The organism is Arthrobacter sp. 05T442 (genome assembly GCF_056395945.1).
In genome coordinates this window covers 56,207-112,082 of record NZ_JBFTKM010000010.1, presented here as the reverse complement: position 1 = coordinate 112,082, position 55,876 = coordinate 56,207, and the positions used below count along the sequence as shown (strand labels likewise).

At 67.2% G+C, this 55,876-nt stretch carries 56 protein-coding genes and 1 tRNA gene (2 of these 57 cut by a window edge); 33 read left to right on the top strand and 24 right to left on the bottom strand.

All coding sequences use genetic code 11. The features are described from left to right. The 5 genes in view from AC1DES_RS11690 to AC1DES_RS11670 are tightly spaced (at most 2 nt apart) and all read right to left on the bottom strand, a layout consistent with a single transcriptional unit that may run on beyond the window. Positions 1-393: the 5' portion of a peptidoglycan D,D-transpeptidase FtsI family protein gene (locus AC1DES_RS11690; protein ID WP_476895863.1), read on the bottom strand. 1,062 nt of this gene lie to the left of the window's left edge; 393 of the gene's 1,455 nt are visible here — the first part of the coding sequence; its start codon is at positions 391-393; the stop codon falls past the left edge of the window. Then, positions 390-1,841, bottom strand: a complete 1,452-nt coding sequence (locus AC1DES_RS11685; RefSeq protein WP_476895862.1) for an FtsW/RodA/SpoVE family cell cycle protein — start codon at positions 1,839-1,841, stop codon at positions 390-392. Before AC1DES_RS11685 ends, AC1DES_RS11690 begins: the two co-directional genes overlap by 4 nt. Next, positions 1,838-3,568, bottom strand: a complete 1,731-nt coding sequence (locus AC1DES_RS11680) for a PP2C family protein-serine/threonine phosphatase (RefSeq protein ID WP_476895861.1) — start codon at positions 3,566-3,568, stop codon at positions 1,838-1,840. Before AC1DES_RS11680 ends, AC1DES_RS11685 begins: the two co-directional genes overlap by 4 nt. Positions 3,569-3,570: 2 nt before the next feature. Then, positions 3,571-4,053: an FHA domain-containing protein FhaB/FipA gene (locus AC1DES_RS11675; RefSeq protein ID WP_476895860.1), complete on the bottom strand. Its 483-nt coding sequence runs from the start codon at positions 4,051-4,053 to the stop codon at positions 3,571-3,573. Next, on the bottom strand, positions 4,050-4,796 hold the full coding sequence (locus tag AC1DES_RS11670) for an FhaA domain-containing protein (protein ID WP_476895859.1): 747 nt from the start codon (positions 4,794-4,796) through the stop codon (positions 4,050-4,052). The genes AC1DES_RS11675 and AC1DES_RS11670 overlap by 4 nt, the downstream gene beginning before the upstream one ends. Before the next feature lie 384 nt (positions 4,797-5,180). Between AC1DES_RS11670 and AC1DES_RS11665 the strand changes: the two genes are divergently transcribed. Next, positions 5,181-5,263, top strand: a tRNA-Leu gene (locus AC1DES_RS11665). 27 nt (positions 5,264-5,290) lie between these two features. Further along, on the top strand, positions 5,291-5,587 hold the full coding sequence (locus AC1DES_RS11660; RefSeq protein WP_476895858.1) for a tyrosine-type recombinase/integrase: 297 nt from the start codon (positions 5,291-5,293) through the stop codon (positions 5,585-5,587). A 504-nt stretch (positions 5,588-6,091) separates the two neighbouring features. On the opposite strand, the gene AC1DES_RS11655 is transcribed toward AC1DES_RS11660, so the two are convergent. The 5 genes from AC1DES_RS11655 to AC1DES_RS11635 all read right to left on the bottom strand — a co-directional run bounded on the left by AC1DES_RS11655 (position 6,092) and on the right by AC1DES_RS11635 (position 9,898). After that, positions 6,092-6,937 (bottom strand): oxygenase MpaB family protein, encoded by an 846-nt coding sequence (locus AC1DES_RS11655; protein ID WP_476895857.1) that lies wholly within the window; start codon positions 6,935-6,937, stop codon positions 6,092-6,094. Continuing rightward, entirely contained in the window at positions 6,934-7,893 is a 960-nt protein-coding gene (locus tag AC1DES_RS11650) for a hypothetical protein (RefSeq protein ID WP_476895856.1), read from the bottom strand. Before AC1DES_RS11650 ends, AC1DES_RS11655 begins: the two co-directional genes overlap by 4 nt. Beyond that, a complete protein-coding gene (locus tag AC1DES_RS11645; protein WP_476895855.1) occupies positions 7,890-8,375 on the bottom strand; it encodes a hypothetical protein in 486 nt (161 codons plus the stop codon). Before AC1DES_RS11645 ends, AC1DES_RS11650 begins: the two co-directional genes overlap by 4 nt. A 78-nt stretch (positions 8,376-8,453) precedes the next feature. After that, positions 8,454-8,906 carry a hypothetical protein gene (locus tag AC1DES_RS11640; protein WP_476895854.1) on the bottom strand — a complete coding sequence of 151 codons (453 nt, stop codon included), beginning with the start codon at positions 8,904-8,906 and terminating at the stop codon, positions 8,454-8,456. 302 nt (positions 8,907-9,208) lie between these two features. Then, complete coding sequence (locus AC1DES_RS11635; protein WP_476895853.1) at positions 9,209-9,898, bottom strand: TetR/AcrR family transcriptional regulator; 690 nt, start codon at positions 9,896-9,898, stop codon at positions 9,209-9,211. A gap of 158 nt (positions 9,899-10,056) precedes the next feature. Here AC1DES_RS11635 and AC1DES_RS11630 point away from each other — a divergent pair, with 158 nt between their 5' ends. From AC1DES_RS11630 to AC1DES_RS11615, 4 genes are all read left to right on the top strand, one after another. Next, positions 10,057-11,457: a flavin monoamine oxidase family protein gene (locus AC1DES_RS11630; protein ID WP_476895852.1), complete on the top strand. Its 1,401-nt coding sequence runs from the start codon at positions 10,057-10,059 to the stop codon at positions 11,455-11,457. Positions 11,458-11,489: 32 nt separating this feature from the next. Continuing rightward, entirely contained in the window at positions 11,490-12,416 is a 927-nt protein-coding gene (locus tag AC1DES_RS11625; RefSeq protein ID WP_476895851.1) for a universal stress protein, read from the top strand. Positions 12,417-12,430: 14 nt separating this feature from the next. Then, positions 12,431-13,963, top strand: a complete 1,533-nt coding sequence (locus AC1DES_RS11620) for an APC family permease (protein WP_476895897.1) — start codon at positions 12,431-12,433, stop codon at positions 13,961-13,963. A gap of 105 nt (positions 13,964-14,068) precedes the next feature. Further along, a complete protein-coding gene (locus tag AC1DES_RS11615; RefSeq protein WP_476895850.1) occupies positions 14,069-14,551 on the top strand; it encodes a pyridoxamine 5'-phosphate oxidase family protein in 483 nt (160 codons plus the stop codon). Between the two features lie 3 nt (positions 14,552-14,554). Here AC1DES_RS11615 and AC1DES_RS11610 read toward each other — a convergent pair whose 3' ends face one another. Both AC1DES_RS11610 and AC1DES_RS11605 read right to left on the bottom strand, forming a co-directional pair. After that, positions 14,555-15,193, bottom strand: a complete 639-nt coding sequence (locus AC1DES_RS11610) for an NADPH-dependent F420 reductase (protein WP_476895849.1) — start codon at positions 15,191-15,193, stop codon at positions 14,555-14,557. A gap of 53 nt (positions 15,194-15,246) precedes the next feature. Further along, a complete protein-coding gene (locus AC1DES_RS11605) occupies positions 15,247-15,843 on the bottom strand; it encodes a hypothetical protein (protein ID WP_476895848.1) in 597 nt (198 codons plus the stop codon). A 199-nt stretch (positions 15,844-16,042) separates the two neighbouring features. Here AC1DES_RS11605 and AC1DES_RS11600 point away from each other — a divergent pair, with 199 nt between their 5' ends. Continuing rightward, complete coding sequence (locus AC1DES_RS11600) at positions 16,043-16,426, top strand: VOC family protein (RefSeq protein WP_476895847.1); 384 nt, start codon at positions 16,043-16,045, stop codon at positions 16,424-16,426. A gap of 13 nt (positions 16,427-16,439) precedes the next feature. Here the strand turns inward: AC1DES_RS11600 and AC1DES_RS11595 are convergent, their stop codons facing one another. Further along, positions 16,440-16,844 (bottom strand): DUF5997 family protein, encoded by a 405-nt coding sequence (locus AC1DES_RS11595; protein WP_476895846.1) that lies wholly within the window; start codon positions 16,842-16,844, stop codon positions 16,440-16,442. Between the two features lie 104 nt (positions 16,845-16,948). Here AC1DES_RS11595 and AC1DES_RS11590 point away from each other — a divergent pair, with 104 nt between their 5' ends. After that, positions 16,949-17,692, top strand: a complete 744-nt coding sequence (locus AC1DES_RS11590; RefSeq protein WP_476895845.1) for a LysR family substrate-binding domain-containing protein — start codon at positions 16,949-16,951, stop codon at positions 17,690-17,692. Between the two features lie 25 nt (positions 17,693-17,717). On the opposite strand, the gene AC1DES_RS11585 is transcribed toward AC1DES_RS11590, so the two are convergent. Both AC1DES_RS11585 and AC1DES_RS11580 read right to left on the bottom strand, forming a co-directional pair. Continuing rightward, positions 17,718-18,383, bottom strand: coding sequence for a response regulator (locus tag AC1DES_RS11585; RefSeq protein ID WP_476895844.1), 666 nt, complete (start codon positions 18,381-18,383; stop codon positions 17,718-17,720). Next, a complete protein-coding gene (locus AC1DES_RS11580) occupies positions 18,373-20,136 on the bottom strand; it encodes a sensor histidine kinase (protein ID WP_476895843.1) in 1,764 nt (587 codons plus the stop codon). Before AC1DES_RS11580 ends, AC1DES_RS11585 begins: the two co-directional genes overlap by 11 nt. A gap of 243 nt (positions 20,137-20,379) precedes the next feature. On the opposite strand from AC1DES_RS11580, the gene AC1DES_RS11575 reads away from it, so the two are divergent. The 8 genes from AC1DES_RS11575 (at position 20,380) to AC1DES_RS11540 (ending at position 29,363) form a co-directional block, all read left to right on the top strand. Beyond that, the gene (locus AC1DES_RS11575) at positions 20,380-21,198 is read left to right on the top strand and encodes an ABC transporter ATP-binding protein (protein ID WP_476895842.1); all 819 of its coding nucleotides are present in this window, start codon (positions 20,380-20,382) and stop codon (positions 21,196-21,198) included. Between the two features lie 24 nt (positions 21,199-21,222). Beyond that, positions 21,223-22,116, top strand: a complete 894-nt coding sequence (locus AC1DES_RS11570) for an ABC transporter permease (protein ID WP_476895841.1) — start codon at positions 21,223-21,225, stop codon at positions 22,114-22,116. A gap of 4 nt (positions 22,117-22,120) precedes the next feature. Continuing rightward, on the top strand, positions 22,121-23,179 hold the full coding sequence (locus AC1DES_RS11565; RefSeq protein WP_476895840.1) for an ABC transporter substrate-binding protein: 1,059 nt from the start codon (positions 22,121-22,123) through the stop codon (positions 23,177-23,179). A 121-nt stretch (positions 23,180-23,300) separates the two neighbouring features. Then, positions 23,301-23,621 carry a DUF6221 family protein gene (locus AC1DES_RS11560; protein WP_476895839.1) on the top strand — a complete coding sequence of 107 codons (321 nt, stop codon included), beginning with the start codon at positions 23,301-23,303 and terminating at the stop codon, positions 23,619-23,621. 113 nt (positions 23,622-23,734) lie between these two features. Further along, complete coding sequence (locus AC1DES_RS11555; protein ID WP_476895838.1) at positions 23,735-24,493, top strand: LamB/YcsF family protein; 759 nt, start codon at positions 23,735-23,737, stop codon at positions 24,491-24,493. Between the two features lie 49 nt (positions 24,494-24,542). Continuing rightward, positions 24,543-25,880, top strand: a complete 1,338-nt coding sequence (locus tag AC1DES_RS11550) for an MFS transporter (RefSeq protein ID WP_476895837.1) — start codon at positions 24,543-24,545, stop codon at positions 25,878-25,880. 31 nt (positions 25,881-25,911) lie between these two features. Then, complete coding sequence (locus AC1DES_RS11545; protein WP_476895836.1) at positions 25,912-27,609, top strand: 5-oxoprolinase subunit B/C family protein; 1,698 nt, start codon at positions 25,912-25,914, stop codon at positions 27,607-27,609. Next, the gene (locus AC1DES_RS11540) at positions 27,609-29,363 is read left to right on the top strand and encodes an acetyl/propionyl/methylcrotonyl-CoA carboxylase subunit alpha (protein ID WP_476895835.1); all 1,755 of its coding nucleotides are present in this window, start codon (positions 27,609-27,611) and stop codon (positions 29,361-29,363) included. The genes AC1DES_RS11545 and AC1DES_RS11540 overlap by 1 nt, the downstream gene beginning before the upstream one ends. 26 nt (positions 29,364-29,389) lie before the next feature. Here AC1DES_RS11540 and AC1DES_RS11535 read toward each other — a convergent pair whose 3' ends face one another. Next, complete coding sequence (locus tag AC1DES_RS11535; RefSeq protein ID WP_476895834.1) at positions 29,390-30,016, bottom strand: NADPH-dependent F420 reductase; 627 nt, start codon at positions 30,014-30,016, stop codon at positions 29,390-29,392. A gap of 107 nt (positions 30,017-30,123) precedes the next feature. Further along, entirely contained in the window at positions 30,124-30,864 is a 741-nt protein-coding gene (locus AC1DES_RS11530) for an SDR family oxidoreductase (protein WP_476895833.1), read from the bottom strand. A 186-nt stretch (positions 30,865-31,050) separates the two neighbouring features. On the opposite strand from AC1DES_RS11530, the gene AC1DES_RS11525 reads away from it, so the two are divergent. Then, positions 31,051-31,623, top strand: a complete 573-nt coding sequence (locus AC1DES_RS11525) for a TetR/AcrR family transcriptional regulator (protein ID WP_476895832.1) — start codon at positions 31,051-31,053, stop codon at positions 31,621-31,623. Between the two features lie 49 nt (positions 31,624-31,672). Here the strand turns inward: AC1DES_RS11525 and AC1DES_RS11520 are convergent, their stop codons facing one another. From AC1DES_RS11520 to AC1DES_RS11510, 3 genes are all read right to left on the bottom strand, one after another. After that, positions 31,673-32,488 (bottom strand): DUF1206 domain-containing protein, encoded by an 816-nt coding sequence (locus tag AC1DES_RS11520; protein ID WP_476895831.1) that lies wholly within the window; start codon positions 32,486-32,488, stop codon positions 31,673-31,675. A gap of 116 nt (positions 32,489-32,604) precedes the next feature. Next, positions 32,605-35,019, bottom strand: a complete 2,415-nt coding sequence (locus tag AC1DES_RS11515) for an ATP-binding cassette domain-containing protein (protein WP_476895830.1) — start codon at positions 35,017-35,019, stop codon at positions 32,605-32,607. A 199-nt stretch (positions 35,020-35,218) separates the two neighbouring features. Then, a complete protein-coding gene (locus tag AC1DES_RS11510; RefSeq protein ID WP_476895829.1) occupies positions 35,219-36,343 on the bottom strand; it encodes an acyltransferase family protein in 1,125 nt (374 codons plus the stop codon). A gap of 268 nt (positions 36,344-36,611) precedes the next feature. On the opposite strand from AC1DES_RS11510, the gene AC1DES_RS11505 reads away from it, so the two are divergent. The 10 genes from AC1DES_RS11505 to AC1DES_RS11460 all read left to right on the top strand — a co-directional run bounded on the left by AC1DES_RS11505 (position 36,612) and on the right by AC1DES_RS11460 (position 47,553). Continuing rightward, entirely contained in the window at positions 36,612-37,406 is a 795-nt protein-coding gene (locus tag AC1DES_RS11505) for an IclR family transcriptional regulator (protein ID WP_476895896.1), read from the top strand. Between the two features lie 562 nt (positions 37,407-37,968). After that, positions 37,969-39,246 carry a cytochrome P450 gene (locus tag AC1DES_RS11500; protein ID WP_476895828.1) on the top strand — a complete coding sequence of 426 codons (1,278 nt, stop codon included), beginning with the start codon at positions 37,969-37,971 and terminating at the stop codon, positions 39,244-39,246. Between the two features lie 5 nt (positions 39,247-39,251). Next, positions 39,252-40,322, top strand: a complete 1,071-nt coding sequence (locus tag AC1DES_RS11495) for a PEP/pyruvate-binding domain-containing protein (protein WP_476895827.1) — start codon at positions 39,252-39,254, stop codon at positions 40,320-40,322. A gap of 58 nt (positions 40,323-40,380) precedes the next feature. Then, positions 40,381-42,249 (top strand): PEP-utilizing enzyme, encoded by a 1,869-nt coding sequence (locus tag AC1DES_RS11490; protein ID WP_476895826.1) that lies wholly within the window; start codon positions 40,381-40,383, stop codon positions 42,247-42,249. Continuing rightward, complete coding sequence (locus AC1DES_RS11485; RefSeq protein ID WP_476895825.1) at positions 42,242-43,054, top strand: SDR family NAD(P)-dependent oxidoreductase; 813 nt, start codon at positions 42,242-42,244, stop codon at positions 43,052-43,054. The genes AC1DES_RS11490 and AC1DES_RS11485 overlap by 8 nt, the downstream gene beginning before the upstream one ends. 47 nt (positions 43,055-43,101) lie before the next feature. Further along, positions 43,102-43,422, top strand: a complete 321-nt coding sequence (locus tag AC1DES_RS11480) for a 2Fe-2S iron-sulfur cluster-binding protein (protein WP_476895824.1) — start codon at positions 43,102-43,104, stop codon at positions 43,420-43,422. Positions 43,423-43,424: 2 nt separating this feature from the next. Beyond that, positions 43,425-44,744 (top strand): NAD(P)/FAD-dependent oxidoreductase, encoded by a 1,320-nt coding sequence (locus AC1DES_RS11475; RefSeq protein ID WP_476895823.1) that lies wholly within the window; start codon positions 43,425-43,427, stop codon positions 44,742-44,744. A gap of 41 nt (positions 44,745-44,785) precedes the next feature. Then, entirely contained in the window at positions 44,786-45,544 is a 759-nt protein-coding gene (locus tag AC1DES_RS11470) for an HD domain-containing protein (protein ID WP_476895822.1), read from the top strand. Next, on the top strand, positions 45,541-47,061 hold the full coding sequence (locus AC1DES_RS11465) for an aldehyde dehydrogenase family protein (protein ID WP_476895821.1): 1,521 nt from the start codon (positions 45,541-45,543) through the stop codon (positions 47,059-47,061). Before AC1DES_RS11470 ends, AC1DES_RS11465 begins: the two co-directional genes overlap by 4 nt. A 162-nt stretch (positions 47,062-47,223) precedes the next feature. Beyond that, on the top strand, positions 47,224-47,553 hold the full coding sequence (locus AC1DES_RS11460; RefSeq protein WP_476895895.1) for an antibiotic biosynthesis monooxygenase: 330 nt from the start codon (positions 47,224-47,226) through the stop codon (positions 47,551-47,553). Between the two features lie 52 nt (positions 47,554-47,605). Here the strand turns inward: AC1DES_RS11460 and AC1DES_RS11455 are convergent, their stop codons facing one another. Together AC1DES_RS11455 and AC1DES_RS11450 are read right to left on the bottom strand one after the other, a co-directional pair. Beyond that, entirely contained in the window at positions 47,606-48,208 is a 603-nt protein-coding gene (locus AC1DES_RS11455; protein ID WP_476895820.1) for a DUF6919 domain-containing protein, read from the bottom strand. Further along, complete coding sequence (locus tag AC1DES_RS11450; protein WP_476895819.1) at positions 48,209-48,784, bottom strand: SRPBCC family protein; 576 nt, start codon at positions 48,782-48,784, stop codon at positions 48,209-48,211. It lies immediately after the preceding gene. 594 nt (positions 48,785-49,378) lie between these two features. Here AC1DES_RS11450 and AC1DES_RS11445 point away from each other — a divergent pair. The 6 genes from AC1DES_RS11445 to AC1DES_RS11420 all read left to right on the top strand — a co-directional run bounded on the left by AC1DES_RS11445 (position 49,379) and on the right by AC1DES_RS11420 (position 54,357). Continuing rightward, positions 49,379-50,008: a LacI family DNA-binding transcriptional regulator gene (locus AC1DES_RS11445; RefSeq protein WP_476895818.1), complete on the top strand. Its 630-nt coding sequence runs from the start codon at positions 49,379-49,381 to the stop codon at positions 50,006-50,008. Between the two features lie 29 nt (positions 50,009-50,037). Further along, positions 50,038-50,715, top strand: a complete 678-nt coding sequence (locus AC1DES_RS11440; protein ID WP_476895817.1) for a GntR family transcriptional regulator — start codon at positions 50,038-50,040, stop codon at positions 50,713-50,715. 251 nt (positions 50,716-50,966) lie between these two features. Next, entirely contained in the window at positions 50,967-51,686 is a 720-nt protein-coding gene (locus AC1DES_RS11435; protein WP_476895816.1) for a DUF969 domain-containing protein, read from the top strand. Continuing rightward, on the top strand, positions 51,683-52,654 hold the full coding sequence (locus AC1DES_RS11430; RefSeq protein ID WP_476895815.1) for a DUF979 domain-containing protein: 972 nt from the start codon (positions 51,683-51,685) through the stop codon (positions 52,652-52,654). The genes AC1DES_RS11435 and AC1DES_RS11430 overlap by 4 nt, the downstream gene beginning before the upstream one ends. A gap of 28 nt (positions 52,655-52,682) precedes the next feature. Next, a complete protein-coding gene (locus AC1DES_RS11425) occupies positions 52,683-53,726 on the top strand; it encodes a DUF2891 family protein (protein WP_476895814.1) in 1,044 nt (347 codons plus the stop codon). A gap of 220 nt (positions 53,727-53,946) precedes the next feature. Continuing rightward, positions 53,947-54,357: a DUF7793 family protein gene (locus AC1DES_RS11420; protein ID WP_476895813.1), complete on the top strand. Its 411-nt coding sequence runs from the start codon at positions 53,947-53,949 to the stop codon at positions 54,355-54,357. A gap of 75 nt (positions 54,358-54,432) precedes the next feature. On the opposite strand, the gene AC1DES_RS11415 is transcribed toward AC1DES_RS11420, so the two are convergent. Both AC1DES_RS11415 and AC1DES_RS11410 read right to left on the bottom strand, forming a co-directional pair. After that, positions 54,433-55,443 carry a bile acid:sodium symporter family protein gene (locus AC1DES_RS11415; RefSeq protein ID WP_476895812.1) on the bottom strand — a complete coding sequence of 337 codons (1,011 nt, stop codon included), beginning with the start codon at positions 55,441-55,443 and terminating at the stop codon, positions 54,433-54,435. A gap of 329 nt (positions 55,444-55,772) precedes the next feature. Next, a protein-coding gene (locus AC1DES_RS11410) for a GTP pyrophosphokinase (RefSeq protein WP_476895811.1) crosses the window boundary here: on the bottom strand, positions 55,773-55,876 show its end. 1,003 nt of this gene lie beyond the right edge of the window; the window shows 104 of its 1,107 coding nt (coding positions 1,004-1,107); its start codon lies beyond the right edge, outside the window; the stop codon is at positions 55,773-55,775.

Sequence of the window (55,876 nt, the reverse complement as noted above, 5' to 3'; positions counted from 1 at the left end):
GCCCTTGGGCTGGTTGCCGAGGAAGAGCTGGCCGACCCGGTCCAGGAACAGCTGGTCCGAGCTGCCGGCGAGCTGCCCGTCCATGGCCTTCTCAAGCCCGCTCAGGCCGTAGTTCTTCGAGAAGTAGCCAGTAATTCCGGCGTACAGCTCCGGCTGCGTGTAGGTCCGCTGGAATTTGCAGCTCTCGTTGCCGGCGACCGATTGCGCGATCGGGCTGCCGCCGACGATGATGGCGCCGCGGTCGTTGCAGTAGTTCTGCAGGAGGGCGCGCTTGTTCCATGCATTGGCCTTGAGCTCGTCGGCTCCCACCACCTGGACATAGCTGAGGGCGCCGAAGATCAGCGCGAACATCGCGATCGCGGCAATCCATGAATTTCGGATGGCCTGGTTCACAGGTGTTTCACCGCCTCAGTGGGTGCGTCGGGTCTGGTGCGGGCGCCGGAGGCTGCTGCCGGCTTCGAGGGCATGGCGGGGGCGCCCTTACTTGCGTCTGGAGCCTCGCCGGGAGCCATCGGCGTGGTGTCCACCGGGCTCCGAGCGGTGTGCGAAATCATCAGCAGCAGGCCGACAATGATCCAGTTGGCCAGGAGGGAAGAACCTCCGGCTGCCAGGAACGGGGTGGTCAGGCCGGTGAGAGGAATGAGCCGGGTGACGCCACCGATCACTACAAAGCACTGCAGTGCGATGGCGAAGGACAGGCCGGTCGCCAGCAGTTTTCCGAAGGCGTCCCGGGTGCCGAGCGCGGCGCGGAAGCCGCGCGTGAACAGCAGCAGGTACATCAGGACGATGGCAAAGACACCGATCAGCCCGAGTTCCTCGCCAAAGGAGGCGATGATCATGTCGCTGTTGGCAAAGGGGACGAGGTTGGGGCGCCCCTGGCCAAGACCCGTGCCGACAAGGCCGCCATTGGCCATGCCGAACAGGCCCTCCACGATCTGGAGGCTGCCGCCGAACTCCCGGCCATAGACCTCGGGCGTGAAGGCATTGATCCAGCCGTCGATCCGCAGGGCCACGTGGGAGAAGACCTTGGAGGCTACGAAGCCGCCGCCGGCCATGAGGACCACTCCGATGATCACCCAGCTGATACGGCTCGTGGCGACGTAGATCATGACCAGGAAGAGGCCGAAGAACAGAATCGACGTACCGAGGTCGCGCTGGAAGACCAGCACGCCGATGCTGACCAGCCAGGCGGTGATCATCGGCCCCATGTCCTTGAACCGGGGGAACTGCAACGGCCCGACCTTGCGTCCGGCCAGCAGGATGAGGTCCCGGTTCGAGGAGAGATAGCCGGCAAAGAAGATGGCCAGCGTGATCTTGGCGACCTCACCCGGCTGGAAGGTCATGGAGCCGATCTTGATCCAGACGCTGGCGCCCAGGACCTCGCCGGCGGAAATGCCCGGCACGAGCGGCAGGACCAGCAGGACCGCGCTGACCGCCAGTGAGATGTAGGTGAAGCGGCGCAGGATCCGGTGATCCTTCAGGAACCAGATGACCGCGATGGCGACGGCCATGGCCACCACCGTCCAGCGCAGCTGGTTGTTGCCGGTGTCTTCCCCGACATGGTCCAGGCGGTGGATCATGGCGAGGCCGAGGCCGTTGATGGCCACGACGATTGGAAGTATTACCGGATCGGCATATTTAGCGCGGATGCGAAGAACCACGTGAAACGCCAGAGCGGCAAAGGCCAGCAGGCTGGACTGGAACCAGAAGTCGGTGTCGAAGGCCTTTTCCCGGTCCACACCGACCAGAGCCTGCGCACCAATCCCGACGGCGAGGGCCAGGACCAGCAGGACGAGCTCCACGTTCCGCCGGGGCTTGGGAACCGTGTCGATGTGTGTCATTTGGCCCCCTGGCAATTCTGCGGCGTCGCCGTGGCGGAGGCCGTCGGTTGCGGCGTTCCGGAGGCGCCGGCGGTGGGTCCGGCAGCGGTCGTGGTGGGGGAGGGCGTAAGGCATTCATCCGCGGGGGCCGTGGTGCCGGTCCGCTCGAGGTTCTTCACGATCCTCTGGGCGTCATAGAGATCGCGGGCGGGCACCGTCTCGCGTACGCGCTGTTGGGAAAATTCAGGCAGATCTGACATCCGGATATCGGTCACCGCTTCGAGCGTGGAAAGTTGGATAGGGCCCAAGCGCTGGGATACCCCGTTGAAGATGGCCACATGCTGATCCTGTTCGCCGATGTAGTACCGGGTCTGGGTCCACGCGTAGCCAAGCCACAGGCCAACACCCAGAAGGGCCACGATGGCGGCTGCGATGGACACTGTCAGCCAGCGGCGGGAGCGGGTGGCAGGCTTGTAGTCCTCCGCCTCTTCGCGTGCTTGGTCCGACTTGTGCGTCAGGACCGTCGCGGCCCTGCGTGCGACGGTCCGTCCCGCAATGGACGGGATGGAGCCGGATTCCGCGGCTGCGGCTGCGGCTCCCACGAGCTCATGGGGGCGGGTGGAGAGCTCTTCGCGCAGGACCTCGGCGGACAGGTGTTCGCCCAGGTGCGGATCCGTCGCCGGCTCGGGTTCCGTTGTGTCCGTGTCTTTGCCGGATCCCTTGTTGGAGTCCGTATCGGCAGCAGTATCTGAGTCCGGAGCTGTGCCTGCGGCACCGGCCTTCGCTGCAGTCTCACGCCCGCCGGCCTTCGCGCCGTGGGGCGTCTCTTTCGACGCCGCCTCGCCCGTCCCGGCGCCGTAGGTGCTCCCGGTTCCTGGCACCGCGGCGGCGCCCGCCACCTCTGCGGACGGAGGGAGGGCTGCGCGTGCGGGGACGATGTCGACGGCGTCGGTCCGCACGTCGTCGAGCGTCTGCTCGGCGATATCAACGAGGACAACCGTCACGTTGTCCGGCGCGCCGGCCTCGAGCGTGAGGTCCACCAGGAGTTCAGCGCATTCGCGCAGATCCTTTGTCTCCCGGACGGTGCGCTCCACCACGTGGCCGGCGACGTAGTTAAGGCCATCGGAGCAGAGCAGCCAGCGCTCACCCGGCTGGACGTCGAGCGTGTCCAGGTCAAGTTCGGGGCTCGCGTCGACGTCGCCCAGGACGCGCATGAGGACGTTCTTGTGCGGATGCGTTTCCGCCTCTTCAGGGCGCAGGCGGCCTTCGTCGATGAGCCGCTGGACGAAGGTGTGGTCAACGCTGACCTGTTCGAACTCGCCCTTACGCAGGCGGTAGGCGCGGGAGTCGCCGATATGGGCGAAGTGGAGTTTGCCTTCCGCCAGCAGAAGGGCCGTGACCGTGGTGCCCATCCCGGCAAGCTTGGGGTTGATGTGGACGAGCTCGGAGAGCAACGAGTTCGCAGTCTGGATCTCATCGGCGAGGACCGTGTCGGCATCGCCGTCGTAGGTGTCGTGATCCAGGTGGATCATGTCCAGCACTGTGGCGGCGGAGGCGACATCGCCGCCCGCATGGCCGCCCATGCCGTCGGCGACGACTGCGAGGTGGCGGCCGACGTAGGCGGAGTCGTCGTTCTTTGCGCGCACGCGGCCGACGTCGGAACGTGCAGCGTAGCGCATGATGAGCGGCCGCTGGGGAACAGTTGCCTTATCCACTGCCTGGCCTGCGGAACGGTCCGGAGCAGCCATGGCTATGGCCTCAATTCGATGACCGTCTTGCCGATTCTCACGGGGACACCCAGTTCCACCGGTAGGGCCCGGGTCAGCTGCTGGTCTGCAAGATACGTGCCGTTAGTGGATCCGAGATCCTCGATGAACCAGCGGCTGCCCTGCGGAAACAGGCGGGCGTGCCGGCCGGAGGCGTAGTCGTCCTCCAGGACGAGCGTGGCTTCCTGCGCACGTCCGAGCAGGATGGGGCTTGCGGCCAGGGCGATCGTGGTGCCCCTGAGCGGTCCCTCGGTCACGACCAGCTGCCGGGCCTGCTGCCTGACGGGAGCCGGTGCCGGCTCGGCCAGGGCGGGATTCTTGCGCACCTGGCGTGCCGTCGGGGCTCCGGCCGCTGCCTTGCGTCCGATCATGAGGTCGCGGCGCATGGCGGAGACGATACTGAAAATCAGCACCCAGAGAAGGATCAGGAACCCGAAGCGCAGGGCGGTGATGGTGAGTTCGCTCATGCGCGGCCACCTGGGTTGGCGGGCAGAAGTCGGAAGATGATTTTCGTCCGTCCCATCGTGATGGTGGAGCCGTCGGTGAGTTCCGAACTGCCCACGATCTTGTGGCCGTTGACATAGCTGCCGTTGGTGGACCCGAGATCAACGGCCTCGGCTGTGCCGGATCCGGACCGGATCTCCAGATGGCGCCGCGAAACTCCGGTGTCGTCAATGAGGATGTCCGCCTCGGAGGATCGTCCGAGGACGATCGACGGGGCGTTCAACGAGTAACGCTGGCCTTCGATGTCCAGTACGGGCTGAAGCCGCGCGGGCTGGCGTGTCGGGGCCGCCGGCAGATTGCCGTAAGGGGTCGGGGCGGGGGCCGAGGGTGCGGAGGCCTTCTCGGTCCGTGACGCGATCTCGAAGTCCCCGGCGCGGCGTTCTTCGGCGCGCCGGAAGCTGATGCGGACCGGCCCCTGGAGGGTGTAGCCCTGGCTGCGCACGTGGTTGATGACGACGTCGCAAAGTTCTTCCGCGAGGGGCGTGCCCCATTCCTGGGCGCGCTGGAAGTCCTCATCACTGAGAAGGACGTCAAAAACGTTAGGGGCCAGGGTGCGTCCGGCAGCGATCGTGATGGCCTTGTTGTCCACCTCGCCGCGAAGGCGGCTGGCGATCTCGACGGGCTCAACCTGGGCGCGAGAACCGGTGGAGAAGACTCCACGGACGGCCTTTTCGATGCCGCGCTCGACTTTGTCCAGCAATCCCATGGTCCTTCTCCTTTCCTGATGGCTGCGGGGCAGCGCTCGTTCCGGAACTCGGTTTTCAACACCGTCGGGCGCCTGTTCCCGAAGGGCGCTCCTACATCAGATACTACTGGGCATGGCTGGGAATGGCCTCAATGGGCGCCCGCGCTCCGTCGACGGAAGCCGCCGTGGACCGGCCCTGACGTGGGGTGACACCCGCCCGGGGCCGTCACTGTGGCCTCCCGGGAGGGTTCGGGCGGGCAGGCGTGCGACGTGCGAAAAACGTCGATATGCCGGGCCCGGCTGCCCGATTGGTGTTTTCCCGCAGTTGTCCGTTATGCTTGATCTCGCTGCTTTTACGAGGTTGGCGGTCCGGGTAACGGACCCTTTCCGAGTGGAGGAAGTTGCGCGCGAGTGGCGGAACGGCAGACGCGCTGGCTTCAGGTGCCAGTGTCCGAAAGGGCGTGGGGGTTCAAATCCCCCCTCGCGCACGCAATGCAAAGAACCCCGGGAAATCAATGATTCCCCGGGGTTCTTTCGTGTGTCGGCCCGCGCGGACGGACCAAGGTGCGGCCTGGCGCGCCTGGGATCTGGCCATCGTACGGGGCTACCGGTGCTGGCGTCCCCGAGTGCGCATCCACGACTTGCGTCATCCCAACGAATCGTGGCTCCTTCAGGCTGGGCTCGAGATGTTCAACTGCAGAAACACCTTAGGCCACAAGAGCATCACTACGACGATCAATCGCTACTCACATATGCTTCCTGAAGCCTGCGAGGATGCGGCGGAAGCGATGGTCAAGGCATTTGGAAGCTAAGGTGCCGGCGTCCTGAAGTCAGCGGTCAGGTCGCGGGGAATGGTGCTGCCTCCTGCTCACCCATCGGCACCGGGGGAGTGCCCGGCGGTGGCACTGTCTTAACCGGCGGTGGCGGCTCCACCGTCGCTGGCCAGGCCCCGCCTGGGGTAGGAAAGCAGGCCTCCGGTGGCCGGGGTCATCGCGTACTGTCCGCGCACGGCCCTGTTCCGCCCATCGCTGCTTGCGCAACAGGCACGAATGTGGCGGATTGCGGTGTCATGGCGGCTCGTCGGCAATGTGCCATCCGGGCAATAAGAAGCACGGCAGTCTTTGGGGGAAAGACTGCCGTGCGACCGATCAAGTGTAACGGAAACCGTGCAAGGGAAAATGCCTGGGTGAAGCCGAGGGAGGGATCTAGGTCGGAGCGGGAGGCCGCGGCGAACTGGCCGCCGTCGGGGATGCCTGCGGCCTTGTGGGCGGGGATGAACGTCATGCCCGCCTGTGTCCGGCGGACCGCCGCCTGCGTCAGGAAGCCGCGGGCCCGATCATGTCCAGGGTGTACCCGTTGGGGTAGGCGGACATGCGCCCGCCCGGGGTGAACGACGGGTTCGTCGGCAGCGGACTCATCCGGGCACGGAGGGCACGGACCCGCAGCACGGTCCGGTACGCGGCCCGCAGCACTGCCGGTGCTGGCTTCAGGCCCAGGGCGACGGCGACCTCGGGTTTGTCCATCATCAGGGCCAGTACGAGGCCGGTGAACGGGCGTAGCCGCGGATGGAGCCGGACCTTCAGGGCATCCACGGTGGCGGCGAGCAGCTCGGCGCCTTCCGGGCTGGGGCCCATGTGGCGGGCTTCGTAGTCGTCCAGGAACGCGTTCGCCTCGGCCAGAGTCGCCGGCGCCGCGTCCAGACCCATCCGGCGGCCCAGTTCGGCGTAGAACGCGACGGCGGCCCGCTCCTCCAGGGGAGTGGCTTTCCGCCAGCCGTACTGGGCGATCCAGCGCAGCGGCAGCACCAGCAGCGTCATGAGCACGTACAGGAAGTCCTCCCCGGTGCCCGGGACGCCCGCATGGACCCGGCGCAGCAGGTTCACCATGGCTTGTCCGCGGTCACTGTCAAACCCGTTGGCGATGATCTCGTGGATGACGATGCCGGTGTCGTAGGAGCGTTTCATCGGTCGGGCCCGCAGTTCGCCGCGGGCCGCCAAGGTCCGCGCGATCGACGGGATGGCGAAGTTCCGGTAGTAAGAGACGAAGAACCCGGCGTGGATTTCCTTCTGGAAGTCGTAGAGCACCATGGTCCGGTAGATGCCATACAGGTCCTCGCCGCAGGGGAGGGATCGCCGGGTCTTATGCGCCAGCAGGCCGCTCACTGGGTGCGTTCCAGACCGAAGTCGGATTCGACCAGGAGCAGGTAGTCGCGGTCTTCCGCTGCCAGGCCTGAGCGGCCGCCCGCGGCGAGTTCGGCGTCCCAGATTTCCACGATCATCCTGTGCAGGCGTTCTTCGGGGAGTGCGTCGGCGTCGGCTTCCAGCATCCGGTCCGTCGGCCGGTCTGCAAGTGCCCGTTCGCGGATTTGCGCCACCTTGGCGATGGTGCGAAGCAGCCGGGCTGCCGCCCGGCGCTCGGTGATGCGGCCGGCGACGGGCGGGATCGTCAGCCCGACACCGACCAGGGTAATGGCGACCATTTCGAACGGGTGGACAGGGATGGCCTGCGCCCAGGGCAGCGACAGGTCCGGGATGGCGGCCTCGAGCTCCCCAGCGACCATGTCCGCCATGACAGCGACGGCCACAAGGCAGCCGAGGCCCACCATGGAAAAGCCCACGCGGAAGGACTGCCGCATTTGGGGCACGTACCGGAAGCACGTCCAGGCAATTTGGCCGCACGACCAAGCGATGAAGAAGATCATCATCAGCGAGAACAAGGAGGTGGCGATGGCGTGGCGGTGGTCGCCGGCCCAAGCGGTGGTGGACGTAGAAATGCCGGCGAGGAAAAAGAAGATTGCCTGCAACGCCAGGGTCAAGGTCAGGGGCAGGGCGCGCACCCAGCCGGGGCGGGTGTCCGTGTCGGGGGACACGGCGCTCAGGACGGCGGCGCGCAGGTACCAGAGGCCGACGATCATGAAGGAGTTCAGTGCAAGCTTGACCATGTTCGCCCCGCCCAGGGCCGGGTCGAGGGCGAGATACAGGGACGGGTCCAGGAGCAGGGAGGACGCGCCGGCGAACACGGCGGCCATGAAGACGGTGTCCCGGCCTTTCCGGACCAGTGCGGGGATCCGGGCTGCGGCAAGGAGCAGCAGGGCTCCGGCCATGATGAGCTGCATCATCCGAACACAGCCCCGAAGTTACCCGGCTGGGCGTTGTGGCGGAAGCCGGAGTTGCGGATCCGCATGGCGAGCCGGTCGGCGAGGATTTCGGCGGTGACTTCGAATTCGTCCATGAAGTCGGTGCGTTTCAGGGCGGTGAGGACCCGGTCCGGGTCAAGGTCCGGGAAGAATACTTTCACGTAGTCGTGGCTGACCGTCTCCTGCTCGTGGCGGAGGATCATGTGGGCGAACTCGTGCAGCACGATCTGCTGCCGGTGGACCTCGGAGGCCCCCTTGGCGTGCAGGATCAGGTCCATGTCATCCAGGCCGAACCAGAGTCCGCAGACCTTGTCGGTCGGGGTGCCATCCATGGGCTGGATGAAGATGGGCCGGCCGCGGGTGCCTTCCAGGTGCCGGCGGATGGATCCGAGGGAAACAGGGTCAGCCAGGTGCAAGTGTTCCTCGGCTGCTTGAGCCCGTGCGCGGGCAGCGCGGTAATCCATGGATAGATCCTTGTGAGGGTTGGTTGAGACCCGAAGCCCCCATCTCCGAGTCCGAGCCTAGCAGGACAGGAAGAGCCGTCACCTGTCCGAGGACGATGGGTCGCGCGGAGTGTTTGCGAGCTGTTGGTCGATGATGTTCCGGATTTGCAGGAGCGTCTCGGCGGAGAGCCCGTCCAGCTGGCGGGCGGCGAAATTGCGGACCTTGTTGGCGCGCATCGTGGCGAGCAGGTCCATCTGCGCTTCGACGCGTTCGGGAAGCTCGCCCTGGTCTTCGAGAAGGTAGTCGGGGTGGACCCCGAAAAAGGCGGCCAGGTTGCGGAGGAGGTCGGGTTTCTTTACCTCGGGGCCGGAGCCGTTGCGCATGTAGTGCCACCGCGCGCGGGACAACGGCGTGCCGGCGTCGGCCATGGCGTCGCGGATGTCGTTGAAGGCGATTTTGCGGCCTTCGGCTTCGGCGGCGTCCAGGAGCAGGTTCAGCTTCCTGGCCAGCGGTGAACTGTGGCGGTCGGGGATCGACGCGTCTTCGGTCACGACGGGTCCTTTCGACGGGGTTCCACATGGTTGGACATGTCTAATCTTCGCAGGTACGCTCATCACAAGGAAATTGGACATGCCCAAAAGGGCAGGATTCCCGTGCCTTACCTTTGGGGGGCAGAAAGGCCGCGCACTATTCAGTGCGCGGCCTTTATGCGTCACTGCGAGGGGGTCAGCAAGGTCCCCGTGAAAGCCATGCCCAGGTAGCACTCGCGCACGCAAATGAGGAACCCCGGTCTTTGACCGGGGTCCATTGCTTAAACTCCCGGAGTGTCGACCCCGTGGGCGCGCCACCGGCCTCAGCGCCGGAGGGAGCCGAAACCGGAAATGAGCGCCTCGAGGCCCAGGCTGAAGGCGGCGTCGGCCGGCTTCTCGAAACCCTGCCCGGCAAGGCTTGCGACGGCGGCGGTGAAGTTCGGCGTCGACGACGCCATGCTGCCCGAATCGAAGATGTCCGCCGGTGCCGTGACGTCGTAGGCGGAGCCGAAAATGAAGGATTCCAGCGCCACGATGGCCGAGATGATGCGCTCCTGCGGAAATCCTGCCCGGCTGAACCCGGCGCTCACGGCCTCATACATGGCGAGCGTCTTCGGAGCGTCGGTCACGGGCAGCACGGCGATGACCGGGATCAGCGGTGTGTGCTTGGAAAAGACGTCCCGGTAGCTCCAGGCCCAGTCCCGGACGGCCTGCTCCCAGGGTTCGGAGTCGAAAGCCGACACGTCCACGAGCGAGGTCAGGTGGTCCTGGACGAGGACCAGCACCTCCCGTTTGGAGGAAACGTGGTTGTAGAGGGCCGACGGCGCCACGTTCAACGTCCGCGCGAGTGCGGCCATGGTCAGGCTTTTGTAGCCACTTCTTCCGACCAGTTGGAGGGCCGCCGACGTGATGCCGCCCAGGTCCAGGACGGCAGCGGCCGGCCTGCCCGCCCGGCGCCGCGGTTCGGCGTCGACGGGGTGGGGGTCAGCAGGGGCGCTCGTGGCTGCCGGCATTTCCTGGCCTTTCCGGTGGGGTGTCCCAAAGTTTCTTCCATTGTGCACTTCTTTGCGCAGGGGTCTTCCCCGTCGCGCGGCAAGCCGCTATAGTCGATCTAAATGAATGACATTCATTTAGTGGTCCGCATCGCTCTTGCGGACACGGAGAGGACATCATGCTGGAATTTGATCGCGACGTCGTCATCGTGGGAGCCGGCCCTGCCGGGCTGACCGCAGCCCGGGCATTGAAGGAGGCCGGCCTGAGCGTGGCAGTCCTGGAGGCGCGGGACCGCGTCGGCGGCCGTACGTGGACGGACACCATTGACGGCGCCATGCTGGAAATCGGCGGCCAGTGGGTGTCGCCGGACCAGACGGAACTGCTGGCGCTCCTGGACGAGCTCGGCCTGGAAACCTACTCCCGCTACCGCGAAGGGAAATCCGTCTACATCGGCGCCGACGGCAAGCGCACCCTCTACACCGGAGACACCTTCCCGGTCAGCGAAACCACCGCCGCTGAGATGGACAAGCTCACGGCCCTGCTCGACTCGCTGGCTGCGGAAATTGGTCCGTCCGAACCCTGGGCACACCCGAAGGCCCGGGAACTGGACACCATCTCCTTCCATCACTGGCTGCGCCAGAACTCCTCGGACGAGGAAGCCTGCAACAACATCGGCCTGTTCATAGCCGGGGGCATGCTGACGAAGCCGGCGCACGCTTTCTCCGCGCTGCAGGCGGTGCTCATGGCCGCCTCCGCCGGATCCTTCACCCACCTGACCGACGAGGACTTCATCCTGGACAAGCGCGTGATCGGCGGGATGCAGCAGGTGTCCCTGCTGCAGGCCGCGGAGCTGGGTGACGACGTTGTACTGGGCAGCCCGGTCCGGACGATCAACTGGGAAGCCGCCGCGCCCGGCGACGATGCCGCCGGCTACAAGGTAACCGCCGTGTCCGAACGCGCCACCGTGCGTGCCCGCTTCGTCATCATGGCCGTGCCGCCGAACCTGTACTCGCGCGTCTCCTTTAATCCGCCGCTCCCGCGCCGCCAGCACCAGATGCACCAGCACCAGTCGCTCGGCCTCGTCATCAAAGTGCACGCCGTCTACAGCTCGCCCTTCTGGCGCGAAGAGGGCCTCTCGGGAACCTCCTTCGGCGCCGGCGCCCTGGTCCAGGAGGTCTACGACAACACCAACCACGAGGACCCCCGCGGCACGCTGGTGGGCTTCGTCTCGGACGAAAAGGCCGACGCCATGTTCGAGCTCAGTGCCGAGGACCGCCGCCGGGCCATCCTGGAGTCGATCGCAGGCTTCCTGGGCGGCAAGGCCCTCGAACCCGAGGTCTACTACGAGTCCGACTGGGGCTCCGAGGAATGGACCCGCGGAGCCTACGCCGCCAGCTACGACCTTGGCGGCCTGCACCGCTACGGCAAGGACCAGCACGCCCCCGTGGGCCCGATCTACTGGTCCTCCTCCGATCTGGCGGCCGAGGGCTACCAGCATGTCGACGGCGCCGTGCGCATGGGCCGTCTCACGGCTGCACGCGTCGCAGCCGCCGCGGACCGTGCCTCCGTGGCGCGGTAGGTATCAACGAGCGCCCGGAAAGGATGTCCCGGATGCGACATGTAGTGGGGTATTCAGCCAACGCCCGCGGGCACGATGCGGTCAACCTTGCTATCTCGCTGGCCCGAGGCCGGGGCGCCACCCTTGAGCTGGTGCTGGTGGTGCCCGAGGTCCTCCAGTACGGTGCCGCGCATGCACCCAAAGCCGGGTTCGAGAGCCTGCTGAACGAGCAGGCGCAACAGTGGCTTGAGGACGCCCTGGCGCTGGTTCCGGACGACGTTCCGGTCAACGCGCACATCCGCACCGCTGACTCAGAGGCCGAGGCGCTGATTGAGGCAGGCGAGGAACTTATGGCAGAGATGCTGATCATCGGGGCCACCAGCGGCGGGCTCTTCAAGCGGTTCACGATCGGTTCGGTGGCCAGTGCACTGCTGCACGCGGCCACCGTGCCGGTAGCGCTTGCGCCCCATGGCTACCACCGCAGGCAGGCCCTGACCCGGATCAGTTGCGGCCTGGGCAACCGTGCCGGGGCAGGGAAGCTGCTGGAGTTCGCAGTGGCAGCGGCATCCGAACGCAAGGTGCCGTTGCGGGTGGTCTCGCTCCTGACGATCGACGGCGGCGACTTGCCCAATGCGGCCCAGGACGCCCGGGAGTACGCGGTGAAAAGCGTCGCCGCGGCCCGGGCGGCATGTGTCCCGGGCGACCGGGAACCCGGCGAGCCCGAGATCGTCGTGGCCCAGGGCCGCAGCATCGAGGAAGCGGTGGACCGCCTCGACTGGCAGGACGGTGAAGCCCTCCTGATCGGATCCAGCCGCCTGGCCCGGCACCGGTCAATCTTCCTGGGCAGCACCGCCGGACGGATCCTGCGGGCACTTCCTGTTCCGATGATCGTGGTCCCCAGCGGCTACGAGCGCATTACTGAGCCGGCAGGCTCAGACCATTCAACGTCGAATGAAACCTCCGGAGAGACACAACAATGAGTACCGAACATGCGATGTCCAAGGCCTCGCACACCGACCACCGCTCCGGCCAGCACGCCGGGGACCACAAAGGGCTCAGCGACAAGGGCCTCAAGGCCGGATCGGTGGGCCTGATCGGCGCCGTCGTCATCGGTGTGTCCTGCATCGCCCCCGCATACACCCTGACGGCTGCCCTGGGGCCGACCGTCTCCGAGGTGGGCGTGCACCTCCCGGCGATCTTCCTCGTCGGCTTCATTCCGATGCTGCTGGTGGCACTGGGCTACCGGGAGCTGAACAACGCCATGCCCGACGCCGGGACCTCGTTCACGTGGGCTTCCCGGGCATTCGGTCCGTGGATCGGCTGGATGGGCGGCTGGGGGCTCATCGCGGCAACCATCATCGTCCTCTCCAACCTGGCGGCCGTCGCGGTGGACTTCTTCTACCTCATGCTGGCCCAGCTTTTCGGCAACCCCGGGCTGGCCGACCTCAGCAAGGTCCTGCCGCTCAATATCGCCACCACGGTCGTGTTCATCGCCCTGGCGTGCTGGATCTCCTACCGCGGCATGGAAACCACCAAAGGTGTCCAGTACGTGCTGGTGGGGTTCCAGCTCCTGGTTCTGGGCTGGTTCGCCGTGGCCGCATTCAGCCACGTGGCCAACGGAACCGCCTTTGACGCGACAGCCATCGCACCGGACTGGTTCAACCCCTTTGCCGTCGGATCCTTCTCCGCCTTCGCGGCCGGCGTTTCGCTGTCCATCTTCATCTACTGGGGCTGGGACGTCACGCTGACCATGAACGAGGAGACCAGGAACCCGGAAAAGACCCCCGGCCGCGCAGCCACGGTCACGGTGCTGGTCATCGTAATCATCTACATGACCGTCGCCCTTGCCACGCTGTCCTTCGCCGGGACCGGCGACACCGGGCTGGGAACCGGCAACCCCGAGAACCAGGGCAGCATCTTCGCCGTCCTCGCCGGCCCCGTGATGGGCCCGTTTGCCATCTTGATGTCCCTGGCCATCCTGAGCAGCTCCGCGGCGTCGCTGCAGTCCACGTTTGTCTCACCGGCCCGTACCCTCTTGTCCATGGGGCACTACAAGGCGCTGCCGCTGAAGTTCGGCCGGATCAGCCCGAGCTACAAGTCCCCAAGCTACGCCACCATCGCCTCGGCTGTGGCGGCCGCCGCCTTCTACGTCATCACCCGGACCACCTCCGAGAACGCCCTGTGGGACACCATCACGGCCCTCGGCATGATGATCTGCTTCTACTACGGCATCACGGCCCTGGCCTGCGTCTGGTTCTTCCGCGCCCGGGCCTTCAGCGGGGCCCACTCGTTCTTCTTCAAGTTCCTTGCGCCGCTGCTGGGCGGCATCACGTTGCTGGTCATGTTCGTCAAGACCGCCTATGACTCCATGGACCCCGACTATGGTTCGGGATCGTCCATCGGCGGCCTGGGCCTCGTCTTCGTCCTGGGCATGGGCGTGATCCTGCTGGGCGTGGCGCTGATGCTGGTCATGGCAATGGCCCGGCCCGAGTTCTTCAAGGGACACGTCCTGGCCCGCGGGATCTAGGGGACGGGAAGGTCCTCCACGGTCGCCACTGGAAAGTAAGCACACTTACCAATAAGCTGTCGGGCGGGGGACCTTCCTCCGTTGGAACGAGAACGAGGTGACGGCATGTCGGACTCCGCAAGCATCAGCAAAGTAACGGACATCATCAACGATTCCCACATCGGAATGTTCACCACCCTCAATGAAGCGGGCGCGCTCGTCAGCCGCCCCCTGGCCGTACAGGACGTCCAGGACGACGGCGACATGTGGTTCTTCACCTCGGCGAACAGCTCGCAGGTGGCCCATGTCCGCGCCAACCCGGCCGTGAACGTCTGCTTTGGCCGGCGCACCGAATGGGTCTCGGTTGCGGGCACGGCGGACGTCGTGACGGACCGTCAGAAGATCCACGACATGTGGAACCAGGTCGTGGAGGCCTGGTTCCCGGATGGACCGGACACACCCGAGGTTGTCCTGCTGCACGTGCACTCGGACTCGGCCGAGTACTGGACCAGCCCGGGTGGTACGGCCGCAACGGTCCTGCAGTGGATCAAGTCCAAGGTCACGCACAGCCGGATGAGCGTAGGCGAGAGCGGGACCGTGGAGTTATAGGCTTCAGTCGATGATCTTGAGGCTGGTGCCCCAATTGAAGGACTGGTAGGCAGGGTTGGCCTGCAGCGCCATGACCAGGAGCTGGAATCCCTCGAGTTCACGGGCATGGTGCAGGCCGCCGACCTGCAGCGGGCGGAGACCGGCAGCCGCGGCGAAGGCTGCGACCTCATTGCGGGCTTCCTCGGAATCGGAGGCGATGAAGACATCCAACGGCAGCCCGCCGGCGGAGCCCGCGGCGAGCGGCCCCGCGAAGGTCGTATTAAAGGCCTTGACCACGCGGGCGCCCGGAAGCAGCGCGGCGATCTCTTCGGCAGCAGAGGTGCCGGGAGCCACGATGAGGGAGTCGAAGGTTTCCGTGTTGATCGGGTTGCTGATTTCCACCACGGTCTTTCCGGTCAGGGTATCGCCGAAATGCGTGGCGACCTCTTTGGCCGGGCCGAAATACAGGGCAAGCACCACGATGTCGCCGTCGGGGATCTCGCTGAGGCCCCCCGATGCCGTGTCGCCCCCGAGCTCGGCTGCGAGCTTGGCGGCGTGATCCGGGTTCCGGTCAAGAATCTGGACCTGGCGCCCGGCGGCCACGGCACGCGTGCCGATCGCCCCCGCCATGTTGCCGCTGCCGATGATAGTGATGTCTGACATGGTGCTTCCTTCCGGGATCTACCGCGACTTGCAGTTCAGGAACGCCCGCGGCCTTAGGCGGCCATGCCCGTGCCGGGGTGCGCACCGGCCGCGCGTTCGGCGTCGGCCAGGGCCGATTCCAGCCGTGCCACGGCCGGTGGGTACTCAGTTTCGGTCCGGCCGCGGAGGCGTTCGGCCGCCTTCATCGCCCTGATGAGGGCGGCCGTTTCCGGCTGCCTCGGGTCGCTCATGGCCGGGAAATCGATGCAGTATGCGGTGTCGAGTTCGTAGCGCCGCCACCGCGCCAGGGCGTTCCGGTGCCGGGTCTCCGCCGCCGCATTGGCGGCCATGGATTCCCTGGCAGCGAGCCGGGATTGCTTCCAGCGGAAAATCCGCGGCGTCCAGAAATAGGCGCCGACGGCGGTTGCGGCTGCCACCAGTCCGAGCACCAGGCCGGCCCACGGTGACGCAAGCGAGGAGAGAACCACGGCGGGGGCGACGACCGCGAGTCCCGCGAAGCCGTCCCAAAAGACGGCGTCAGGCAAACCGGCGTCGGCGTTCATATGTTTCCGCGCCAGATAGACCGAAACCGCCACGGTACAGGCAATGAGGACCGCGAGGGCGAGGAACTGCAAGATCCCCAGCGGGGCGGATCCTGGTAGGGACGGCATGCCACAACACCTCCGGAACACACTGCTTTGGGAACCGGTCCGGGCGGGCGCGGTTCCGCTAGTTCCATTGGATTCCTTGGAGCCCGGGCCGTCAATGGGCACCGCGGCCCGGCCCCGGCCGCAGCCCAGCCAGCCGGGTCCGCTGCGGATTCACGTGCGTCGGTTAACACGCCCCAGGCTTCGGCGTAGCCTAGGGCCCATGCGACTGAAAATGTGCAGCATCCACGTTAAGGACCCCGCCGCGGCCCACGAGTTCTACACCGGAACGCTGGGCTTTGAGACCCTCATGGCGTTGCCGGAGCACAACCTGTTCATCGTGAAGGACCCGGCCGCGGCCGGCGGAGGCGCTGTCGGGCTGCTGCTGGAACCCAGCGACAACCCGATCGGGGCTGCCTACATGAACGGGATCCACGACGCCGGGCTGCCGGCGATTGTTCTCGGGGTGACCGATGTCCGGGCCGAATACAAGCGGCTCGCGGCCAAGGGCGTGATGTTCCAGGCCGAGCCCTCCGAAGGGCCGTCGGGTTTATCAGTGGTGCTCGATGACGGGTGCGGCAACTTCGTCCAGCTGCATCAGGACTGAGGCGGCAGAGCGCCTACTCGGCGGTGGCGCGTGCCTTCTTGGCGTCCTTCTTCGCGGCTTCGTCCTTGACCCGCTGGGCTTCGGCGCGGACGGCGGCGTGGGTGGAGCGCTCGGCCACCAGCCAGGCGGGGGGAGCCTGCAGCAACGCGGTGATTTCCGCCGTCGTGAGCGCTTCTTCAACGCCGCCGCGGGTCAGTCCGCTGATGGAGACGTTCAGTTTCTGTGCCACCACCGGGCGGGGGTGCGGGCCGTTGCGGCGCAGTTCCGCCAGCCACTCCGGCGGGTTGGCCTGGAGCTCGGCGAAATCGGCGCGGGTGATGACCGAATCCTGGAACTCCTGGGGTGTTGCGGGCAGGTAGATGCCAAGCTTCTTGGCAACGGTGGCCGGCTTCATGGACTGGGAGTTTGCAGAGGTCATACTTCAAGGGTATCCGGCGCGGAGCCCGCACGGCACCACTGCAGGCGCCATTGGGCGGGAGCACGGACCCGACTGCGCGCCGCCCCGGGCGGTAGTGTGAACGTGTGTCCGCTGACGATGAATCCCCCCAGGCCCCCGACGTTTCTGCTCCCGAAGTGCGCGCGCTGCGCTTCGCCTACGTCGCCGGTGTGACCCCCGGCAAATGGATCCGGCGCTGGGAAGAGCGGATGCCTGAAGTTCCGCTGGACTCGTTCATGTCCGACGACGGCGCCCAGGTGGCCGTCCTGCGGGCCGGCGCTGCGGACCTGAGCTTCGTCCGCCTCCCGGTGGAGCGCGAGGGCCTCAGCGTCATCCCGCTGTACGAGGAGCAGCCCGTGGTCGTGGCGCCGAAGGGGCACGAAATCTCCTTGTTCGAGGAGGTGGACTTGGCGGACCTGTCCACAGAGACGTTCCTGGACGTCCAGGCGCTGGGCGGCCCCGCGATGGCCCTGCAGGTGGTGGCCTCCGGCGCCGGCCTCGTGATCCTGCCGATGTCCGTGGCCCGGCACTTCAACGTCAAGGACACCGTGGCGCGGAAGCTCACGGGGGCCCCGACCACCGAGATCGCCCTGGCCTGGCCCAGTGATTCCACGGATGAAGTGGTCGAGGAGTTCATCGGCATTGTCCGCGGCCGCACCGCAGCCAGCTCCCGCCAGCCGTCGGCGCAGCAGGGCAAACCCAAACGGGAACCCAAACCGGACCGGCGGGGCACCGGCGCCGGGGTCAAGAAGCCCAAGGTGGCTCAGCGCTACGCACCGAACCCGGACAAGGGCCGCGGCAAGGGATCCCGGAAGAAAGGCAAACGCTAGCTGCGGGTCCCGCCTTCCCTTTTCCCTATTGTTGCTCCCGGAGGCTGTAGCGGTGTTCGGGCCGTCCGGTGGCCCCGTAGCGCAGGTTGACGTCCACCGCGCCGTCCTCCACGAGGGCGGAGAGATACCGCTGCGCCGTAGCCCGGGAGATCCCGACGGCGGCGGAAACGTCGACGGCGGTCAGCGATTCCGGCGTCTGGCCAAGGGTGCCGAGCACCGCGGACTCCGTCACGGTCCGGGCCTTGGCCGAGCGGGTGTCCGAGGCATTGAGCTGGCGCAGGGCACGCTCCACGAGGTCCTGGTCCAGGGACGATTCCGAGGCCAGCATCCGCCGGTAACGGGCATAACCCCGGAGCTTGTCGGCGAGCTGCTTCTCGGAAAACGGTTTGATCAGATAGCCCAGCGCGCCCCGGCGCATCGCCTTGCGGACGGACGCCGCATCCGAAGCTGCGCTGAGGACAATCGCGTCGACGTCGAGCCCGCGCAGGATGTCCAGTCCGTTGCTGTCCGGCAGGTAGATGTCGATCAGAACCAGGTCCGGCCGGTAGGCCTGGATCGCTTCCAGCGCCGCGCCGCCCGTCCCGACAGGTTCCAGCGCCGTGTAGCCGGGAGCCGCGTTGACGTAGGTGGCGTGCAGCCTGGCGACGTGGAAGTCGTCGTCCACGATCTGGACCCGCAGGTCATCCTTCATTCCGTGTCCTTTCGTCGGGCCCGGTCAGGACCCCGGGCAGGCGGGCGCAGAAGACGGCCCCGGGTCCGCCGGCATTCCCCGGTGCAACGACCCAGACGTCCCCGCCCGAGCCCCTGGCGATCTGTCGGGAGAGGGACAGTCCGAGCCCTTCCCCGCGTCCCGTTGTCCCAGGCCCCGCTTCCCGGAGGAGGTCCGGCTCCGGACGGGCTTCGCGGCCGGACGTGGAGTACCCTTCGGTGAAGAGCGACTCAGGGTCCTCGTCCCGCAGCCCGTCTCCGGAATCGCCGACTGTCAGATACAGCGTGCCGTCGTCGCTGAGCAGCTCCACCTCAACCCACCGGTCCAGGCACGCCCCCCGGACGGCGGCGGCGACGGCGTTGTCCACCAGGTTGCCCAGGACCGTGGTGACGTTTTGCGGATCGGACACCGTCCCGGCAACCAGGGTCGCGTCGCCCAGGCGCAGCGGCACTCCCAGCTCCGCCGCGCGCAGCCCTTTCGCGCCAATGAAGGCCTGCAGGTAGGTATCGTCCAGCTTGCCGGCAAAGTCCACCGGGTACTTCAGGGGACCCGATTTCAGGGTCTCCTGCAGATAGCTGGCTGCCTCCTCGGGACGCCCGACGTTGAGCAACCCCGAGACGGCGTGCAGCCGGTTGGCGAATTCGTGCCGCTGCGCCCTCAATGCCGTGGAGAGGGCCCCGACGGCGTCCAGCTGGCGGCTGAGCGCCTCGACGTCGGTCCGGTCGCGGACCATCAGGACCCAGCCGAGCTTCCGGTGCCCCCGCACCACTTTCCGGGCTGTCATGATCAGCACCGAACCGTTCACCATGAGTTGCACGCTCTCCGCGCCGTCGGAGTTGCCGGGCTCGAGCAGGGCGAGCACCCGGGAGGGCAGGCCAAGTTCCCCGAGTGTTCGCCCGGACGTCCCTTCCAGGCCCAGGAGTCGGCGGGCCTTGCTGTTGCAGATCGTGACGCGTCCGTCTTCGGCGATGCCGAGAACGCCCTCGTCCACCCCGTAGAGCACGACCGCCTGGTCCTGCACGAGTTCACCGATCTCGGCCGGTTCCAGGCCCAGGGTGTGGATCCGGAGCCTTCGGCTCAGCAACGCTGTTCCGGCACCGCCCAGGGCCAGCGCGACGGCGGCGACGCCCAGGATCGGGAGGATGGCGGTCTGCAGGCCCGCCAGGACATCGCGGGTGGAAAACCCGACGCTGACTTCCCCAACGATGGACCGGCCGTCCGCGGACCACACCGGGACCTTGGACCGGACGGACGGTCCCAGGGTGCCCGTCTCCTGTACCGTGATTTCCTGCCCGGAAAGCGCCGCATCCGGGCTGGTGCTCACAGGCCGGCCGAGTTCAGCCGGGTTCGGGTGTGACCAGCGCATGCCGAACCGGTCTGTGACCACCACAAACAGCGCGTCGGTGCGGTCCCTGAGCACTTCGGCCAGTTGCTGGACGGGACCGGCCCGCAGCACGGAGTTCGCCGGGGTGGTGTCCGCGGCGGCCGCGGAGGCCAGTTGCGTGCGGACACTCTCCTCCACCGCCAGGCTCTGGGCTACGGCCAGGGATTTCGATCCGACCTCGTCGCTGAGGCGCTGGTAGGACAGCCATCCGTAGATGCCGGCCGTCAGAACGACCACGAGGACAACTACCGCCAATTGCAGGGCCAGCATCTTGGTCGAAAAGGCCATCCCCGGGGCGCGCGCCGCCCGGCGGTCTCCGACTTCGGGGACGACACTGTCCGCTGCTTGCAAGGGATCCTCATTCAGTTCACGCACCGGAGCCCGGTGACCCCGCACAACGTTAGGGCCATTGCCACCCTTCGCACCAGTAACTTGTGAGCACAATGCGCAAAAGGTGCACAACGGGTTGATTGGCGGCAATGGAGCTAAAGCGCGACGGCGTCGGGTTCCCCCCGTAGCGTCTTGTGACGTGGCCCACAGGCAGTCGAATTCCGGCAACTGGGCGGCAACACGCAAAGTGACGAAGGAGACACCATGCCAGGCAATAACGCGCCGCTGATCGAGTTGAAAGCGGCGACGAAAAGGTTCCCCAAGAACGGTGGGGGCATCCACACCGCGATCCGCGACGTGAACCTAAGCGTCGCCCCCGGCGAGTTTGTCGCCGTCGTCGGCCCGACGGGTTGCGGCAAATCCACCACCCTGTCCCTGATCTCGGGGCTGCAGCCGGCGTCAGAAGGCGAGACGTACGTCCGCGGGCAGCTGGTGACCAGCATCCCGGCGCGGGTGGGATACATGTTCCAGGCGGATGCGACGCTGCCCTGGCAGACGGTCCTCGACAATGTGGCGTCCGGTCCCCGCTACCGGGGCGCGTCCAAGGCCGAGGCCCGTGCCAAGGCCCGGGAATGGGTCGAGCGGGTGGGCCTGGGGAAGTTCGAGAAGTACTACCCGCACCAGCTCTCGGGCGGCATGCGCAAGAGGGTCGCGCTGGCCCAGACGCTGGTCAACGAGCCGGAAATCATGCTCATGGACGAACCGTTCAGCGCCCTGGATGTGCAGACGCGCCAGCTCATGCAGCAGGAACTCCTGCGGCTCTGGGGCGGCAGCGACGCGGCCGTCGTGTTCGTCACCCACGATCTCGAAGAGGCAATCGCACTGGCGGACCGCGTGGTGGTCATGACGGCCAGCCCGGCCACCATCAAGGCCGACTTCCGGGTGGATCTGCCCCGTCCCCGCGATGTGGAGGAGGTCCGGCTGACACCCGAGTTCCTGGCGATCTACCGCCAGGTCTGGGACAGCCTGCGCGACGAAGTGGAACAGGCCCGGGCCACCGCCGGCCAGCCCGATGCCAAGTAACAGCAACCAGTGAGGACAACGACGATGACGTCACCGACCATCAGTGCCCCGCCCGCCGCGCGGGGCCACCAGCTCAGCGCGGAAAGCGAGGCCGGCCTGCTTGCCGGGGCCCGCAGATCGAGGCGGAATGCCGCCTACAAGGTGTGGGCCCTGCGCGCAGTGATCGTCGCTGTGTGGCTTGGCAGCTGGGAACTGACCGCCACGTACCTGATTGACCCGTTCTTCTATTCCAAGCCGTCCCTGATCTGGGACCGCCTGATCCAGTGGTTCGCCTCCGGCACCCAGTTCGGGACCGTGTGGGAGAACATCGGCTACACCGTCCTGGAGGCTACGGCCGGGTTCGCCATCGGCACCGCGGCCGGGATCGTGCTGGGCGTGCTGCTCGGCCGCAGCCGCTACATGGCGGAGGTCTTTTCCCCGTTCATCAAGGCCGCCAACGCGGTTCCGCGCATCGTCCTGGCCGCCCTGTTCATCATCTGGTTCGGGTTCGGAATCAGCTCCAAGATCGCCACGGTGGTGGTCCTCGTGTTCTTCGCGGTGTTCTTCAACGCCTTCACCGGCGCCCGGGAAGTCGACGGCAACGTCGTCAACAACGCCAGGATCCTTGGGGCGAGCAAGCGCAAGATCCTGACCTCGATCGTGCTTCCCAGCGCCACCACCTGGATCCTCTCCTCACTCCACACGGCCTTCGGCTTCGCGCTCATCGGCGCAATCGTCGGCGAATACGCCGGGGCGAAACACGGCATGGGCATGCTCATCGCCAACGCCCAGGGCACCTTCGACTCCGCCGGCATCTACGCGGGCATGATCATCGTCACCGTTGTAGCGCTGCTGGCCGAATCCGGCATCACGGCGGCGGAAAACAAACTCCTCAAATGGCGGCCGTCCCAGGCCCAGACTCAGATCAAAGGAATCTAACACCATGAAAACGAAACTACAGCGACGTAGTGTCCAGGCCTCGGCCGTCCTCCTCAGCATCGCCGTGGCAGCGGGAGTAAGCGGCTGCCAGGATTCACGGGCCGCGGCCGTTGACAACGCCGCCTCGCCCGAGGTCAACATCATCGTCGGCGGCCTCGAGAAGGTCATCTACATGCCCGCCAAGCTCGCCGAGGGACTGGGCCTGTTCGAGAAGGAAGGGGTCAAGGTCAACCTGCTCGGGGAACAGTCCGGCGCCACAGCGGAAAACTCGCTCCTGACCGGCAATGCCCAAGGCGTCGAGGGGTTCTACGACCACACGATCGATCTGCAGGCCAAGGGGCAGTGCATCACCTCCGTCGTGCAACTGGCCAACATCCCGGGCGAAGCGGAGGTGGTGTCCGCCAGCAAGGCGGACTCCATCAAGTCTGCGGCCGACTTCGAAGGCAAGAACCTGGGCATCACCTCGCTGGGCTCATCGACAGACTTCCTGACCCAGGCCCTCGCCGGGCAGGCCGGCGTCAAGAGCTACACCCCTGCCAAGGTGGGTGCCGGCCAGACGTTCATCGCCGCCATGGACAACAACGGGATCGACGCCGGCATGACCACCGATCCGACAATTGCCCAGCTCGTGGAAACCGGCAAGGGCAAGGTCATGATCGACATGCGTACGGAGGAAGGGACCCGCAAGGCCCTCGGCGGTCTCTATCCGGCGGCGTCCGTGTACATGAGCTGTGACTTCGTCAAGAAGAACCCGCAGACCGTGCAGAAGGTGGCCAACGCCTTTGTCGGGGCGCTTCGCTTCATCAACAGCCACAGCGCCGCCGAGATCGCCGCCAAGATGCCGAAGGAATACGCCAACGCAGGCCAGGCCCTCTATGAGAAGTCCATCAACGACACCAAGACCATGTTCAACAACGACGGAAAGATGGACGCCGACGGCGCCAAGAACGTCCTGAGCATCCTGGACAAGTACTCGACGAACGTGAAGGGCAAGGGGTCCTCGATCGACCTGGGCAAGACCTACACTACGGAATTCGTGGACAAGGTCCCCGCCGCAAAATAGCGGCATGCCTTAAACTCAAAGCAGACATAAACACTGACGTAAAAAGCGGGTGCGCCCCGGGCTTTCTCCCGCCCGGGCGCACCCGCTTTCGTTGTCTGAAGGGCAGAAGTAGGCTCAGGGCGTGGATATTGTCGAATTCTTATCCGAACGGATCAGGGACGACGAAGCTGCCGCACGGAGACTGTTGACAGACCCTTCGGTCTCGGAGTCCGGCAAATGGTACGAATGGCGCCTGCTCCGCGAATGCGAGGCAAAGCGGCGGCTTCTGGGCATCATCGAATCCGCACGGCAGGGCGCCCTGGCCGCGATGGTCACGAGCGCGCCCGGGGATACCGCGTGGACCCCGGACGTCATCGAGTGGACGACGCTTTCGCTGAACGCCCTTGCCTTCCCGTACTCGGATCACCCCGACTTTGAGCCCGCCTGGCAGCTGTCCCCGTAAGACCGTTGACGGGGAGGCCCTTCGCTCCGGTGACGCGGAATCGAAAGATTGTTGAACAATCCGAGAATTTGGTGCATCCTAGATAGGGGCCCATCAATGAGACGAGGATCACAATGCCAACCATCGACCTGAACAGCGACGTCGGGGAGTCCTACGGACGCTGGACCCTGGGAGATGACACGGCCATGTTCCGCTCTGTCTCCAGTGCCAACGTGGCCTGCGGTTTCCATGCCGGTGACCCCAGCGTGATCCGCCAGACCTGCCGGGCCGCCGTCGCAGCCGGCGTCATGATCGGTGCCCACGTGGGCTACCGGGACCTCGCCGGCTTCGGCCGCCGCTTCCTGGACATCGATCCCAACGAACTGGCGGACGACGTCGTCTACCAGATCGGCGCGCTGCAGGCGCTGGCCGCGGCCGAAGGCGGCCGCGTCATGTACGTCAAACCGCACGGCGGGCTCTACAACGCGATCGTGGCACACACCAAGCAGGCGAAGGCCGTCGTCGACGCCGTGAAGTCCGTTGATCCCAACCTGCCCATCCTCGGGCTTCCGGGCTCGGAAGTGCTCCGCCTGGCCGAGGACGCCGGACTCCGCGCGGTGACCGAAGCCTTCGCGGACCGGGCCTACAACCCGGATGGCACCCTTGTCTCCCGCACGCTCCCCGGAGCAGTCCTGCACGACCACGCCGAAGTCACGGAGCATGTCCTCCGGATGGCTTCCGATTCCGCCGTCCGCGCGATCGACGGCTCCATCCTGAAGATCCGTGCCGAAAGCATCTGCGTCCACGGAGATTCCCCGGGAGCCGTCGCGATGGCTGCCGCAGTGAGGAAGGCGCTCTCCGGCGCCGGCATCACCACCGCGGCTTTCGTCTAAGCCGCCCGCACCCAGCACAGGCAGCACCCCGCACACCTGGAGGAAAACCATGTCCGCACAGCACCAGGCCGCCCCGGCCGCCGCCCCAAGGAAGCTGCCACCCGGCGCCCTGAAGGCCTACATCGCAAGCCTCACCGGCACCTCGCTGGAGTACTACGACTTCGCCATCTACTCCGTGGCCTCGGCGCTCGTGTTCCCCAAGATCTTCTTCCCGGGCAACAACGAATTCGTCGGCCTGCTGCTCTCCTTCTCGGCGTTCGCGGTGGGCTACCTCGCACGCCCCATCGGCGGCGTGATCTTCGGCCGCCTGGGGGACAAGATCGGCCGCAAGCACGTCCTGGTCGTCACGCTCATGCTCATCGGCGCCGCCACCGTGCTGATCGGCGCGCTCCCGGACTACTCGGTCATCGGCGTCGCAGCACCGGCCATCCTGGTCCTCCTCAGGCTCGCCCAGGGGATCGGCGTCGGCGGCGAATGGGGCGGAGCCGTCCTGCTCTCCAGCGAATTCGGCACTGCCAGCAAGCGCGGGTTCTGGTCTTCCGCCGCCCAGATCGGGCCGCCGGCCGGCAACCTGATGGCCAACGGCGTCCTGGCTCTCCTCGCCGCGATGCTCAGCAACGCGGAGTTCCTGTCCTGGGGCTGGCGTGTGGCTTTCCTCGCCTCCGCACTCCTGGTGATTTTCGGTCTGCTGATCCGGCTGAAGCTGGAGGAAACCCCCGTCTTCAAGGCGATCCAGGCCCACGGCGAGCAACCGAAGGCTCCCATCAAGGAGGTCTTCACCAAGGAACCGCGGGCCCTCGTGGCCGCAGCCCTGTCCCGTGTCTGCCCCGACGTCCTCTACGCTCTCTTCACCGTCTTCGTGGCCGTCTACGCGACAAAGCAGCTGGGTATGACCACCGGCAACGTCCTCGGCGCCATCCTGATCGGCTCCGCGTTCCAGCTCGTCCTGATCCCCGCGGCCGGCGCCCTCACGGACCGTTTCAACCGCCGCGTCGTCTACGGTGCCGCCGCCGTCGGTACCGCCGTGTACATCCCGCTGTTCTTCCTCATGATCGAGGGCAAGTCCGTCCTCATGCTCACCATCGGCGTCGTGATCGGCCTGGCCTTCCACGCATTCATGTACGGCCCGCAGGCCGCCTACATTACCGAGCAGTTCCCGGCCCGGCTGCGCTACGCGGGCAGCTCGCTGGCCTACACCCTGGCCGGCGTGATCGGCGGCGCCGTGGCGCCACTGATCTTCACGGCACTCTACGCGGCGACCGGCAGCTGGTTCCTGATCGCCGGCTACCTTGGGCTCTCCTCCCTTGTGACCGTGATCGGCCTGGCCCTCGGACGCAACCCCCAGACCCAGGAAGAAGAACGGCTCCTGCAGGAATCCCGCGCCTGAGCGGCGCGGATCCTGTTCCCCGGCACCGGCAATGATTGAGGCAGCAATGGAAATCCTGACAGTTCCGACGGGCGCACTGAAGAAGGTCCGCTCCGTGCGGCCGGTGGGGACGCGCGCGGTCCTCGCCGAGCTCTCGGGCACCCAGGACGTGCTCGCCCTGCAGGCACTGCTCCTTGAGAATCCGCTGCCGGGTCAGCAGGACATCCTGGCCGCCGCTGAGACCGTCCTGGTCAAGGCGGATTCGCCGGCGTCGGCCCGGCGCATCGCCGGCCTCCTGCTCGAGCTCGACCTCTCGACTCCGGCCCACCAGGCCGGTGGCCTGGTGGTCATCGACACCGTGTACGACGGCGAGGACCTCGCCGAAGTGGGCGGGCTGACCGGCCTCGGGCCCGACGGCGTGATAGCCGCCCACTCCGCCCAGGTCTGGACCGTGGCCTTCGCAGGCTTCGCCCCCGGCTTCGGCTACATGCTGGGGGAGAACCACGCCCTCGAGGTGCCCCGCCGCGGCTCACCGCGGACCGCCGTCCCGGCAGGCTCGGTGGCGCTGGCCGGCAACTACTCGGCCGTCTATCCGCGCCGTTCCCCCGGCGGCTGGCAGCTGATCGGCCGCACGGACGCAAGGATGTGGGACCTGGACCGGGAGCAGCCCGCGCTGGCGCCCCCCGGCCACCGCGTGCAGTTCCGCGCCGTCCGGGCTGCGGTGACCCTGACCGAACCCGCTGCGGCGGCCGAAAAGCCCCGGGACGTGGTGTCCGGACTCCGGATCGTGTCGCCCGGGCTGCACAGCCTCATCCAGGACCTTGGGCGGCACGGCCACTCGGCCTTGGGCGTCTCAGCGGCCGGGGCGTTGGACCGGGCCTCGCTGCGCCGGGCCAACCGCCTCGTGGGGAACGAGCCGTCGGCCGCCGCCATCGAGACCGTCGCTGGCGGCCTCAAGGTCCAGGCGGTCGGGGACCAGGTCCTGGCGGTTGCGGGGGCGCCGTCGGAGCTGACCGTCGTGTCGCCGCCGGAAGCTGGCTCCGGGGAACCCGGGCGCCGGCGCACCGTCCCGATGGCCACCCCGTTCGCCCTGCTCGACGGGGAAACCCTCACGCTCGGTGCGCCGGAGGCCGGATTCCGCAGCTACGTTTCCCTCCGCGGCGGCGTGGACACCGCGCCGGTGCTCGGCAGCCGCTCCACGGACACCATGTCCGGCATCGGGCCCGCCGCGCTGACGGCCGGCCAGGTCGTCGCCTCCGGCGGAGACTCCGCATCCGGCGTCGTCGGGCATCCTGAACTTCAGCCGGACTATCCCGGCACCGGGGTGACCGTCCTCGACGTCGTCCCCGGGCCGCGCGCGGACTGGTTCGACCAGGGCGCGCTAAATTCCTTCTGCACCCAGGAATGGGACGTGCTGCCGCAGTCCAACCGGGTGGGCATGCGCCTGCAGGGAAGCCCGCTGCAGCGCACCCGCCAGGGCGAACTGCCCAGCGAGGGCACCGTTGCCGGGGCCATCCAGATCCCGCCGGAAGGCCTGCCCGTGCTCTTCCTGGCCGACCACCCGGTCACCGGCGGCTACCCTGTGATCGCTGTCGTGGTGGACCACCAGCTCGACACCGCAGCCCAGGTCCCGATCGGCGGGAAGATCCGCTTCCGGTGGGTTGGGGTGCCCGCCTCTGCCGAAAATGCTGCCGCTCCTGCGGCCACCGCCACCGAACACGTCACCACCGAAGAAGAAGCGAGTAACTGATGCGCAAGGTCCTGATCGCCAACCGTGGAGAAATCGCGGTCCGGATTGCCCGGGCCTGCGACGACGCGCAGCTGGGCTCCGTCGCCGTGTACGCCGACATCGACGCCGATGCCCTGCACGTCTCCGCTGCCGACGAGGCCTACGCCCTGGGCGGCAATTCGCCCGCGGAGACGTACCTGAACATCCCGAAGCTCCTCGCGGCGGCGGCCACGTCCGGGGCCGACGCCGTGCACCCCGGCTACGGCTTCCTCTCCGAAAACGCCGACTTCGCCCAGGCGGTCCTGGACGCCGGCCTGACCTGGATCGGCCCGACGCCGGAGGCCATCCGCCTGCTCGGCAACAAGATCACCGCCCGCGACGCCGCCGTCCGGGCCGGTGCGCCGCTCGTCGCAGGCAGCGACGGTCCCGTGGACACGGCGGCCGAGGCCCGTGCCTTCGCCGAACAGCACGGCCTCCCGATCGCCATCAAGGCGGCCTTCGGCGGCGGCGGCCGCGGCATGAAGGTGGTCCGGGTCCTGGACGAGGTCGAGGAAGCCTTCGACTCGGCCGTCCGCGAGGCCATCGCCGCGTTCGGCCGCGGCGAGTGCTTCGTGGAGCGCTACCTGGACCGTCCGCGCCACGTCGAGGCGCAGGTCCTGGCGGACACGCACGGGAACGTCGTCGTCGTCGGAACCCGCGACTGCTCCCTGCAGCGCCGGCACCAGAAGCTCCTCGAGGAGGCTCCCGCACCGTTCCTCAGCGACGAGCAGACCACCCTGATTTACGATGCCGCCAAGGCCGTCTGCCGGGAGGCCGGCTATTCCGGCGCCGGCACGGTGGAGTTCCTCGTCGCGGCCGACGGCACCGTGGCGTTCCTGGAGGTCAACACGCGCCTGCAGGTGGAGCACCCCATCACCGAGGAGACCACCGGCATCGACCTCGTGCAGGAACAGTTCCGCATCGCCGCGGGGGAGCCGCTGCGCTTGACGGCGGATCCGGCGCCGCGCGGGCACGCGTTTGAGTTCCGGCTCAACGCCGAGGACGTCGGACGCGGCTTCCTGCCCTCGCCCGGGACCATCGGCGAGTTCTCCGGCCCCACCGGCCCCGGGATCCGCCTCGACACCGGGGTCCGGGCCGGCTCGTTCGTCGCGCCGCAGTTCGATTCCCTGCTCGCGAAGCTGATCGTCACCGGCGCGGACCGCCAGCAGGCACTGCGCCGGGCCCGCCGGGCGCTGTCGGAGATGAGCATCACCGGCGTGGCCACCGTGCTGCCCTTCCACCGGGCCGTGCTCGAGTCCCCGGACTTCACCTCCGAGGCCGGCCTGGGCATCCACACGCGCTGGATTGAGACCGACTTCGCGGACCGGATCCCGGCCGATCCGGGCTTCAGCACTGCTGCGCCAGACGGCGAACGCCGGACCATCACCGTCGAGGTGGACGGCCGCCGGCTGGCGGTCGGCCTGCCCGCGGACCTGCTGGACGGCTGGGCGCGCTCGGGCGGACCGCTGCCGGCCGGAGTATCCGTGGACAGGGCATCCGACGGCGGCGCTGCCGCGGCTGACCCGGGGGAGCTCCGCGCCGACATGGCCGGGACCGTGGTGAAGTGGCTCGTGGCGCCCGGCGCCGAGGTGGCGGCGGGGGACCCGGTCGTGGTCCTGGAAGCGATGAAGATGGAAACCCAGGTCTCCGCGCACCGCGGCGGGACCGTGACGGACGTCCGGGCTGAAGCCGGCGGCGTGGTGGCTGCCGGAGCCGTGCTCGCACTGATCGGGTAGCCCCCGGGGATTAGGCGGGCCGCGGCCTACTTGCTGAGGTCCCGGGTGAGGATCTTGAAGCCTACGCCGCGTCCCAGGCCTTGTTCGAATGCCAGGGTGAACCACAGTTTGACGAAATCATCGACGATGCCGGACCGGGTGGCGTCGCCGACGCGGATGGGGCGGAGCCCGGTGGCGCCGATGAGCTGTTCCACGGTTTCCTGGCCCGGTCCGGCGGGTCCGGCGTAGAGCATGTCGCCGTTCACGCCGTCATAATCGGCGTCGGCGAAGTTCTCCCACCCGAGGCTGTTGAACGCCCGGTAGACGCGGGCGGCGGGTGCGTGCTTGCTGATGAGGGCGATGCTGTTCATCGTTGCGCCGCCGGTGTTGTTGGTGGCGTCAATGACGATCCTGTCGCCGAGGGCTGCTGCCATGTCCGGTACGGCATGTTCCATGGCGGCGCCGTTGATGGCCACCAGGACGACATCCGCGGAAGCGATGGCGTTGTTAATGGTGCCGCGGGCGGCCCCGATGCCGTCCGCGAAGGCGGTGAGGTCGGCGTCGTCGGGGGAGCGGACGCCGAACACCACCGGGTAACCGGCTTCGGTCCAGCGCCGGGCCAAGGTGCGTCCGATGATGCCGGCGCCGATCACGGCGAGCTTGGGCTGGTTCACGGGTTTCTCGATTCTGGGTGTGGAGGTGCGGGTGGGGCGGGTTCCCGGTGCCGCCCCCCCCCGGGGCGGCACCGGGAACCCCGTGCAGTGTCAAACGCCGGGCAGTGTCAGCTGACGTGCACGCCGCCGTCGACGTCGATGACCGTTCCGGTGACGAAGGTGTTGGTCATCAGGAACAGCGCGGCGTGGGCCACATCCTCGGCGTTGCCGACGCGGCCGGCCGGGACGGCGCTGCCGTAGCCGGCGTACATGCCCTGGCGCATTTCCTCGGGCATGCCGGCATACGCGGGGGTGTCGACCAGGCCGGGGGCGATCACATTGACCCGGACCGGGGCGAGGTCGACGGCGTTGGCCTTGCCGAACGCTTCGAGGGCGGCGTTCACGGCGGCCATGACGGGCCGGCCGGGGGCGTGCTTACGGCTCGCGGCGCCGCCGACCAGGGTGATTGAGCCGTCGCGGGCAATCGTGCCGGAGGCCGCGCGGACGGCGTCGTAGTAGCCCCAGAATTTGATGTCCATGAACGGCCGCGCCTCGGCGGAGGCGAGCTCACGTACCGTGCCCATCGCACCCGGCCCGGCGGACAGGACCAGGTGATCGATGGCACCGAGGCGGCCGAACAGTGCTTCAACCGAGGCAGTGTCCGAGATGTCGACCTGCTCGGCGCGCACGGGTGCGCTGAAGCTGCCCTCGGCGCCCTGCGGGTCGCGGCTGGCGACCGTCACGGTCGCCCCGGCAGCCAGTGCCTGTTCCGCCGCGGCGCGGCCGATGCCGGAAGTGCCGCCGACGACGACGACGTGCTTGCCCGCCAGTGCGAAGGCGGCGTGCGGGCTCTGTGAAACAACAGTCATGGTGCGGAATCCGTTCAGTCCGGTTGCGCTCCATCGTTGTGACGGAACGTTCTCATACAATCTTGTGACGGAACGTTCCGTCTGTCAAACTGGTGGGAGAACAGACCATATTCCGCCCGTCGCCGGGCCGGAAGCTGGACACCGACTCTAGGCACCAGACGCTAAACAACAGAAGGCAGGAAGAACATGCCGCGCAAGACGGCCGAAGAGAACCGACAGCACGTGCTGGCCACCGCCGGTCCCTTGTTCTACCGCCAGGGCATCCGGGCCGTCGGCATGGACCAGATCATCAAGGCAGCGGGGGTCGGCAACGCCACCGTCTACCGGCAGTTCCCCACGAAGGACCATCTGGCGACCGCCTATGTCCAGGAGCGTGCGGATGCCTGGTTCGACAGAATGCGGACGGCTGCGGCTGCACTCGAGGATCCCCGCGGGAAGCTCCTGGCCGCCTTCGAGGTCACTTCCGGTGATATCGCCGGCGCTACGTACCGTGGGTGCCCGATGCTGAACACCCATACCGAGTTTCCGGATCCCCACCATGCGGCGCACGCGGTGGCAGTCGCGCACAAACGGCAGGTGTGCGACTGGTTCCGCAGCCTCGCCGAGGACGCCGGCGCCGCGGCTCCCCAAGCGCTGGCGGAGCAACTCCTGCTCATCCTGAACGGGACACTGGCGACGGCCGCCGTCCTGGGCGCGGACGGTCCCGCCAGGCAGGGCCAGGCCCTGGCCCGCCAGTTGGTCGAATCGGCCTGCCCGTAGGGAACCGGACCCTGACATGGCCTGCGCAGTATCCGCTGCGCCGGGGATGTCACATGCGGGCGAGTCTTGCCTTCACGACCAGGAAGAGGCCGTAACAGATCAGGCCGGCGCCGACGGCAATGAGCAGATACACCCCGTACGGCTGCTCGCGGAGGGCCTTGAGCCCGCCGTCGAGGCCGGTGGACTCCTGCGGGCGGGCGCTGACGGTGGCAATGATGAACAGCAATCCCACCAGAAACAGTGCGATGCCCTCGGCGATGTAGCCGGTCATGCCCAGCCCTGTCACCACGGACCGGCCGGTGTCCGACGGCGGCAGCCGCAGATCCTCCTTGAACGATGCCTTGAACCCGCGGACGGCGAAGACGATTCCGACGACGGCGATCCCGGCCCCGATGGCGATCAGCAGTAACGGACCCCCGGGTGCTTTCATGATCGAGACCGTGAGATCGCTCGTGGACTGTCCGCTATTCTTGCTGTGCCCGCTCGCGAAGGCAGCAAACGTCAATGCCATGGCGGCGTACACCACGGCCTTGCCGCCTGCCGAAAGCCGGCTCCCCAGCTTCTTCTTGGCGTCCAGCTGCCCGTAGCCGAACAAGGCGTTGCCGGTCAGCCACAGCGCCAGCGCGACACAGGCGGAGAACCCGGTCCACAGCAGCAGCGGCCCCCCGGGCTGGCCGGCGAGTTGGGCGACGGCACCGCCCTGGTCGGCCTGTCCCGCCTTGCCGAAGGCCAGCTGGATGGCGACGGAGCCAATCAGGATGTGCAAGAGGCCGCTGACGGCGAAACCGGCCCTGGCAGCGGTCACAAGGGCCCGGGAATGCGATGCCTCTTCGACCGCATTCGCGGCGTCGTCCAGCTCCCTCATGATTTTCCGATCCTCGGCGCAGGCGGGCACGCTATTGCGGTGGCGCTCAACACGCTTATTTTGTCACGGGATCCGGTCCTCAGACAGGCCCCGGGAACAGAAGCTGCTGTGCGATCTCACGGTGTCCGCGAGGGCGTCGTTCCGGTTCCGACGTAGGCCGCAAGGTGCTCGCCGGTGAGGGTGGAGCGGGTTGCGACGAGATCGGCGGGGGTGCCCTCGAAGACGATCCTGCCGCCGTCGTGGCCGGCACCGGGGCCGAGGTCGATGATCCAGTCCGCGTGCGCCATAACGGCCTGGTGGTGCTCGATGACGATGACCGACTTGCCGGCGTCGACGAGCCGGTCCAGCAGGCCGAGCAGGTTCTCCACGTCGGCGAGGTGCAGGCCCGTGGTCGGCTCGTCGAGGACATAGACATTGCCCTTCTCCGCCATCTGGGTGGCCAGCTTGAGCCGCTGCCGCTCGCCGCCGGAGAGGGTCGTGAGCGGCTGGCCGAGGGTGAGGTAGCCGAGCCCGACGTCGGCGAGGCGGTCCAGGATCTTGTGGGCGGCCGGGACTTTCGCGTCGCCGGCGCAGAAGAAGTCCTCAGCCTCCGCCACCGGCATCGCGAGCACTTCGGCGATGTTTCGGCCGCCGAGCGTGTACTCCAGCACTGACGCCTGGAACCTCTTCCCCTCGCATTCCTCGCAGATGGATTCGACGGTGGCCATGACGCCCAGATCGGTGTAGATGACACCGGCGCCGTTGCACGTGGGGCAGGCGCCCTCGGAATTGGAGCTGAAGAGCGCCGGCTTCACGCCGTTGGCCTTCGCAAACGCCTTGCGGATCGGGTCCAATAGCCCGGTGTACGTCGCAGGGTTGCTCCGCCGCGAACCACGGATCGCGCCCTGGTCGACCACCACCACGCCCTCGCGGCCGTCGATCGAGCCGTGAATCAAGGAGCTCTTGCCGGAGCCGGCAACGCCCGTAACCACGCAGAGCACCCCTAGTGGGAGATCGACGTCCACGTCTTTGAGGTTGTGTGTCGACGCGGCGCGGATCTCCAGGGCGCCGGAAGACGAACGGACCGCCTCCTTGAGCGCCGCCCGGTCGTCGAGATGGCGGCCGGTGATCGTGCCGCTCCCTTTCAGGCCCGCCACGGTGCCCTCGAAGCAGACTGTCCCGCCTCCCGTGCCGGCGCCGGGGCCGAGGTCGACCACGTGGTCGGCGATTGAGATCATCTCCGGCTTATGTTCCACGACGAGCACCGTGTTGCCCTTGTCCCGGAGCTGGAGCAACAGCTCGTTCATGCGCTCGATGTCGTGGGGATGCAGGCCGATCGACGGCTCGTCAAAGACGTAGGTGACGTCAGTCAACGAGGAGCCCAGATGGCGGATCATCTTGGTACGCTGCGCCTCGCCCCCGGAGAGGGTGCCGGCCGGCCGGTCGAGTGAGAGGTAGCCCAACCCGATCCCGGCGAAGGAGTCGAGGATGTGCTGCAGTCCCGAGAGCAGCGGGGCCACCGACGGCTCATTGAGGTCCCGGACCCACTCGGCCAGGTCGCTGATCTGCATCACGCATAGCTCGGCGATGTTCTTGCCCCGGATCTTCGAGGACCTGGCCTCCGGGCTGAGCCGCGTGCCGTCGCACTCCGGGCAGGTTTGAAAGGTGATAGCACGCTCCACGAAGGCCCGGATGTGAGGCTGCATCGCGTCGACATCTTTGGAGAGCATCGACTTCTGGATCTTCGGGATCAGTCCCTCATATGTCAGGTTGATGCCTTCGACCTTGATCTTGGTCGGTTCCTTGTAGAGCAGGTCGTGCATTTCCTTCTTGGTGAACTTCGCGATGGGCTTGTCCATGTCGAAGCCGGCGCCGCTGAAGATGCGGCCGTACCAGCCATCCATGCTGTAGCCGGGGATTGTGAGCGCGCCCTCGCTGAGTGACTTGGTGTCGTCGTACAGTGCCGTCAGATCGAAGTCGGAGACCGAACCCATGCCCTCGCAACGCGGACACATGCCGCCCAGGTAGACGACGTCGCGCACCACGTTCCTTTCGACCCTGCCGCCCTTCTCGGTGCTCATAACGCCGCTCGCCTTGCGTGTGGGGACGTTGAAGGAGAACGCAGTGGGCGGACCGATGTGCGGCTGCCCGAGTCGGCTGAAGAGGATGCGGAGCATGGCGTTGGCGTCGGTGGCGGTGCCGACGGTGGAGCGGGGGTTGGCGCCCATCCGCTCCTGGTCGACGATGATCGCCGTCGTCAGGCCTTCGAGCAGGTCGACGTCCGGCCGCGCCAGCGTCGGCATGAAGCCCTGTACGAAAGCGCTGTACGTCTCGTTGATCATGCGCTGCGACTCCGCCGCGATCGTGTCGAACACCAGCGAGCTCTTGCCGGAGCCGGAGACGCCGGTGAATACCGTCAGCCGGCGTTTCGGGATTTCGAGGCTGACGTCCTTGAGGTTGTTCTCGCGGGCGCCCTGCACGCGGATCAGATCGTGGGTGTCGGCAACATGCAGCGCAGGCGACCCTGTGCCGGTACTTGTGGCGATGCTCATCGTGTCTCCATCTGTTACGAGGGGGCGCCTTCGCGGTCCTCGCGGTCCCAGCCCGGGTCTATCTTGTCGGCTTCGGTCGGTACGTCCGGTTCGGCGTCGATCTCCCGCCGTTGTGCGGGAGGAAGCTCGTGCGAAGCGTGATGTCCATGACAGCCATGCTAGCTGCGGCCCGGCGACCCGTGCCTCGCGCCGGGGGTGTCTAGCTGGTCCGAATAGTGCCCGGATACGACTTGTCGAAGCGGCTGCGCGCGATGCGTCCCAGTCGTTCGACGGTGTGCCAGCTGATGACGGCTACCAGCAGGGTCAGCAGGATGGCCGACACGGCGACCAGCGGCGGCAGATCGGCGGTCGACCCGCCATTGATCCAGAGAATGACGACATAGTTCCACAGGTACGCGGCGTAGGAGACTGTGCCCAGCAGCTGCAGGGCGCGCGTCCACTTCGGCATGGCGCGCGTGCGGGAGGCGGCCAGTACCACCAGGACAGCCGCGCCCGCCATGGCCAGCGGGCCGCCGATAAAGAAGAAGGCCGGGGTTTCGTTGGCCTTGGGAAAGAAGATCAGCGCGGCCAGGACAAGGCTCGAACCGAGCAGGGCTGCAAGCCTGCGCCGGCGGCCGGCGAACCAGCTGAACACATGGACCCGGTAGAGGCGCAGTGCCGAACCGACGACCAGCCCGAGACCCCACGTCGTCGGCAGTGCGTAGACCAGGGAGTGCAGCTGCGGAGCCAGGATGAGCATCGCCAGCACGCTGACCGTCATGAGGGCAACGACGACGGCGGCTGACCAGCCAATCAGCCGTCCCCGGCGGTTGCTCCGCAGGGCGAAGACCAGCAGCGCCGGCCAGATCAGATAGAACTGTTCTTCGACCGCCAGCGTCCAGAGCGGACCGATCGCCAGGCTGACGTCGAAAGGCAGCGGGACGTCTTTGAGGTAGCCGAAGCCGGCGAGGACGGTATAGCCGATGATCCCCTTGGATCGATCCCCGAGGACGTCGGCCGTCAATTCAACGATGGCGTACACGCCAAGGAATAGCATGAGCGCCGGCAGCAGCCGGAAGGCCCGATGCGCATAAAATCGGCCGTAGCGAATCTTGCGGTGTCCTTCGACATCCTTCAGCAGCACGCCTGTGATGAGGTAACCGCTCAGCACAAAGAAGACGATGACACCGACGATGCCGGCACCTTGAAATATGCCGGGCCAGGAATGCCCCAAGAGAACGGCACCGACGGCAGCGCCACGGAGAACGTCCAGGCCGTCAAGCCTTGGCCGCACTGTAGTTTGCGGGGCGGCCGTCGCGGCCGTTTCGCCGACTAGCAATGCCACATAACCTCCGGAGGATCAGTCTGGCCGGTTTCAAATTCAGCTGAATCAGGGCAGGAACCGACCGCTGCCTCTGACGCGAATGTGATGGAGGCGCGAGCCAGCGCCTTCTCCCAGTATCCCTGATTTGGCTGGACGAAACCTGACCCTGGCCGGAATGGCCGTCCGGCCAGGGTCGGAAGCCGCTCCGGACTAAACTCGACTCCAATGGGCCGGCGGACGCCCGGGGCCGGATGGAACCCGCGGCAACGCCCTCGACAAGGAGGTCATGATGGCCGGCGGCAGCCGCGAACCCGGCAGGACCGTGACCTCGAAGGTCCTCGCCATCCTGGAAGCCTTCGAAAAGTCCCGGGGAGCCCTCAGCCTGACCGACATCGCCGAGAAGTCAGGCCTCCCGCTGAGCACCGCCCACCGGCTGGTCAACGAGCTCACCGACTCCGGGTTCCTCTCCCGCGAGCCCAACGGCCGTTACCAGCTGGGCATCCGCCTCTGGGAGCTCGCCCAAAACACCGGCCGCCAGTTGCGCGACGCGGCCCGGCCGTACGTCCAGGACCTGTTCTCCCTGACCGGCGAAACCGCACACCTTGCCGTACGGTCCGGCCACGAGGTGCTGTACATCGACCGCGTGTACGGGTCCAAGCGTTTGCCCCGCGCCTCCCGCGTCGGCGGTCGCCTGCCCATGCATGCGACCGCCGTCGGGAAGGTCATCCTGGCGTTCGAGGAAGAGTGGGTCCGGGACGCCTACCTGAACCGACAGCTGGAACGCCACACCGCGCACACCCACGTTGACCCGAAAAGGCTGGCTGCTGAACTCACCCAGATTCGGGAACAGGGGTACGCAACCACCCTCGAGGAAGTCCGGCTCGGCTCCTGTTCCATCGCCGTCCCGGTCTTCCACACCGGCAGGATCGGCGCAGCGATCGGGCTTGTGCTGCCGACGAACCAGGCAGCCACGATGACCCGGCACCTCCCGGTACTCAAGGGCATCGCGGCGCAGATCGAGCGCGCCACCGCACGGATCCCGCTGGAAACGCTGCTGGGCAGCCACGTTGCGGGAAGGGACTGACCTCGGCACGGTCCTCACCATGGTCTTGCACCCCGCCGCACGGCTTCCGGATGCCTCGTTTGCGGCCGGCAGCCTTCGTTTGCGGCCAGGAGGCGTCCGTCCGGGGGCACTTTGGTGTCAGTATTCGACGTCGGCGGCTTAGCTGGCGGCGCGTCCGTGTCAAAGTGCCCCTCGAGCCGCGGCCAGCCCAGGGCTTGGCCGGACGCTGTGCAAGGTGCGGGTTGGCAGGGCGATCCGGGATGCGGTCCGCACAGGAGAAGCTACCCGGCCCCGGGGTGGCTGGCAGCCTTTGTTTTGCGGCTGATGTGTTGCGGCCGGCAGCGTCTCTACGGGGGGCACTTTGGTGTCAGTCTTCGACGTCGGCGGCTTAGTTGTCGGCGTGTCCGTGTCGAAGTGCCCCCGAACCGCGGCCAGCCCGTACTGCCGCAGGCGGGGAAAACAACTCGCTTCCGCCCAGTGGAAGTGAGCACTGCCATCCGGGGGTGATGGAGGCCACACTGGTGATTGAGAACCCCCGGCATGCACTGCCGCTGCCGGCGGGACCTAAAACCAAGGAGCCCAGATGTCATCGTCGACTGAAACGGCCGGCCGCTGTCCCTTTGGCCACGGCGCCGAAGCCCCCGCCGGGCACCACGGCTACGAGCCGTTCCAGATGAAGGACCCCTTCCCTGCCTACGCCGAACTCCGGGCCGAGCAGCCCGTCATGTTCGACGAGCGGATCGGACTCTACATCGTCTCCCGCTATGACGACATCAAGGCTGTCTTCGAGGACTGGGAGACCTTCTCCAGTGAAAACGCCCAGGCCCCCGTCCGCGAACGGGGCGCCGCCGCGAAGAAGATCATGGAGGATGGCGGCTTCACCGCCTACTCGGGCCTCTCCGCCCGGCGCCCGCCGGAGCACACCCGCATCCGCGCCGTGGTCCAGAAAGCCTTCACGCCCCGCCGCTACAAGGCCCTCGAACCGTTCATCCGGCGCAACGTCGTCGAACTCCTCGAAAAGATGCTGGGCCGTCCCGAACACCGCGGGGACTTGGTCAAGGACCTCGCCTACGACGTGCCCACCATCACCATCCTTACCCTGATCGGCGCGGACGCCTCCCAGGTGGACACCTTCAAGCGCTGGAGCGATTCCCGCGCGGCCATGACGTGGGGGGACCTGAGCGACGAGGAACAGATCCCGCACGCCCACAATCTCGTGGAGTACTGGCAGGAGTGCCTGCGCCTGGTCAGGGTGGCCCATGCGGAAGGCGGCGACAACCTCACCGCGGACCTCGTGAAGTCCCAGCAGGAAGGAGCCGAAATCTCCGACCACGAGATCGCCTCCGTCCTCTACAGCCTGCTCTTCGCCGGCCACGAGACCACCACTACCCTGATCTCCAACGCCCTCCGCGAACTTCTGGCCCGCCCCGAGCAGTGGAAACAGCTCGTGGAGGACCCCACGAAGATTCCCGCCGCCATCGACGAGGTCCTGCGCTACGCCGGCTCGATCGTCGGCTGGCGCCGCAAGGCCCTCAAAGACGCCGACGTCGGCGGGGTCAAGGTCGAAGCGGGCGCTCAGCTGTTGCTCCTGATGGGCTCAGCCAACCGCGATGGGACCAAATTCGACGCCGGCGAGGACTTCGACATCACCCGCCCCAACGCCCGCGAGCACCTCTCCTTCGGGTTCGGCATCCATTACTGCCTGGGCAATATGCTCGCCAAGCTCCAGGCAAAAATCGCGCTCGAGGAAGTGGCCCGGCTCGCCCCGGAGCTGCGGCTGGAGAACCCGGAAGCCATCTCCTTCCGTGAAAACCTCTCCTTCCGCGTCCCCGAGACCGTCCCCGTCAGCTGGAAGGCCTGAGAAATATGCACAGCAACGAATACATCCAGTTCTTCGACGGCGGCATCGAACCGAAGCTCGAAAACCTCGGCGGCAAAGGCGCCTCCCTGGTCACCATGACCTCCGCCGGCATGCCCGTCCCGCCCGGCTTCGTGGTCACCACCGCGCAGTTCGACGCCTTCATGGAGGAGGCCGGCATCACCCGGGACATCCACGAGCTCCTCGCCGGCCTGGACCCCGAGGACATGGGCCAGGTGGACAAGGTCTCCGCCGCCATCCGGGAAGACATCCGCTCCCGCCCGGTGCCCCAGGCCCTGCGCGAGCTCACCGTCACCGCCTATGAGTCCCTGATGTCCCGCTTCGAGGCCCCGGTCCCGGTGGCTGTCCGCTCCAGCGCCACCGCCGAGGACCTCCCGGACGCCTCCTTCGCCGGCCAGCAGGACACCTACCTCTGGCTCGACGGCGTCAAAGCCGTGACCGAGCACATCCGCCAGTGCTGGGCCTCCCTCTTCACCTCCCGCGCCATCATCTACCGGCTCAAGAACAACATCCCCAACGAGGGCCTTTCGATGGCCGTCGTGGTGCAGAAGATGGTCAATGCCCGCGTTTCGGGCGTCGCCATCACCATGAACCCCACCAACGGCGACCGCTCCAAGATCACCATCGATTCCTCCTACGGGGTGGGGGAGATGGTGGTGTCCGGCCAGGTCACGCCGGACAACATCATGCTGGACAAGGTCACGCTGGCCGTCGTCTCCGAACACCTCGGCGACAAGCACGCCGAACTTGTCCCGGACGCCGCAGCCGGCCGCCTGGTGGAGCGGGAGGTCGACGCCGAACGCCGCGGCCGCCGTAGCCTCACCGACGCCGAACTCACCGCGGTCTCGCAGATGGCCAAGCGGGCCGAGAAGCACTACAAGTGCCCGCAGGACATCGAATGGGCCCTCGACGCGGACCTGCCCGACGGCGAAAACCTGCTCCTGCTGCAGTCCCGGCCGGAAACCGTGCACTCCTCCAAGCCGGCTGTCCCGTCCTCGGCCGTTGCCGGCGGCTACTTCAGCGGACTCAGCCCCGCAACCTCATCTAAGAAGTCTTGACTAGCCAGCCCGCTCCGTCACCCAGGCTCAACGCCGAGCCCGTATTGAAAGGACCGCCATGTCCCTGAAGTCCTTCCCCAAACCCTCCGAGCTCGCGGTCCCCGCCGGCGCCGAGGGCTGGGAAAAGATCTACCCCTACTACCTGGTCTTCCAGGACAAGCTCAAGGAACAGGAAGACGCCAAGTTCTGGTTCTGCGACAGCCAGCACTGGCCCACCGTGTTCAAGCCCTTCGAGACCATCGGCGGCGAGTTCGCGGTCAAGTGCCTGGGCCAGTACAACGCCCGGCACCTGATGATCCCCAATGCCAACGGGATCGAGTTCCGCGTCCATCTGGGCTACCTGTACATGTCGCCCATCCCGGTGCCGGAGGACCAGATCGCCGCCCGCGTGCCGCTGTTCGAGCAGCGCGTTGGCCACTACTTCCAGAACTGGGACCAGCTCCTCAAGCAGTGGCACGTCAAGGTCAAGGGCACCATCGAGGAGATGGAATCCATCTCTTTCCCAAGACTCCCGGACGTGGTCCCGATGGAGGACATCCTCTCCGGCAAGGGCAAGGACGGTTCCGAGAAGCTGCTGGAGAGCTACGACCGGCTGATCCAGCTGGCCTACCAGAACTGGCAGTACCACTTCGAGTTCCTGAACCTGGGCTACATCGCCTACCTGGACTTCTTCAACTTCTGCAAGCAGGTTTTCCCGAACATCCCGGACCAGTCCATCGCCACCATGGTCCAGGGCGTGGACATGGAACTCTTCCGCCCGGATGACGAGCTCAAGCAGCTCGCCAAACTGGCTGTTGAACTGCAGCTTCAAGGGCATTTTGGCAACACGGACGACGTCGATGCCACCCTGGCAGCCATCGCTGCCGCCCCGGGCGGGGACCGCTGGACGGCCCAGTACGAGGCCGCCAAGGACCCGTGGTTCAACTTCACCGTGGGCAACGGCTTCTACGGCCACGACAAGTACTGGAACGAACACCAGGAAATTCCGCTCGGCTACGTCGCGGACTACATCCGCCGGGTGGACGAGGGCCAGGAAATCATGCGCCCGGTGGCGGCCCTCATCACCGAACGCGACCGCATCATCGAGGAATACCGGGAGCTGCTGGAAGGCGAAAACCAGGCACTGTTCGACGCCAAGCGCGGTCTCGCCGGCACGGCCTACCCGTACGTGGAGAACCACAACTTCTACATCGAGCACTGGACCATGGGCGTCTTCTGGCGCAAGATCCGCGAGCTCAGCCGCATGATGCAGGCCGAGGGCTTCTGGACCGAGCCGGACGACCTCCTCTACCTGGGCCGCAACGAGGTCCGCGACGCGCTCTTTGACCTGGTCACCGGCTGGGGCGTCGGCGCCAAGCCGATCGGCCCGGACTACTGGCCGGAGGAAATCGAGCGCCGCCGCGGGATCGTGGACGCCCTCAAGACCGCCCGTCCGGCCCCGGCCCTGAACACACCGCCGGAAATCATCACCGAACCCTTCACCCGGATGCTCTGGGGCATCACCACCGAGCAGGTCCAGCAGTGGCTGGGAGCCGGCGAGGCGGTGGAAGGCGGCGGCCTGCGCGGCATGGCAGCCTCGCCCGGAGTCGTCGAAGGCCTGGCCCGCGTCATCACCGACGCGGACCAGCTCTCCGAGGTGCAGCAGGGCGAGATCCTGGTCGCCACCGTCACGGCGCCGTCCTGGGGCCCGATCTTCGGCAAGATCAAGGCCACGGTTACGGACATCGGCGGCATGATGAGCCACGCCGCGATCGTCTGCCGCGAATACGGGCTTCCGGCCGTCACCGGCACCGGCTCGGCGTCCACCACCATCAAGACCGGCCAGCGGCTGCGGGTGGACGGCACCAAAGGCACGGTCCAGATCCTCGACGCGCTGGACGAACTGGTGGTCGCCGGACCCGGGGCGCACAGCCACAGCCATGTCTGAGCCGAATACGCCCGCGACAAATATGCCTGCTGCGGAATATAGTGCTGCGGGTCCGGGCGGGCAGCCGGGGAGGACCGTCCTGATCACCGGTGCCGCCGGCGGCCTCGGCCGGGCGTTCGCGCTCGGCTTCGGCCGCCGCGGCTACCGCATGGCGGTGGCCGACGTGAACCTCGACGGCGCGGAGGAAACCGCCAGGCTGGTCAAGGAAACCGGGGCCGAAGCGGCGGCGTTCCATGCGGACGTCACGAGCGTCGGCTCCACCGAGGCCCTCGCGAAAAGCTGCGCGGACTTCGGCAACGGGAGCATCGACGTCGTGCTCAACAACGCCGCGGTGTACGCGGGGGTGACCCGCAGCCCGTTCGAGAACATCGATCCGGCCGAATGGGACCTGGTCATGAACGTGAACCTGAAAGGCCCCTGGCTCGTGACCCGGGCCGCGAGCCCCTACATTCCCGGCGGCGGGCGCGTCATCAACCTCTCCAGCGCCACGATCTTCAGCGGCTCGGAGCAGTGGCTGCACTACGTTGCTTCCAAAGGCGGCGTGGTGGCCCTGACCCGGGTGATGGCCAAGGAACTGGGCCGGCGGGGGATCACGGTCAACGCGATCGCCCCCGGCTTCACCCTCACTGAGGCCAGCTACGGGCTGATGGAGAACGCCGAGAACTACGGCGTGGACCGCGGCGCGATCAAACGCGCCAGCCAGCCGGAGGACATTGTGGGTGCGGCGCTTTTCCTGGCCGGCCCGGACAGTTCCTACTACACCGGCCAGACGATGGTGATCGACGGCGGACGCCAGTTCATCTGACTCTGTCCCATTTGCCAACATTCCGACTTCAACCCCAAGGAGAACCAATGCCAACGGTTCATTTCACCGACGCCGACGGCGCTGTCCGCGACGTCGAGGGCAATCCCGGCGACTCCGTCATGGAAACCGCGGTGCGAAACGGTGTTCCCGGCATCGTGGCCGAATGCGGCGGCTCGCTGTCCTGCGCCACCTGCCACGTCTTTGTCCGTGAGGACTGTCTTGCCAAGCTCCCGCCGATGCAGGACATGGAGGACGAGATGCTCTACGGCACCGCCGTGGACCGCGAGGACAACTCACGGCTGTCCTGCCAGCTCCGGCTGACCGACGAGCTCGAACTGTTCGTCACCACACCCGAAACCCAGGTGTAGCCGTGAGCACGCACGTTGCCGCGGCCGGGCAGGCATCCTCCGGAACCGGACCGGCTACCCGCACCGGCCTGCTGATCATCGGCGCGAGCCAGTCCGGCGTCCAGCTCGCCATATCCCTGCGGGCCCTCGGCTTCGACGAGCACATCACCTTGCTCGGCGAGGAGGACCACCGCCCGTACCAGCGCCCGGCGCTGTCCAAGGAGTTCCTGCAAGGCACGGTGCAGAGCGAATCCCTGATCTTCCGCTCCAACGAGTACTGGGCCGAACACGACGTGGACCTGGTCAAGGGCGAGCATGTTGTCCGGATCCAGAAGGAACCGGACGGATCCGGCGTCGCGCACTCGTCCTCCGGCAAGCAGTTCCCCTTCAAGCGCCTCGCCCTGACCGTCGGCGCCCGTGCCCGGAAGCTGGAGATCGAGGGCGGGGACCTCGACGGCGTGCTCTACCTGCGCAACGCCGACGACGCCCTGGCCCTCAAGGCCCGGGTGGGAGACGCGCAGGACGTCGTGGTGATCGGCGGCGGGTTCATCGGCCTCGAAGCCGCGTCCAGCCTGCAGAAGATGGGCAAGAACGTCACCGTGCTGGAATTCGGCCCGCGCCTGGTGGGCCGCGCGGTCGGCGAGGAAACGGCCGCGTACTTCCTGGAGGCGCACCGGGCCCGCGGCCTGGACATCCGGCTGAACACGAGCGCCAAACGCTTCACCGCGAGCGGCGCCGCGGGTGAAAAACAGACGGCCGTCTCCGGCGTCGAACTCCAGGACGGCACCGTGCTGCCGGCGCAGATCGTCCTGGTGGGCATCGGGGTCATCCCCAACACCCAGCTGGCTGAACAGCTCGGCCTGACAGTGGACAACGGGATCGTCGTGGACCGCTTCGCGCTGGCCTCGGACGGCACCACGGTGGCAATCGGCGACTGCGCCAACATGCCCAACCCGGTGCCCGGCTCGGCGCCGGGGGAGCGGATCCGGCTCGAAAGCGTCAACAACGCGATTGAACACGCCAAGGTGGCCGCCTACTCGCTCACCGGCCGGCGCGAGGAATACGCCGGCATCCCGTGGTTCTGGTCCAACCAGGCTGACCTCAAACTGCAGATCGCCGGGCTGTGCAACGGCTACGACCAGACCGTGCTGCGGCGGGACGGGCAACGCGGCAAATTCAGCGTCCTCTACTACCGCCACGGGCAGGTGATCGCCGCTGACTGCGTCAACGCCCCGCTGGACTTCATGGCCGTGAAAAACGCCCTCGCCAAAGGCCAGAACATCCCCGCCGACGCCGCCGCGGATCCGGCAACACCCCTCAAGACGATCACCACGGACAGCTAACTCCACTCAGGCAGTAAGTCGGCCCCACCCGAAGGAGCATTATGACCACCCCCAAGACCCCGGCCGCCGGCACCGTCACCCCGAACCCGGTCTCCGAAAACCCGGCGGCCGCCCATCCCGCTGCTGCGGACTTCGCCGCCGCGTACCCGGTCCGGCCCGTCCCGGCCCCGGGACCGGTGGACACCGCCCCGATCGCCACCACCCCGGCGGCCCTCGAGGAACTCGACGGCCTCTGGCGGGCCGTGGTCCACGAGACCCGCACCCGCGGCAACGATATCCACCTGCCGATCTCCCTCGCCTTCGCCGAACGGCTTTGCCGGGCCTACCCGGACGCCGACTCAGAGCTCGTCCGGGTGGCCACCTTGCTGCACGACACCGGCTGGGCCCACGTGGACGAATCCAGGATCATCTCCGAAGGGTTCGCCGGTGACTGGCGCAAGGCCGCCATCCGCTACGAGCACGAGAAGCAGGGCTGCGAGGTCGCCCGCCGCGTGCTCCCGGGCCTGGGCTACTCTCCCGAGTTCGTGGAGCGTGTCTGCGACATCATCGACGGCCACGACACCCGGTTCGTGGCGCACTCCGTGGAGGATGCACTCATGCGTGACGCGGACCGGCTGTGGCGTTTCGACCAGGCCGGGATCGCGCTGGCGTCCTCCTGGTTCGGGATGGACCCGGCCACCTACACCGACCGGCTGGCCTCGGAAATCGTGCCCGAACTCATCACCCAGGCCGCCCACGACATGGCCACCGCGGACCTGAACCGCTCCACTGCTTTGCTCAAGACGGCGGTGATCCGGTGACTTCCGCCACGCACGACGCCCCCGCCGTCGCCGTCCGCGCCGCGCTGCAGCTGCCGTACACCCATGAGGAGACCATCTTCATCGATGGTGCCTGGACCCCGGCCCGCGGCACCGGCCGCAACCAGGTCACCGACCCCGCCACGGGCGACGTCTGGGGGTCCGTCCCCGACGGCACCGTTGAGGACGTGGGCGCCGCCGTCGCATCCGCCCAACGCGCCTTCCAGGGCGAATGGCCCCGACTGGCGCCGTCGGAGCGGGCCGCGTACCTGCTGCGCATCGCCGACGAAGTGGAGAAGCGCGCAGAGGAACTCTCGCTCACCAACACCCGCGAGAACGGCTCGCCCGTCTCCGAATCCGCCGGGGCGGCCGCCAACGCCGCCGGAATCTTCCGCTACTTCGCCACGCTCGCCGAATACCTCGAGCGCGAGGACGTGCGCGCCTTCCCGCGCGGCGGCGGCGAATCCGTGGTCCGGCGGGACCCCCTGGGCGTGTGCGCGCTGATCGCGCCGTGGAACTTCCCCATCAACCTCGTGGTCATCAAACTGGCCCCTGCGCTCCTGGCCGGCTGCACGGTCGTGATCAAGCCGGCCTCGCCCACCCCGCTGTCCATCCGGGCGATCATCGACGCCGTGGCCGCCGCGGGCGTCCCCGCCGGCGTCGTCAACCTGGTCACCGGCTCCGGGCGGCTCGGCGATGCCCTCGTGAAGCATCCCGGCGTGGACAAGGTCGCATTCACCGGGTCGACCCCGGTGGGCCGGAAAATCGCGGCGGCCTGCGGCGAGCTACTGCGTCCCGTCACCCTGGAACTGGGCGGGAAGTCCAGCGCGGTCGTGCTGCCCGACGCCGACCTGGATGCCATGGCCAAAGTCCTCATTCGATCCTGCATGCGCAACACCGGCCAGACCTGCTACATCTCCACCCGGCTCCTGGTCCCGGCCAGCCGGTACGAGGAGGTGGTGGACATGGTCACTGCCACCATCGCTGCCGGGAAGCAGGGCGACCCGCTGGACCCCGGCACAGTGTTCGGACCCTGCGCCACGGAAGCGCAGTACCGGACGGTGCTGGAGTACGTGGAGTCCGGGCTGGCGGAAGGCGCCCGGGCCACGACCGGCGGCCGTGCGGCATCGCTGGGCGGGGGGCTGGAAGGCGGGTACTTCGTGGAACCCACCGTATTCGCGGACGTCACGCCGGACATGCGGATTTCCCGCGAGGAGATCTTCGGCCCGGTTATCTGCATCCTGAAGTACGACGACAACGTCGACGGCGGTATCGATGAGGCTGTGGCGCTGGCGAACAACACGGAATTCGGACTGGGCGGGCTGGTGTTCGGGCAGGATCCCGAGGCGGCCCTGGAAGTCGCGGACCGGATGGACACCGGCTCCGTGGGCATCAACTTCTTCGCCTCCAACCACGCCGCACCCTTCGGCGGGCGGCACGATTCCGGCCTGGGCACCGAGTATGGCGTCGAAGGCCTGAACGCGTACCTGAGCTACAAGTCCATCCACCGGAAGGTGTAGCCGCCCGAACCCACAACGCGGGGTCACTCCGCGCCCATCCCGGGCCCTTGGATGGGCGCGGAGTGACTCCGCGTTTGCTGTGTGTGCCCCCGGCGGGCAGTTGGACCCTACCGCGGACCGGGGCGCAAGCCGATAATCGGGCGTATCAATCCCGTGCAGAAGATGGAGGCGATCGACGTGTCGGTTTATACGCTGGGAATTTGGTTGGTGCATCCCGGACGCGAAAACGATTTCGTGCAGGCCTGGCGTGATCTGGCCAGAAAGACCCAAGAGGATTTCCCCAACGCCAAAGCCGTGCTGATGCACGACCGCGACGTCCGCAACCGGTTCATCAGCACCGGCCCGTGGGAGTCGCTCGAACAGATCGAGCAGTGGCGGGCCTCGGCGATGTACGAGCAAATGTTCCAGCCCCTTAAGGAACTGCTGGAACATTTCGAGGCGCGAACCCTGGACGAGGCGGCCAGCATCGGCTGGGATGCCACCGATATGTAAAAACACCGGGACAGATAGCCGCCGGCCGAGTTGCGACGCCCTTCCCGACGGGCTATTGGGCCTGCAGCGCCTCAAAAACGGCGGGCAGCAGGACATCGTTCCGGCCCCAGACGGGATCAAAGACTTCCACGTACCAGGCATCCGCCAGGACGAGGGCCAAAGTCTCATTGGACTCGGCCGCCCAGTCCCGGAGCTGGTCGTCCCCCAGCGGGCCTTCGCTGCTTCCCAGCACGGTTGCGACGGCGTCGTCCTGCACAGTCACCGGGATAGAGGCGCTGCTCGCCTCCCCGGGTGCATGGGCGACCGTCACGAGGCCGGTCCGGGTGGACAACGCCAGGAGCGCCGACGCCGTCTCAGGGCTGCAGAAAGCCGTCACGTAGGCGCGTTGTGCGAGGCCCCCCGCCTGAACGCCGGGCTGCGATTCCTTGGTGAAGAGCCCGTTGCGGTTGAGCCGGGCGAGCTCTCCGGAGATCGACGCGGTCTCGTCGTCGAACCCTGGCGAGAAGACCCCCGGCTGGTACTCGCTCTTGCCTTCCAGCCAGCGGGCGGTCAGCTCCCCGGCCGCCGGGATGGTGGTGGCCTGGCGCCAGACGTCGCGGTCCGCGAGGAGCCGGCCGAAGCTGTCCCGTTCCGTCGTGAACCTGTCCCCTGACATTCAGGCCTCCCTGGCCGCGGAGTGAGCGGTGGAGTGAGCCGCGGACTGGGCCGCGGACTGCCCCGCGGAAGGGTTCGGGGACTGCCCCTGCGGGGCGTGGTGCTGCAGGAGGAGGGAAAGCCGTTCGCAGGTGGCCCGGAGTGCCTCCAGCTCACGCCGGCTGTAGTCCTCGACGATCTGCTTGATCCGGTCTGCGAAGCGCTCGTCGTCGACCTCAAACATGTGGTTCAGCGTGGCCACCGAGAGCCCGTCCGACGACCGGATCTCCCAGTCGCCGCCGAGCTGCAGGAGCGGTGGTTCCAGATGCAGCTGCTGGAACTCGCCGCGGTGGGTGGCGGCATCAAAGACGCGCCAGCTGTGGCTTGAACTGAGTGAGCCGTTGGAAACCACCGAGGTACGGAGTTCGTGCGTGGCGTCGTCGCCGCTGACCCGCTCCGAGTAGACCGTCAGACCGTCAAGGTACGGCCAGTGCGAGGCTTCGCGCAGCATGCTGAACACCAGGTCCGTCGGGGCATTGATGCTGGTCCGGTGCGAGGTCCGGTGCGCATTGCGCGGCGTGCTCACTGACAAGTTCACCCCTCCTGTGATCGTGCCCGTTGTTTTGCAGGTCTTCTATGCAGGCTAGGCCAGTTGAGGACCGCCGTGAACAATTCCGTCCTGCCGCGTCACGGAGGGCAATCTTCGGTAACACAGAGTCGCTGCAGGCCCGGCGGCGGACGCCGGAGGACCGGGGCAGGCCCGAAGACCCGCCTGCCACCCGTAAGGAAGCCTGTCGGAAGATGTCCGGCGGCGATTTCCTGTGCCTGTGGTGCGTGCCTGCGTGTATCGTCGATTGCTCCGTAACTGCCGTTATGAGTCCGGAAAACGGCAGTTAGGGAGCAATCGACGGGGGCGCCGATGGACTTGGAGAGCGACCTTAGCTGCGCGACATCGGCACCGTAGATGCCAGGTGCCACGCGTTTCCCCCAGAATCGATGTGGACTCGTTTCCCGAAACACTATCCGGCACGACCTGACGATGCGATGCAGAGTCCTGCCCTTGCGGACCCGGCGCCGGTCGACGGGCCAGGGATCGGTGCTTCGGGCTAGAGTTCACACCGGGGTTCACCCCCACGACGAAGTTTTCAGGAGCCGCCACGGAGCCGGGCGGAGAAACAGCCGGGAGCAATCAGTGCGGCATGGATCCAAACCCACCATCCGCGATGTCGCGGAGAGGGCCGGCGTGTCCCTGACAACGGTCTCCTATGTGCTCTCCGGCAGGTCCGGCGGCACCACCCGGATCAGCCAGCCTACCCAGGACCGGGTGCATGCCGCCGTCCGCGAACTCGGCTACGTCGCCAACCAGGCCGCCCGGGGAATGCGACGGGGGCGGACAGACCTGGTGGCGGTGGCCCTTGCCGATCTCGACCAGCCCCGGGACCGTGCCTTGGCCACCGCGCTGTCACAGATCCTGCCGCAGCACGGCTACCAGGCGGTCATCCTGCTGGGCGGGGGCTGGCGCAAGTTCATGCTCTCCGGCGGCGCCGACGGCGTGATCCTCCTGCACCACGGCGAGGACCCCGAGGACGTCGTCGCCCTGGCGGAGCTGGCGGACCGCCGCGTGGCACAGCTCGTGATCCCCGACGTCACGGAGCCCCTCGACGTCCCGGAGCCCGCGGACGTCCTGGGGCCCGCGGACGCCGACGTCGTGCCGCCGGGCCCGGCGTCCACCCCGGAACTCGTGTGTGCGCGAGCCGTCTTCACCCTGGTGGACCACATGCGCGGACTGGCGCCCAACACAGGTGCCGGCGACGGGGATTGAACGCCGGACGCGGCCCTAGGCTGGTAGGCATGACGTTTGAGGCGGTCTTGGAAGAATTGCGCCGGCTGGCCAAGGGGGAGACCCATGCCCACACCGGCCTGTGGGTCTCGGCCCAGCTGCGCGAACGGATTTCGGCGGGCCAGCTGGCGCCGGGGACAAAGCTGTCCGAGGAGGCGCTGGGGGAGGCCCTCGGCGTCAGCCGCAATACGCTTCGCGAGGCGTTCACCTCCCTGCATGCCGAGCACATCATCGCCCGCATCCCGAACCGCGGAGTGTTTGTCGCCCGGCCCACGGCCGAGGACGTCCGGGAGATCTACCGTGTGCGCCGCTACGTCGAGCCCGCCGCCATCCTGTGGCAGGAGCCGGCGCCTGTTGACGACCTGCGGGCCATAGTGGCCGAGGGGCAGCGGGCCCGGTCCCGCGGCGACGTCCCTGGCATGGCAGCTGCCAACCAGGACTTCCACCGTGCGGTCGTGGCGCGTGCGGGCAGCGAGCGGCTGGACGCGCTGATGGAACAGGTCCTCGCTGAGATGCGCCTGGTTTTCCACGCGATGGGCTCCGATCCCGCTTTCCACGAACCCTATCTAGCCGACAACGTCAGGCTGATTGATCTCATGGGTTCCGGGGACAACGCCGCCGCGGCGGAGTTCATGCGCCAGTACCTCGACCGCGCGGAGGGCCAGCTGCTGGCGGCCATGGCCGCCTGAACCGGCCCCTTTCGCTCATCGAGGAGGACCCGACGGCGGTCTCCCCAGGGTGCGTCGCGGCGCAAATGGAACCGAAGCCTGTCAGTTCGTTGGACAAAAGGCTTGTCAGATTGTTGAACAAAAACATATGCTGTTCTCCAAAGTGACGGGCACCACTATCCGTGGACAGTCGATCCGCGGCGGCCTTCTGGCCGTGCCTCCAACTACAACCCTCCGCTGACCAGTCATGGCCGAAGCGGGAATGGAAAAATATGCTCGTACTCATCGGGGTCTTGCTGGTGATCGTTGGCTTCGCCATCCGCCTAAACCCACTGATCGTTGTCACGGTCTCCGGCATCGTGACGGCCCTTCTTGGGGGCCTCTCGCCGCTGGAAATCCTCAATGCCTTCGGCTCCGGATTCGCCAGCAGCCGATCCGTCACCATCTTTGTGGTCGTGCTGCCGGTGATCGGGATCATTGAGCGTTTCGGCTTGCAGGAACAGGCCAAAACGCTGATCTCCAAACTGGCCAAGCTGACGGCCGGCCGGGTCTTGCTCGGATACCTGCTGGTCCGGCAGGCCACGGCGGCCCTGGGTCTGAACAGTATCGGCGGACACGCGCAGACCGTGCGTCCGCTGGTCTTCCCGATGGCTGAGGGCGCCGCGCTCCGCCGCTATGGAAGCGTCACGGACAAGGTCAAGGAAAAGATCAAGGGCCACTCCGCTGCGGCGGACAACGTCGGCGTGTTCTTCGGCGAAGACATCTTCGTCGCCGTCGGATCCATCCTGCTGATCACGACCTTCGTGGACACCACGTACCACCTTCACCTGGAGCCGCTGGAGCTTGCCGTGTGGGCCATTCCCACCGCAATCTTCGCCTTCCTCATCCATGGCTTCCGTCTCCTGCGCCTTGACCGCCAGCTGGACAAGGATGCCCGCACCGCAGAAGCAGAGAAGTCTGCAGAGCCCGTCACCGTCGGAGGAGAAGCATGATCAAGGTTGAAGCCGTCTTCTGGCTGATAGGCATGCTGTTTGTTGCCTGGGCGTTCCTGATCGCCCGCGACACGAGCCACCCCAAGCGTTGGGGCAGCTCCACCTTCTGGGGGCTTCTGGGTCTCTGCTTCTTCTACGGCACATGGGTGCAGGCGGGTACCGCTCCGGCCTGGATCCTGGGTATCGGCGTGCTGGTGCTGGTCGCGCTGGCGAGTACCGGCCTGCTCGGTGACGGCAAGGCCAGGACCACCAGCGTGCAAAGCCGCACCGAGTCAGCTGCCAAGTTCGGCAACAAGCTGTTCATCCCGGCCTTGACCCTTCCGGTGGTGACGGTCGTTATCGTGCTGCTGGCCCCTGTGCTGAAGATTGGCGGTCAGCCGATCTTCGATCCCACCAACACCACGCTCGTGGCGCTGGCTGTGGGCGCCGTCGTCGCCGCGATCGTCGCCGTCGTGATCCTGCGCCCCCAGCAAAAGCTGGCCCCGGTATTCGAGGGGCGGCGCATTCTGGAATCGATTGGCTGGGCTGCCTTGCTGCCGCAGATGCTGTCCACCCTGGGCATCCTCTTCACCAAGGCCGGCGTCGGCACCGCCGTCGGCACGCTTGCCAAGGGCATGCTGCCCGAGGGCTCGCTGCTCGCCGCCGTCGTCGTCTACTCCGTGGGGATGTTCCTCTTCACGGTGCTGATGGGCAACGCGTTTGCCGCGTTCCCGATCATGACGGCAGCCATCGGCTGGCCGGTCCTGGTGCAGACCTTCCACGGCACCCCGGCGATCGTCTTCGCGATCGGCATGCTCGCAGGTTTCTGCGGCACGCTGTGCACACCGATGGCCGCCAACTTCAACCTGGTCCCGTCGGCGCTCCTGGAGATGAAGAACAAGTACGGCGTGATTAAGGCCCAGGTCCCCACCGCCATTCCGCTGCTCGGGGTCAACATCGTCCTGATGTACTTCTTCGCCTTCCACTAGCCGGCACCCACAAACTGCAAGGAGACACATGGACGTCATCACCTTCAACCCCTCGGTCCAGATGGACGCGCTGGCCAACGAGTACGCGGATATCGTCGCGGCGAATCTGTCCCGGCCCTACCCGTTCTCTTCCCAGCACGTGGAAAAGTCACCGGCGGAGCGGTCCGGACCGCGGGAACTTCACCCCGCGTTCCACACGTCCTTCGATTGGCACTCCTGCGTGCACATGACGTGGCTGGGTGTGAGCCTGCTCGAGCACGGGCTCGACGCCGGGCGGGACGCGGCCCTGCGGGCCGTGCTTTCTGCGAACCTGACGGCGGACAACCTGGCCGTGGAGGGCGCGTATCTGGCGGCCAATCCCGGCTGGGAACGCCCGTACGGCTGGGCCTGGCTGGTGCGCCTCGCCGCCACGGCCGCCGTGTCGGAGGACGAGCAGATTCGCGGCTGGGGAGCGGCCCTGGACCCGCTGGTCGATGTCGTCGCGTCCCTCGTGGCCGGCTGGACAGCCAAGGCCGAGTTCCCGGTGCGCCACGGAATCCACACGAACGCCGCCTTCGGACTGGGCATGATGCTGGATTCCTTCCGCCAGCTGGGCCGGGACGAGGCAGCAGCGGCGTGTGGGGCGGCTGCCCTCGGCTGGTTCGGGGACGACGCCGGCTGGCCGGGCGAGTGGGAAATGAGCGGCCAGGACTTCCTGTCCGCTGGCCTCAGCGAAGCAGACCTCATGGCCAAGGTGCTGGACGCGGACGCTTTTGCTGAATGGTTTGATGCGTTCCTCCCGGGGCTTTCCGCGGATGACCGCATTCTCGCCAAGGCCACCGTCACGGATGAGTCCGACGGCTACCTGGCCCACCTCAACGGACTGAATCTCACGCGTGCCGGCCAGATCATCCGCATCCGGAAGGCCCTGGCGGCAGGCGGCGCCACCAGCGCCGGCGGCGCACTCGCTGCTCTGGACGAGGCGCTGGAGCCGCTGCTGTCGGCGGGCCTGAGTTCGGTCATTACCGAGGAGTTCATGTCCAGCCATTGGCTTGCCAGCTTCGCCTGGGATGCCCTGGCCTCCGCGCTGTAGCAGCCGCGTGGCGGCGTGATGCCCGGCCCAACGTAGGGTCTGGATGCCGGCGGTCCCGGGGAACTTTCCCCGAGACCGCCGGCATCCCCTTTCCCGGCAGGGAGCCCTTTTGCTGGAGGGACGCCTCGCCCGATCCGAATCTCCCGGGCGGTGTGCTACCGGCAGGTAGCATTGGGGTGCTGGCGGAGCAGTCGCCACGCTGGGAAGCGCAGGGGGAGTCGTGCTGAGGGAAATCACCGCTGCCCACGGGAAGAACTCGCTACAGGTGCGCTCAGGCATCATCGAGTCAATCTGGCAGCCGGGATCTATTGTCGACGTCGCCGACGCCCACTCTGCCATCCGCGCCGCGGAGCGGCTCAGTGGTGGCGCGCCGATGCCAATGCTGTCCGAAATGACGGATGTGCAAATAAGTGCGGCCGCCCGCTATGTTTTCGCCCAGACGACGGGCGTTTTGGCCATTGCCGTCCTCGGCTCCAGCGTCGTGGACCGTGTTGTGGCCGCCGCCATGGGCCGGCACACCCGCTACCCGCACGAGTTCTTCACCTCCAGGCAAGATGCGATCGCCTGGCTCAACAGTGTCACCGGCGCGGATGACGATACCGGCGCTAACGGCGACACCGTCCGGGTCTAGGCGTCGCACCGGTCTCGAAGGGCTCCAGCCGCGGGCCGGCCGGGCCGGTCGGATCGGTCTCCGTTAGGAGTCGCGTCAGGCGTCGCGCAGCGGGCGGCGAGCCAGCCACGCCGCAACGATGGCGCCGGAGACGTTGTGCCAGAGCGAGAACACGGCGGACGGCAGGGCGGCCAGGGGGCTGAAATGGGCCGTGGCAAGGGTGGCGGCCAGGCCCGAGTTCTGCATTCCGACCTCGAACGCCAGCGCCCGGCGGGCTTTGTCATCCAGGCGCCCCAGCTTGCCGGCGAGGTAGCCCAGACCCAGGCCGAAGCCGTTGTGCAGCACCACTGCGAGGAACACAATGCCGCCGGCGGCCACGATCTTGCTCGCGCTGCCGGCCACCACGATCGCCACGATCAGCGATATCACGACAGCGGAGGCCCACGGCAGTGCCGGCAGCACCTTGGCCACGAGCTTCTTGAGGAAGAGCCGGGCCAGCAGGCCGGCGATCACCGGCAACAGCACGGTCTTGACGATGTCCAGAACCATGCCGGCGGCGTCGATGTTCAGGAACGAACCGGCCAGGAACAGCACCAGCAGGGGAGTCACGATCGGGGCGATCAACGTCGAAACCGAGGCGACGGCCACGGACAGGGCGACATCGCCCTTTGCCAGGAAGGCCATCACGTTCGACGCGGTCCCCGACGGCGCGCAGCCCACCAGGATCAGGCCCACCGCGAGCTCCGGTTCCAGGTGCAGCCCGACGGCGATCAGCCAACCGGCGCCGGGCATGATGACGTAGTGCGCCACGATGCCGAGGACCACGGCCCACGGCCGCTTGGCCACCGAGGCGAAGTCCGGCGGCGTCAGGGTCAGGCCCATGCAGAACATGATGATGCCCAGCAGATACGGCACGCTGGGTGCAAGCGGTTTGAACGCGCCAGGCAGCAGGAAACCGGCGACGCCGGCCACGACCACCAGGATCGGGAAGATTGTCACCGCGATGCGGGCGATCTTGGCCTCGGCGGCGAGGGCGGGATTGGCCGGGGCCTCCGCGTCAGTGCGGGTGCCGGCGTCGTCATTCTGGGATTTGGTTGCCTCAAGCATCCAAGCATGGTGGCACCAGTGTCTGCCAGGTGGCCACTTCATGACCGGGTGTCGGACAAATATGTCGGATTTTTGACTGGCAAGCGGCGCTGGTGGCCGGCCTGCGCGGGGCGGTCCGGCACGGCGACGCAGTCATCGGCCGGCGGGAGCGTGCCGCCGCCGTGCTGATGGACGGCCTGCGCGGGGGACTTTGGACGTGGCCCGCGCGCTCCTGCCCAGTTGCTATCTCCAGGACACGGAAAAGCCCGGCGTGTCCCGGGCGCGGGGTGCGTTTCCGGTTCGTCCCCCCGAAGTAACTGGGCAGGAACGTTCGGGGCCGCCGTGAAGCCCTACCCCTGCGTCAGCCGGTACCGTTCGATTTGCTTGAGCCGCCGCAGGAGGCTGTCCCGCCGCGGGTGCGGGACGGCGTCGGCCGGTTCCGCGGTGAGGTCGA

Coding starts and splice junctions, on each gene's coding strand:
- AC1DES_RS11485 (WP_476895825.1), top strand. CDS start 42,242: ATGTCTGAGCCGAATACGCCCGCGACAAATATGCCTGCTGCGGAATAT.
- AC1DES_RS11685 (WP_476895862.1), bottom strand. CDS start 1,841: ATGACACACATCGACACGGTTCCCAAGCCCCGGCGGAACGTGGAGCTC.
- AC1DES_RS11570 (WP_476895841.1), top strand. CDS start 21,223: ATGACGTCACCGACCATCAGTGCCCCGCCCGCCGCGCGGGGCCACCAG.
- AC1DES_RS11595 (WP_476895846.1), bottom strand. CDS start 16,844: ATGACCTCTGCAAACTCCCAGTCCATGAAGCCGGCCACCGTTGCCAAG.
- AC1DES_RS11415 (WP_476895812.1), bottom strand. CDS start 55,443: ATGCTTGAGGCAACCAAATCCCAGAATGACGACGCCGGCACCCGCACT.
- AC1DES_RS11650 (WP_476895856.1), bottom strand. CDS start 7,893: ATGATGCAGCTCATCATGGCCGGAGCCCTGCTGCTCCTTGCCGCAGCC.
- AC1DES_RS11680 (WP_476895861.1), bottom strand. CDS start 3,568: ATGGCTGCTCCGGACCGTTCCGCAGGCCAGGCAGTGGATAAGGCAACT.
- AC1DES_RS11490 (WP_476895826.1), top strand. CDS start 40,381: ATGTCCCTGAAGTCCTTCCCCAAACCCTCCGAGCTCGCGGTCCCCGCC.
- AC1DES_RS11575 (WP_476895842.1), top strand. CDS start 20,380: ATGCCAGGCAATAACGCGCCGCTGATCGAGTTGAAAGCGGCGACGAAA.
- AC1DES_RS11635 (WP_476895853.1), bottom strand. CDS start 9,898: ATGCCGGCAGCCACGAGCGCCCCTGCTGACCCCCACCCCGTCGACGCC.
- AC1DES_RS11605 (WP_476895848.1), bottom strand. CDS start 15,843: ATGCCGTCCCTACCAGGATCCGCCCCGCTGGGGATCTTGCAGTTCCTC.
- AC1DES_RS11515 (WP_476895830.1), bottom strand. CDS start 35,019: ATGAGCATCGCCACAAGTACCGGCACAGGGTCGCCTGCGCTGCATGTT.
- AC1DES_RS11460 (WP_476895895.1), top strand. CDS start 47,224: ATGGAGGCGATCGACGTGTCGGTTTATACGCTGGGAATTTGGTTGGTG.
- AC1DES_RS11550 (WP_476895837.1), top strand. CDS start 24,543: ATGTCCGCACAGCACCAGGCCGCCCCGGCCGCCGCCCCAAGGAAGCTG.
- AC1DES_RS11630 (WP_476895852.1), top strand. CDS start 10,057: ATGCTGGAATTTGATCGCGACGTCGTCATCGTGGGAGCCGGCCCTGCC.
- AC1DES_RS11545 (WP_476895836.1), top strand. CDS start 25,912: ATGATTGAGGCAGCAATGGAAATCCTGACAGTTCCGACGGGCGCACTG.
- AC1DES_RS11480 (WP_476895824.1), top strand. CDS start 43,102: ATGCCAACGGTTCATTTCACCGACGCCGACGGCGCTGTCCGCGACGTC.
- AC1DES_RS11645 (WP_476895855.1), bottom strand. CDS start 8,375: ATGGATTACCGCGCTGCCCGCGCACGGGCTCAAGCAGCCGAGGAACAC.
- AC1DES_RS11660 (WP_476895858.1), top strand. CDS start 5,291: ATGATTCCCCGGGGTTCTTTCGTGTGTCGGCCCGCGCGGACGGACCAA.
- AC1DES_RS11505 (WP_476895896.1), top strand. CDS start 36,612: ATGGCCGGCGGCAGCCGCGAACCCGGCAGGACCGTGACCTCGAAGGTC.
- AC1DES_RS11600 (WP_476895847.1), top strand. CDS start 16,043: ATGCGACTGAAAATGTGCAGCATCCACGTTAAGGACCCCGCCGCGGCC.
- AC1DES_RS11425 (WP_476895814.1), top strand. CDS start 52,683: ATGGACGTCATCACCTTCAACCCCTCGGTCCAGATGGACGCGCTGGCC.
- AC1DES_RS11430 (WP_476895815.1), top strand. CDS start 51,683: ATGATCAAGGTTGAAGCCGTCTTCTGGCTGATAGGCATGCTGTTTGTT.
- AC1DES_RS11675 (WP_476895860.1), bottom strand. CDS start 4,053: ATGAGCGAACTCACCATCACCGCCCTGCGCTTCGGGTTCCTGATCCTT.
- AC1DES_RS11455 (WP_476895820.1), bottom strand. CDS start 48,208: ATGTCAGGGGACAGGTTCACGACGGAACGGGACAGCTTCGGCCGGCTC.
- AC1DES_RS11620 (WP_476895897.1), top strand. CDS start 12,431: ATGTCCAAGGCCTCGCACACCGACCACCGCTCCGGCCAGCACGCCGGG.
- AC1DES_RS11495 (WP_476895827.1), top strand. CDS start 39,252: ATGCACAGCAACGAATACATCCAGTTCTTCGACGGCGGCATCGAACCG.
- AC1DES_RS11530 (WP_476895833.1), bottom strand. CDS start 30,864: ATGACTGTTGTTTCACAGAGCCCGCACGCCGCCTTCGCACTGGCGGGC.
- AC1DES_RS11585 (WP_476895844.1), bottom strand. CDS start 18,383: ATGAAGGATGACCTGCGGGTCCAGATCGTGGACGACGACTTCCACGTC.
- AC1DES_RS11615 (WP_476895850.1), top strand. CDS start 14,069: ATGTCGGACTCCGCAAGCATCAGCAAAGTAACGGACATCATCAACGAT.
- AC1DES_RS11555 (WP_476895838.1), top strand. CDS start 23,735: ATGCCAACCATCGACCTGAACAGCGACGTCGGGGAGTCCTACGGACGC.
- AC1DES_RS11610 (WP_476895849.1), bottom strand. CDS start 15,193: ATGTCAGACATCACTATCATCGGCAGCGGCAACATGGCGGGGGCGATC.
- AC1DES_RS11520 (WP_476895831.1), bottom strand. CDS start 32,488: ATGAGGGAGCTGGACGACGCCGCGAATGCGGTCGAAGAGGCATCGCAT.
- AC1DES_RS11525 (WP_476895832.1), top strand. CDS start 31,051: ATGCCGCGCAAGACGGCCGAAGAGAACCGACAGCACGTGCTGGCCACC.
- AC1DES_RS11625 (WP_476895851.1), top strand. CDS start 11,490: ATGCGACATGTAGTGGGGTATTCAGCCAACGCCCGCGGGCACGATGCG.
- AC1DES_RS11540 (WP_476895835.1), top strand. CDS start 27,609: ATGCGCAAGGTCCTGATCGCCAACCGTGGAGAAATCGCGGTCCGGATT.
- AC1DES_RS11470 (WP_476895822.1), top strand. CDS start 44,786: ATGACCACCCCCAAGACCCCGGCCGCCGGCACCGTCACCCCGAACCCG.
- AC1DES_RS11440 (WP_476895817.1), top strand. CDS start 50,038: ATGACGTTTGAGGCGGTCTTGGAAGAATTGCGCCGGCTGGCCAAGGGG.
- AC1DES_RS11500 (WP_476895828.1), top strand. CDS start 37,969: ATGTCATCGTCGACTGAAACGGCCGGCCGCTGTCCCTTTGGCCACGGC.
- AC1DES_RS11670 (WP_476895859.1), bottom strand. CDS start 4,796: ATGGGATTGCTGGACAAAGTCGAGCGCGGCATCGAAAAGGCCGTCCGT.
- AC1DES_RS11565 (WP_476895840.1), top strand. CDS start 22,121: ATGAAAACGAAACTACAGCGACGTAGTGTCCAGGCCTCGGCCGTCCTC.
- AC1DES_RS11435 (WP_476895816.1), top strand. CDS start 50,967: ATGCTCGTACTCATCGGGGTCTTGCTGGTGATCGTTGGCTTCGCCATC.